Source organism: Streptomyces sp. NPDC058985 (assembly GCF_042740985.1).
Classification (GTDB): domain Bacteria; phylum Actinomycetota; class Actinomycetes; order Streptomycetales; family Streptomycetaceae; genus Streptomyces.
The window spans coordinates 63424-119754 of sequence record NZ_JBHYJX010000018.1; the positions used below are offsets into that span (position 1 = coordinate 63424).

A 56331-nucleotide genomic window follows, 5' to 3' on the forward strand; every position below is an offset into this window, starting at 1 on the left:
GCGGCCGCCGAGGCAGCCCAGGCCGACGCCTCCTCGGACACCTCGGCCGGCAAGGAGAACGACCGATGACCGCACTGCTCGAGGTCGAGGACCTCCGCGTCGCCTACGGCAAGATCGAGGCCGTGAAGGGCATCTCCTTCAAGGTCGACGCCGGTGAGGTGGTCACCCTCATCGGCACCAACGGCGCCGGCAAGACCACCACCCTGCGCACCCTGTCGGGGCTGCTGAAGCCGGTGGGCGGCCAGATCAAGTTCGGGGGCAGGTCCCTCAAGAAGGTCCCCGCGCACCAGATCGTCTCCCTGGGGCTCGCCCACTCGCCCGAGGGGCGGCACATCTTCCCCCGCATGACGATCGAGGACAACCTCCGCCTCGGTGCCTTCCTGCGCAGCGACCGCGCGGGCATCGAGAAGGACATCCAGCGCGCCTACGACCTCTTCCCGATCCTCGGGGAGCGCCGGAAGCAGGCCGCGGGCACCCTCTCCGGCGGTGAGCAGCAGATGCTCGCCATGGGCCGTGCCCTGATGTCCCAGCCCAAGCTGCTCATGCTCGACGAGCCCTCCATGGGTCTCTCCCCGATCATGATGCAGAAGATCATGCAGACGATCGCCGAACTGAAGTCCCAGGGCACCACCATCCTGCTCGTCGAGCAGAACGCCCAGGCGGCCCTGTCCCTGGCCGACCACGGCCATGTGATGGAGGTCGGCAGCATCGTCCTGTCCGGCAGCGGGCAGGACCTGCTGCACGACGAGTCGGTCCGCAAGGCCTACCTCGGCGAGGACTGAGCCCGCGTCCGCGGGACCACGAGAGAGGCCCGCGCCCCCTCGGGGGTGCGGGCCTCTCTCGTGGTCCCGGGTGTCAGCCCTTGGCCGCCTTCTTCTCGTCGGCATCCTGGATGACCGCCTCGGCCACCTGCTGCATCGACATCCGCCGGTCCATGGAGGTCTTCTGGATCCAGCGGAAGGCGGCCGGCTCGGTCAGGCCGTACTCCGTCTGGAGCACCGACTTGGCCCGGTCCACCAGCTTCCGCGTCTCCAGGCGCTGGCTGAGGTCGGCGACCTCCTTCTCCAGCTCCTTCAGCTCCGTGAACCGCGAGACGGCCATCTCGATCGCCGGAACGACGTCGCTCTTGCTGAACGGCTTCACGAGGTACGCCATGGCGCCGGCGTCCCGGGCCCGCTCCACCAGGTCGCGCTGGGAGAACGCGGTGAGCATCAGCACCGGCGCGATGCTCTCCTCGGCGATCCTCTCGGCCGCGGAGATGCCGTCCAGCTTGGGCATCTTCACGTCGAGGATCACCAGGTCCGGCCGGTGCTCGCGGGCCAGCTCCACGGCCTGCTCCCCGTCCCCGGCCTCGCCGACGACGGAGTAACCCTCCTCCTCCAGCATCTCTTTGAGGTCCAGCCGGATGAGCGCCTCGTCCTCGGCGATGACGACACGGGTCGTCAGCGGGGGCACGTGCGACTTGTCGTCGTCGGGCACGTCTACGGGCTGGGGCGACTCGGGGGAGGTCACGTGAGCTCCTAGTTCGGGGCAGGGGTACCGCTGACAAGAGCCTACCTAGCTCCTGTATCTTTGAGTCACCGAGGGGCTACACTGACCTTCGGTTCGAAGAGGCTCCGGTAGTCCAATCGGCAGAGACGATGCCCTCAAAAGGCATTCAGTGTGGGTTCGAGTCCCACCCGGGGCACTTTACCTTCATTTCGAAGGCATCCCTCAGATCCGTCGAGGCACCCGTTCAGCGGTCGTCCTCCCCGATGTGATGCACCCGCACCAGGTTCGTCGTACCCGAGACCCCGGGCGGTGAGCCCGCCGTGATGACCACGACGTCGCCCTTCTGACACCGGCCGTACCTGGTGAGCAGCTCGTCCACCTGGTCGACCATGGCGTCCGTGGAGTCCACGTGCGGGCCCAGGAAGGTCTCCACCCCCCAGGTCAGGCTCAGCTGCGAGCGGGTGGCCGGCTCCGGGGTGAAGGCGAGCAGCGGGATGGGCGAGCGGTAGCGGGACAGGCGGCGGACGGTGTCGCCGGACTGAGTGAAGGCCACCAGGAACTTCGCGCCGAGGAAGTCGCCCATCTCCGCCGCGGCCCGGGCCACCGCGCCGCCCTGGGTGCGGGGCTTGTTGCGCTCGGTCAGCGGGGGCAGGCCCTTGGCCAGGATGTCCTCTTCGGCCGCCTCCACGATCCGGGCCATGGTGCGCACCGTGTCGGTCGCGTGCTTGCCGACGCTCGTCTCGCCGGAGAGCATCACCGCGTCCGTGCCGTCGATGACCGCGTTGGCGACGTCGGAGGCCTCCGCGCGGGTGGGACGGGCGTTGTCGATCATCGAGTCGAGCATCTGGGTGGCGACGATCACGGGCTTGGCGTTGCGCTTCGCCAGCTTGATCGCGCGCTTCTGGACGATCGGCACCTGCTCCAGGGGCATCTCGACGCCGAGGTCGCCGCGGGCGACCATGATGCCGTCGAAGGCCGCGACGATGCCCTCGATGTCCTCCACGGCCTGCGGCTTCTCGACCTTGGCGATGACGGGAAGGCGGCGGCCCTCCTCGTCCATGATGCGGTGCACGTCGAGGATGTCCCGCCCGCTGCGCACGAAGGACAGCGCGATCACGTCGAAGCCGCTGCGCAGGGCCCAGCGCAGGTCGTCCTCGTCCTTCTTCGACAGGGCGGGGACGGACACCGCGACGCCCGGGAGGTTGAGGCCCTTGTGGTCGGAGACCATGCCGCCCTCGATCACCGTGGTGCGGACGCGGGGCCCGTCGACGCCGGTGACCTCCAGGCAGACCTTGCCGTCGTCGACGAGGACGCGCTCACCGGGGGTGACGTCGGCGGCGAGACCGGCGTACGTGGTGCCGCAGGTGTGGCGGTCGCCCTCGACGCCCTCCTCGACGGTGATGGTGAAGGTGTCGCCGCGTTCAAGGAGTACGGGCCCCTCACCGAAGTGGCCGAGGCGGATCTTCGGACCCTGAAGGTCGGCGAGGGCACCGACGCTGCGGCCGGTCTCGTCGGACGCCTTCCGGACACGGCGGTAGCGCTCTTCGTGTTCGGCATGGGTGCCGTGGCTGAAATTGAAGCGGGCGATGTCCATTCCGGCGTCGACCAGGTCCTTGATCTGGTCGTACGAGTCGGTGGCGGGCCCAAGAGTGCAGACGATCTTCGCTCGGCGCATGGGTCGAGCCTATGACTTACCGGCCAGTAGCGAATTGGCCACGTATGACCACTCAACAACCTTTGAGTAAAGGGTTATTGACAAGTGTTGAATTGTGCGCCGGGGCGCTCCGATGAGCATTCCGGGCGGTTCTTATTGCGCCTTTCGGGCAATTGAGCGACCCACTGTTGACAGGCGAGGTGATCACGCAGGAATCTACGCGCGTTGTTGATGCCGTGGAGTCGAGGAGATCCCGTCATGCCGTTCAACCGCCGGAAGTTTCTGAGCAGGTCCGCAGTGACGGGAGCGGGGGTGGCGCTGGCCGGTGCGGCGGCGGCTCCGGCGGCCGAGGCGGCGCCCGCCGCGCACCGCGGCCGCAGGCGGCCCAAGCGGTACGCGCTGACCGTGCTGGGCACCACCGACCTGCACGGACACGTCTTCAACTGGGACTACTTCAAGGACGCCGAGTACACGGACGCGGCGGGCAACGCGCAGGGGCTGGCGCGCATCTCGGCCCTGGTCGACCAGGTCCGCGAGGAGAAGGGCCGCCACAACACGCTGCTCCTCGACGCGGGCGACACCATCCAGGGCACCCCGCTGACGTACTACTACGCGAAGGTGGACCCGATCACCGCCAAGGGCGGCCCGGTGCACCCGATGGCCCAGGCGATGAACGCCATCGGGTACGACGCGGTGGCGCTCGGCAACCACGAGTTCAACTACGGCATCGAGACGCTGCGCAAGTTCGAGGAGCAGTGCGACTTCCCGCTGCTCGGCGCGAACGCCGTCGACGCGAGGACACTGCGGCCCGCGTTCCCGCCGTACTTCATGAAGACCTTCCGGGTGAAGGGCGCGCCGCCGGTGAAGGTGGCGGTGCTGGGCCTGACCAACCCCGGCATCGCGATCTGGGACAAGGCGTACGTGCAGGGGAAGCTCGCCTTCCCGGGGCTGGAGGAGCAGGCGGCGAAGTGGGTGCCGAAGCTGCGCTCGATGGGCGCCGACGTGGTGGTCGTCTCGGCGCACTCCGGCTCCTCGGGCACGTCCTCCTACGGCGACCAGCTCCCGTACGTCGAGAACGCGGCGGCCAACGTGGCGAAGCAGGTGCCGGGCATCGACGCGATCCTGGTCGGGCACGCGCACCAGGAGATCGCGGAGCTGAAGGTCGTCAACGACCGGACCGGGAAGACCGTCGTTCTGTCGGAGCCGCTGTGCTACGCCGAGCGGCTCACCCTCTTCGACTTCGAGCTGGCATTCGAACGCGGCCGGTGGCACGTGGAGTCGGTGAAGGCGTCGCTGCGCAACACCAACACGGTCGCCGACGACCCGAGGATCACCAGACTGCTGACCGACGAGCACGCGAAGGTCGTGGCGTACGTCAACCAGGTCGTCGGCACCGCCACCGAGGCGCTGACGACGGTGGAGGCACGGTACAAGGACGCCCCGATCATCGACCTGATCACCAAGGTGCAGGAGGACGTGGTCAAGGAGGCGCTGGCGGGCACCGAGTACGCGTCGCTGCCGGTGCTGGCGCAGGCGTCGCCGTTCTCCCGGACCTCCGAGATCCCGGCCGGCGACGTGACCATCCGGGACCTGTCGAGCCTGTACGTGTACGACAACACGCTGGTCGCGAAGGTGCTGACGGGCGCGCAGGTGCGGGCCTACCTGGAGTACTCGGCGGAGTACTACGTCCGGACGGCCGCCGGTGCTCCCGTGGACGTGGACAAGCTGACCAACGCGGGCGGCCGCCCGGACTACAACTACGACTACGTGTCGGGGCTGACGTACGAGATCGACATCGCGCAGGAGGCGGGGTCGCGGATCAGGAACCTCGCCCACGGCGGTGCGCCGCTCGCCGACAGCCAGCAGTTCGTGCTGGCCGTGAACAACTACCGGGCCAACGGCGGCGGTGCCTTCCCGCACGTGGCGTCGGCCAAGGAGGTGTGGGCGGAGTCGACGGAGATCCGCACGCGCATCGCCGAGTGGGTGACGGCGAAGGGTGTGCTGGACCCGAAGGACTTCGCGTCCGTGGACTGGTCGCTGACGCGGGACGGCACGCCGGTGTTCTGATCCGGGTCCGCCGGGCGGGCCTCAGACGCCGTCCACCAGGGGGGTGAGCGCCCGGGGGCGGCGCGCGGACGGGATCTGCGGCTGTCCGCTCTCCAGGCCGAAGGTGGTGAAGGCGGTACGGCCGGGCAGGGGGTACGGCTCCTGCCCGGTCAGGTCGTTGAGGATGGTCGCGCTGCGCCAGGCGGCGAGGCCGAGGTCGGGGGCGCCCACGCCGTGGGTGTGCGTCTCGGCGTTCTGGACGTAGACGGAGCCGCCGACGCAGGGGTCGAGCAGGAGGCGGAACCGGTCGTCGACGCGGGGGCGTTCGCGGCCGTCGCGGCGCATGTAGGGGTCGAGGCCGGCCAGGATGCGGCCGAGGGGGCGCTCGCGGTAGCCGGTGGCGAGGACGACGGCGTCGGTGGTGAGGCGGGAGCGGGTCTTCTGCTGGGCGTGCTCCAGGTGGAGTTCGATCCTGGTGGTGGCGACGCGGCCGGCGGTGCGGACGTGCACACCGGGGGTGAGGACGGTGTCGGGCCAGCCGCCGTCGAGGGTGCGGCGGTACAGCTCGTCGTGGATGTCGGCGGCCGTGTCCGCGTCGATGCCCTTGTGCAGCTGCCACTGGGAGGCGACGAGGCGGTCGCGGACCTGTTCGGCCAGACCGTGGAAGTAGCGGGTGTAGTCGGGGGTGAAGTGCTCCAGGCCGAGCTTGGAGTACTCCATGGGGGCGAACGCCTCGCTGCGGCCCAGCCAGTGCAGCCGCTCGCGGCCGGCGGGCCGGTGGCGGAGCAGGTCCAGGAAGATCTCCGCGCCGGACTGACCGGTGCCGATGACGGTGACGTGCCCGGCGGCGAGGAGCGCGTCGCGGTGGTCGAGGTAGTCGGCGGCGTGCAGGACGGGCACGCCGGGCGCGTCGACGAGGGGGCGCAGCGGGTCCGGGACGTCGGGCTCGGTGCCGACGCCGAGGACGACGTTGCGGGTGTGGGTGCGGCCGAGGGCCTCGGCCTCGCCCTCCGCGTCGAGCTGGGTGTAGTCGACCTCGAACAGCTCGCGTTCGGGGTTCCAGCGGACGGCGTCGACCTGGTGGTGGAAGCGGAGCGAGGGCAGGCGCTCGGCGACCCAGCGGCAGTAGGCGTCGTACTCGGCGCGCCGGATGTGGAAGCGCTCGGCGAAGTAGAAGGGGAACAGGCGGTCTCTGGCCTTGAGGTGGTTGAGGAAGGTCCAGGGACTCGCCGGGTCGGCGAGGGTGACCAGATCGGCCAGGAAGGGCACCTGGACGCGCGCGCCGTCGATGAGCAGTCCGGGGTGCCAGTGGAAGGCCGGGCGCTGGTCGTAGAACACGGCGTCGAGCCCGCCGAGGGGGTCGGCGAGCGCCGCGAGGGAGAGGTTGAAGGGGCCGATACCGATGCCCACGAGGTCGCGGGGGGCGTCGTCGGGCGCGGTGGCGTTCATCGCGGGGCGGGTCCTTCCAGGGTGGATTCCACGGGTGTACGGCGTGCGGCCCGCTCCGCGGAACGGGCGGGGAGGCCGGGAGGCGGGAGCCGCGGGGCGCGGCTTCCGGGGGCGAGGCCGGGCGGGGGCCCGCACGGACGGGCGGCGCCCTCGGTACGCACGAGCCCGACGGCACCCTCGGTGGGCGCGGGGCCACGGGCACGGGGCGTGCCGGCGCCCCGACGGGCGGCCTGAGCCGTCCTCCCGGCCGCCCCGGGGCACCGCACGGGGCCGCGGAACGGCGGGAGGCCGGCCGTCGGTCCGGTCGGCGGCACGGCGGAACGCGACGAGAGGCCACGGCGCGGTGGGTGGCCGGGTGGCGGGGCGGCGCGGCGCGGTGGGTGGCCGGGGGCGGGCGGGGGCCGCAGGGCATGGGTGCCGTGCGGGCCCGGGGTGCGGGATGGCGGGCCCATGGGCTGTCCTCCGGGCGCGGGGGCTGGGAGCTCCAGCTTGGACGCGAACGCGTGAGTACGCCCGGACAGCCCAACGATCACACCCGAAAGGGTGTACGCCCGCGGCCGGTTCCCCGGGGAGGGGAACCGGCCGCGGCGGGATTCAGCGCGCGTCCGCCTCCCGCACCCGCAACGCCCGGGCCAGGTCGTCCAGCTGGTCGGCGAGCTTGCGGCGCAGGGCGGGGATCGGGCCGTCGCCGGCGAGGCATTCCCGGCCGAGGCGCAGGTTGGCGTCGTCGACGGCGTGGCCGGGGAAGGCCCAGCGGCCGGCGGCGTCGGCGATGGCGGGGCCGCGGCGGGCGGCGACCGCGACCGCCTCGGCGTAGTAGCGCGGCACGTAGTCCCGCACCAGGTCGGCCTGTTCGGGCTGCCAGAAGCCCTGGGCGGTGGCGGTGAACAGGTAGTTGGAGAGGTCGTCGGTGGCGAACATGGCCTCCCAGGCCCGGCTCTTGGCCTCGGCGTCGGGCAGCGCGGCGCGGCAGCGGGCGGCGCCCTCCTGGCCGGTGGCGCTGGGGTCCCGGGCGAGTTCGGCGGCGATGGCCTCCTCGCCGGTGGCGCCGAGGACGGCGAGGCGGGTGAGGATGCGCCAGCGCAGCTCGGGGTCCAGCTCCGGGCCGCCGGGCACGGTGCCGTCGGCGAGCCAGGCGGCGATGGTGTCGGGGTGGGCGGCGGTGGCGATGCGGTGGCGTACAGCGATGAGGCGCAGCCCGGGGTGGTCGCCGTCCTCGGTGCGGCGGATGAGGTCGCGGCACAGCTCGGCGAGGGTGGACAGCGCGGCCGGCCGCCGCTCGGGCGTGACGTACCGGTCGGCGACCTGGCCGGCGGCGAAGGCGAGGACGCCGTCGACGAGGGCGAGGTCGGTCTCGTACGGGAGGTGGGCGCGGGCGATGTCCAGGTAGGTGCCGGCGGGGAGTTCGCCGTCGCGCACCGCGTCCCGCAGGGCGTTCCAGACGACGGCCCGGGTGAGCGGGTCGGGCAGTCCGGACAGGCCCTCGCGGACGGTCCGGAAGGACTCGGCGTCGAAGCGGACCTTGGCGTAGGTGAGGTCGCCGTCGTTGAGGACGACCAGGGCGGGCAGCTTGCCGATGGGCCGGGGTTCGGCCTGGGGCAGGTCGACGTCGAGGCGTTCGCGCAGGGTGAGGCGGCCCTCGTCGGTGAGGTCGCGGTCGTAGAGGCCGACGGCGACGCGGTGCGGGCGGCTGCCGGCCCGGTCGACGGCGAGCAGCCGGCCGCCGTTGTCGCCGGTGACGCGCGGGGTGAGGGTGTCGACGCCGGTGGTGCGCAGCCAGGCGTCGGCCCAGGCGTGGACGTCGCGGTCGGTGGCGGCGGCGAGGGAGTCGATGAAGTCGGCGAGGGCGGCGTTGCCGAACTTGTGGCGCTCGAAGTGGATGTTGATGCCGGCCAGGAAGTCCTTCTCGCCGAGCCAGGTGACGAGCTGGCGCAGGGCGGAGGCGCCCTTGGCGTAGGAGATGCCGTCGAAGTTGAGCAGGGCGGAGGCGGTGTCCTCGACGTTCTCCGGGGCGACGGGGTGGGTGGAGGGGCGCTGGTCAGCGTCGTAGCCCCAGGCCTTGCGGGTGACGCCGAAGTCGGTCCAGGTGTCGGCGAAGCGGGTGGCCTCGGCGGTGGTCTGGTAGCCCATGTACTCGGCGAAGGACTCGTTCAGCCAGATGTCGTCCCACCACCGGAGGGTGACGAGGTCGCCGAACCACATGTGGGCCATCTCGTGGGCGATGACCATGGCGCGGGTCTGCCGCTGCGTCTCGGTGACCGCGGACCGGAAGACGAACTCGTCGCGGAAGGTGACCAGTCCGGGGTTCTCCATGGCGCCGGCGTTGAACTCGGGGACGAACGCCTGGTCGTAGGAGTCGAAGGGGTAGGGCTCGGTGAACTTCTCGTGGTAGCGGTCGAAGCAGGCGCGGGTGACGTCGAGCAGTTCGCCGGCGTCGGCGTCGAGGTGGCGGGCGAGCGAGCGGCGGCAGTGGATGCCGAAGGGCAGGCCGCGGTGCTCGGTGCGCACGGAGTGCCAGGGGCCGGCGGCGACGGCGACGAGGTAGGTGGAGATCAGCGGGGTGGTGGCGGCCTTCCAGCGGCCGTCGCCCAGGTGCTCGGTGACGCCGTTGGCGAGCACGGTCCAGCCCTCGGGGGCGGTGACGGTGAGGTCGAAGACGGCCTTGAGGTCGGGCTGGTCGAAGGCGGCGAAGACGCGCTGCACGTCGTCCAGGAACAGCTGGGTGTAGACGTAGGTCTCGCCGTCGGCGGGGTCGGTGAAGCGGTGCATGCCCTCGCCGGTGCTGGAGTAGCGCATGGCCGCCTCGACGCGCAGCTCGTGCTCGCCCGGGGTGAGGGGCTTCAGGGCGAGCCTGTTGTCGTCCAGGGCGGCCGGGTCGAGGGGTTGTCCGTCCAGTGTGACGGTGCGCAGCTCGGCGGGCCTGACCTCGACGAAGGTGTCCGTGCTGTCCGTGTCGTCGCGGACGGTGAAGCGGATGACGGTGCGGGAGTCGAAGGTCTCGTCCCCACGGGTCAGATCGAGGTCGATCGCGTAGTGGTGGACGTCGAGGAGCCGGGAACGGGTCTGCGCTTCGTCGCGCGTCAGTACGGACATGAACGACATGCTGCCTGATGCCGTCGGCAGGGCACAGGGGCGGTTCGGTACGCGGAGAATGTCCGGCGCGCGCCCCGGCGGGCGGGGGCGCCGCCGCCGGGTCAGCCGGAGGCCGAGTTCTCCGCGATGCGCTCGTGGTGGTGGATCACCTCGGCGATGATGAAGTTCAGGAACTTCTCGGCGAACGCCGGGTCCAGCTTGGCGCTCTCGGCGAGGGCGCGCAGCCGGGCGATCTGCTTCGCCTCACGGGCCGGATCCCCGGGCGGCAGCTGGTGGCGGGCCTTGAGGTGGCCGACCTGCTGGGTGCACTTGAAGCGCTCGGCGAGCATGTGGACGACGGCCGCGTCGATGTTGTCGATGCTGTCCCGCAGCCGGGCCAGCTCCTCGCGAACGGCGGGGTCGACGGCATCCGTGTTGCTGGTGGTCATGGACGCCCACCCTACGGGCGTGGCGGCTGTCGCCGCAGACCGTCTCAGGCCCCGAACGACGTACAGTCGTCGTGAGGGTCCTCTCGGAGCGGACACGGGGTTCAGGCGTCTTGGGGGTCGGGCGTGGCGAACGGCGGACCGGTCGAGCACGGCTTCCCGCACCTGGCGACGGTGCGCGAGGCGGTCACCGCGCTGTACAGGCGGTTGTCGTACGACACCGTGCAGACGTTCTCCGCCAGTGTGGCCCCGGCCGACGTGGCGTTCAGCGACACCGACGACCTGTATCTGGGCACGCAGCGGGTGGCCCACGAGCTGGTGCGGCACTACCGGCTGCCCGACGCCCGGATGATCGTCTCCTTCCGCGAGATGACGCACGCGGCGAACGTGGAACTCACGGCGGGCCCCGAGTACTTCATCGAGCTGAACGACCGCTTCCGCACCCACCGCCGGGACATCGGCGCGGCCCTCGCGCACGAGGTGATGCACGTCTACCTGCACCGTCTCGACCTGTCCTTCCCCGGCACCCGGGACAACGAGATCCTCACCGACACCGCTACGACGTACCTGGGCGCCGGCTGGCTGCTGCTGGACGCCTACCGGGAGGACTCGGCGTCCTCGCAGAAGCTGGGCTACCTGACCCCGGAGGAGTTCGGGTACGTGCTGGCCAAGCGGGCGCTGGTGTTCGGCGAGGACCCGTCGGTGTGGTTCACCAGTCCGCAGGCGTACACGGCGTACGGCAAGGGCCTGCGGCGGGCCCGCCAGGACGAGCAGCAGCCGCCGCTCACCGCGGCCGGCTGGGCGGGCCGCCGCCGCTACGCACGGGACCGCCGCCACGCGCAGGACGCGCCCGTCGCGGGGCCGGCGGCGGACGTCCCCTACCGCTTCGCACCGCAGGAGCACGGACCGCTGCGCGTGTCGTTCCCCTGTCCGACCTGTCATCAGCGGATCAGGGTGCCGGTGCGCGGACGGGTGCGGGCCCGGTGCGGGCTGTGCAGGACGGTGCTGGAGTGCGACACCTAGGGGGTGGCGCGGTGCTTCAATGCCGGTATGACCAAAGCCATCGAAGAGCCCTGGGGGATCAGCGTGTCCGGTACGGGCACGGTGCGAACCGAACCCGGCCTCGCGCGGGTACAGCCGGCGGTGGACGTGCTGGAGCCGACACCGGAGCGCGCGTTCCAGCAGGCCGGGGCGGCCGTGTCGCGGCTGCGGGAGGTCCTGCGGCGGCACGGCGTACCGGACGCCGCGGTCTCGGGCTCCCGGCTCGGGCTCAGCTCGGAGTACGACGGTCACGGCGGTGGGCGGACGCTCCTCGGCTACCGGTGCCAGGCCTCGTACTCGGTGGAGACGCGGGCGCTGGACGGTCTCGAACAGCTGATCACGGACATGGTGGACGCGGGCGCTCACCGGATCGACGGCGTCGAGTTCGACGTGCTCGACAAGCAGGCGCTGCGGGACGAGGCACGGCGCCGGGCGGTGGCCGCCGCCCGGCGCAAGGCCCAGGTGTACGCGGAGGCGGCGGACGTGCGGCTGGGCCCGGTGCTGCACATCCAGGACGTGGAGGCGGAGCCCTTCGCCCACTTCCGCGCGGCCAAGGCCAGCGGCGGTTCAGGGGACCTGGCGCCGGGCACGGTGGAGGTGTCGGCGGAGGTCCTGCTGGGCTTCTCGCTGCGGCACTGACCGCGCGCCGCCGTCCGTCCGCTACGGCCGTACGATGCCCTGCGCGCGTGCCGCCACCAGCCACTTGGGGAACTCGCCCACCAGCCGGTCGTACAGCTCGGCGTCGGTCACCCGGCGCGGGTCGCGGCCCGCGTGGAAGAACCCGGCGTTGTCCACGACCCGCTTCTGCGGCACCGCCAGTTCGTCCAGCTTGCGCAGGTACTCGAACTGGCGGCTGCCCGGGTCGCCGAAGCCGACGAACTGCCAGAACAGCGGCAGCGGCGCCGCCTTGCACAGGTACCGTTCCGCCGCGAGCCGGTTGACCGGGCCGCCGTCGGTCTGGAAGACGACCAGGGCGGGGTGGCGGGCGCCGCTGTCCAGGTAGTGGTCGATGACGGCGTCCATGGCCAGGTGGTAGCTGGTCTTCCCCATGTGCCCGAGTCCGGTCACGATCCGCTCGATCCGCCCTTCGTGGTCGGCGAGCGCGATCTCGGTGACCGCGTCGACGTCCGTGGAGAAGAACACCACGGGCACGGTGCCGTCGTCGTCTAGGTGCGCGGAGAGTCCGAGCACCCGGTCGGCGAGCGCCTGCACACTGCCGTCCTTGTAGTACGGCTTCATCGACCCGGAATAGTCGACGACCAGGTACACCGCCGCCCTCTCCCCCTCCAGCCCGTGCTGGGTGAGCGACACCCCGGCGCTCTTGTACAGGTCGACCAGCGCGGGCGCCGTCTCCCGCACCTTGGTGAGACTGATCGCGGCCATCCGGACTCCCCCGTCACCTCTGACGTACGGCTAGTGGCTGCCGAGGTTACGGCACCGCGCACCCCGCCTCCCGGAGCGGTCACCGGCATTCGCTATTTTGTTCGCCGCCGTCCCCACCGGCGGTGACGGCCGTGATCCCGGCGCGCGGAGCGCCGTACCTACAGGCGGAGGTTTCCCGCGATGAGACGTGCCGGTGTGCTGCTTCTGGGGGCCGTTCCCGTGATCGCTGCGGGGGTGTACCTGGCGGTGCCGGCGGACCCGGAGGACACGGGCGGCACCGCGGACACCACGACCGCCACGGCCACGGCCACCGCCCCGTCGTCCCGCGAGGACGCCAAGGGCCGGGCCGAGCAGGAGCGGGCGGCGGACGACGCGCTGATCGCCGGCCTGCCGCCGGGGCTCGCCGCGCCCGCCAAGAAGGAGCTGGCCCAGCAGCTGGTGTCCAGCGCCGAGAACTCGACCACCCGGTGGCGCACCGCGTACGGCACCATCGAGGACCTCGGGGACGGGGACGGGTACACCGCGGGCATCATCGGTTTCTGCACCGGCACCCACGACCTGCTCACCCTGGTCGAGCGCTACACCGAGGCCCACCCGGACAACGGCCTGGCCGCGTACCTGCCCGCCCTGCGCGAGGTGGACGGCACCGACTCCCACGAGGGCCTGGACCCGGGCTTCACGGCGGCCTGGCGGGCGGAGGCGGAGGTTCCCGCGTTCCGCGAGGCCCAGGAGGCGGAGCGCGACCGCGTCTACTTCGAACCGGCGGTCCGCCTCGCCAAGCTGGACGGCCTCGGCACGCTGGGGCAGTTCGTCTACTACGACGCGATGGTCTTCCACGGCCCGGACACGGACGCCGAGGGCTTCTACGGACTGCGCGAGCGGGCCATGGCCGAGGCGAGGACGCCCGCGCGGGGCGGCTCCGAGAGGGACTACCTGGGGGCCTTCCTGGACGTCCGCCGCGAGGCCATGGAGGCCAAGCGCCCCGGCATCGACACCTCCCGCGTCGACACCGCCCAGCGCCGGTTCCTGGCGGCCGGGAACCTGACGCTTCAGACGCCGCTGGAGTGGGAGGTGTACGGGGACGCCTACCGGGCGCCCTGACCCATGCGACGGCGCCTGCCCATGGTCCGGTCGGGGACGGGGCAGGCGCCATCAGTGTTCCGCACGCCTTTGTGCGGGACGTTCTTCGGTTGTTCCGTCCGTCAGACCACGAGTGCGCGGTCCGTCGGGCGGATCGGGGCCGGCAGATCGCTGGCCCCGGCCAGGAAGCGGTCGGCGCCGCGGGCGGCCGAGCGGCCCTCGGCGATCGCCCAGACGATGAGGGACTGCCCGCGGCCGGCGTCACCGGCGACGAACACACCCGGCACGTTGGTCTGGAAGTCCGCGTCCCGGGCGATGTTACCGCGCTCGTCCAGGTCCAGGCCGAACTGGTCGACCAGGCCGTTCTCCCGGTCGGGGCCGGTGAAGCCCATGGCGAGGGTGACCAGCTGGGCGGGGATCTTGCGCTCGGTGCCCGGCTTCGGGGTGAGCTTGCCGTCGATGAACTCGACCTCGCTCATGTGCAGCCACTGGACGTTGCCGTCCTCGTCGCCCTCGAAGTGGGTGGTGGAGACGGCGTAGACCCGCTCGCCGCCCTCCTCGTGGGCGCTGGTGACCTTGTACAGCATCGGGAAGGTCGGCCACGGCTGGCGCACCGCGTCCCGCTCCTCGCCCGGCCGGGGCATGATCTCCAGCTGGGTGACGGAGGCCGCGCCCTGGCGGTGGGCGGTGCCCACGCAGTCGGCGCCGGTGTCGCCGCCGCCGATGACGACGACGTGCTTGCCCTCGGCCGAGATCGGCGGGGCGACGTAGTCGCCCTCCTGGACCTTGTTGGCCAGCGGCAGGTACTCCATGGCCTGGTGGATGCCGTTCAGCTCGCGGCCGGGGACGGGCAGGTCGCGGGCGGTGGTGGAGCCGACGGCGATGACGACGGCGTCGTAGCGCTTCTTCAGGTCGCCGGCCTTCAGGTCGCGGCCGATCTCGACACCGGTGCGGAAGCGGGTGCCCTCCGCGCGCATCTGCTCTATGCGGCGGTTGATGTGCCGCTTCTCCATCTTGAACTCGGGGATCCCGTACCGGAGGAGACCTCCGACGCGGTCCGCGCGCTCGTAGACGGCGACCGTGTGACCGGCCCGGGTGAGCTGCTGGGCCGCGGCCAGGCCGGCCGGGCCCGAACCGATGACGGCGACGGTCTTGCCGGACAGGCGCTCCGGGATCTGCGGGGCGACGTCCCCGGTCTCCCACGCCTTGTCGATGATGGAGACCTCGACGTTCTTGATGGTGACCGCCGGCTGGTTGATGCCGAGCACGCACGCGGCCTCGCACGGAGCCGGGCACAGGCGGCCGGTGAACTCCGGGAAGTTGTTGGTGGCGTGCAGCCGCTCGGACGCGGCCGACCAGTCCTCGCGGTAGGCGTAGTCGTTCCACTCGGGGATCAGGTTCCCGAGCGGGCAGCCGTTGTGGCAGAACGGGATGCCGCAGTCCATGCAGCGGCTGGCCTGCTTGCTGATGATCGGCAGCAGGGAGCCGGGGACGTAGACCTCGTTCCAGTCCTTGACGCGTTCCTCGACCGGCCGGGACTTGGCGACTTCGCGGCCGTGGTTGAGAAAGCCCTTGGGGTCAGCCATTGGTCGCCGCCTCCATCATCTTCTCGGTGATCTCGGTCTCGGAGAGACCGGCTCGCTCGGCGGCGTCCTTGGCGGCGAGCACTGCCTGGTACGTGCTGGGGATGATCTTGCTGAACCGCTCCACCGCGGCGGACCAGTCCGCGAGCAGCTTCTCGGCGACCGTGGACCCGGTCTCCTCGGCGTGCCGGCGCACCACGTCGTGCAGCCAGTCCCGGTCGGCGTCGTCCAGGGCCTGTACGGCGCCGACGTTGCCGGCGTTGACGTTGTCGGGGTCGAGGTCGATGACGTAGGCGATGCCGCCGGACATGCCGGCCGCGAAGTTGCGCCCGGTCTCGCCGAGGACGACCGCGTGACCGCCGGTCATGTACTCGCAGCCGTGGTCGCCGACGCCCTCGGAGACGACCAGCGCGCCGGAGTTGCGGACGCAGAAGCGCTCGCCGACCTTGCCGCGCAGGAACATCTCGCCGCCGGTGGCACCGTAGCCGATGGTGTTGCCGGCGATGGTGGAGTACTCGGCGAGGTGGTCGGCGCCCCGGTCCGGACGGACGACGATCCGGCCGCCGGAGAGGCCCTTGCCGACGTAGTCGTTGGCGTCGCCCTCCAGGCGCAGCGTGATGCCGCGCGGGACGAAGGCACCGAAGGACTGGCCGGCGGAGCCGGTGAAGGTGATGTCGACGGTGTCGTCGGGCAGGCCCGCGCCGCCGAACTTCTTCGTCACCTCGTGGCCGAGCATGGTGCCGACCGTGCGGTTGATGTTGCGGATCGCGACCTGGGCGCGCACCGGGGCGGCCTGGGTGGCGTCCGACGCGGACAGCGCGTCCGAGGCGAGCTTGATCAGCTGGTTGTCGAGCGCCTTCTCCAGGCCGTGGTCCTGTCCGGTGGCCTGGTGGCGCACGGCGCCCTCGGCCAGCGCGGGCACGTGGAAGAGCGGCTCCAGGTCGAGGCCCTGCGCCTTCCAGTGGTTGACGGCGCGGGTGACATCGAGGGTCTCGGCGTGGCCGACGGCCTCCTCGATGGAGCGGAAGCCCAGCTCCGCGAGGATCTCGCGGACCTCTTCGGCGATGAACTGGAAGAAGTTCACCACGTACTCGGCCTTGCCGGAGTACCGGTCGCGCAGCACCGGGTTCTGGGTGGCGATGCCGACCGGGCAGGTGTCCAGGTGGCAGACGCGCATCATGACGCAGCCGGAGACGACGAGCGGCGCGGTCGCGAAACCGAACTCCTCGGCGCCGAGCAGCGCGGCGATGACGACGTCCCGGCCGGTCTTCAGCTGGCCGTCGGTCTGCACGACGATGCGGTCGCGCAGGCCGTTGAGCAGCAGCGTCTGCTGGGTCTCGGCGAGCCCCAGCTCCCAGGGGCCGCCGGCGTGCTTCAGCGAGGTGAGCGGCGAGGCGCCCGTGCCGCCGTCGTGGCCGGAGATGAGGACGACGTCCGCGTGCGCCTTCGACACACCCGCCGCGACCGTGCCGACGCCGACCTCGGAGACCAGCTTGACGTGAATCCGCGCCTGCGGGTTCGCGTTCTTGAGGTCGTGGATCAGCTGGGCGAGGTCCTCGATGGAGTAGATGTCGTGGTGCGGCGGCGGCGAGATCAGGCCGACGCCGGGGGTGCTGTGCCGGGTCTTGGCGACCCAGGGGTACACCTTGTGGCCGGGCAGCTGGCCGCCCTCGCCGGGCTTGGCGCCCTGGGCCATCTTGATCTGGATGTCGTCCGCGTTGACCAGGTACTCGCTGGTGACGCCGAAGCGGCCGGAGGCGACCTGCTTGATCGAGGAACGGCGTGCCGGGTCGTACAGGCGCTCCGGGTCCTCGCCGCCCTCACCGGTGTTGGACTTGCCGCCCAGCTGGTTCATGGCGATGGCGAGGGTCTCGTGCGCCTCCTGGGAGATGGAGCCGTACGACATGGCGCCGGTGGAGAAGCGCTTGACGATCTCGGAGACGGGCTCGACCTCGTCGACGGGGATCGGCGCCCGGTCGGACGTGAACCCGAACATGCCGCGCAGCGTCATCAGGCGCTCGGACTGCTCGTTCACACGCTCGGTGTACTGCTTGAAGATGTCGTACTTGCCGGAGCGCGTGGCGTGCTGGAGGCGGAAGACGGTCTCCGGGTCGAACAGGTGCGGCTCGCCCTCGCGGCGCCACTGGTACTCGCCACCGATCTCCAGGGCGCGGTGCGCGGGCGCGATGCCGCTGGCCGGGTACGCCTTGGCGTGGCGGGCGGCGACCTCCTTGGCGACGACGTCGATGCCGACGCCGCCGATCTTGGTGGCGGTGCCGTTGAAGTACTTGGCGACGAACTCCTCGTCGAGCCCGACGGCCTCGAAGACCTGGGCGCCGCGGTAGGAGGCGACGGTGGAGATGCCCATCTTGGACATGACCTTGAGGACGCCCTTGCCGAGGGCGTAGATCAGGTTCCGGATGGCCTGGTCGGGCTCGCCGTCGTCGCTCTGCAGGAAGGTGCCCGCGCGGACCAGGTCCTCGACGGACTCCATCGCCAGGTACGGGTTGACGGCGGCGGCGCCGAAGCCGATGAGCAGGGCGACGTGGTGGACCTCGCGGACGTCGCCGGCCTCGACCAGCAGGCCCACCTCGGTGCGCTGCTTGGTGCGGATGAGGTGGTGGTGGACGGCCGCGGTGAGCAGCAGCGAGGGGATCGGCGCGTGCTCGGCGTCCGAGTGCCGGTCGGAGAGGACGATCAGCCGGGCGCCGTTCTCGATCGCGGCGTCGGTCTCGGCGCAGATCTCCTCTATGCGGGCGGCGAGTGAGTCGCCGCCGCCGTGCACCCGGTAGAGACCGGAGAGGGTCGCGGCCTTGAAGCCGGGCATGTCGCCGTCGGCGTTGATGTGGATGAGCTTGGCCAGCTCGTCGTTGTCGATCACCGGGAAGGGCAGCAGGACGCTGCGGCAGGAGGCCGCCGTCGGGTCGAGGAGGTTGCCCTGCGGGCCCAGCGAGGAGCGCAGCGAGGTGACCAGTTCCTCGCGGATGGCGTCCAGCGGCGGGTTGGTGACCTGCGCGAAGAGCTGGGTGAAGTAGTCGAAGAGCAGCCGGGGGCGCTCGGACAGCGCGGCGATGGGCGAGTCGGTGCCCATGGAGCCGATCGGCTCGGCGCCGGTCTTGGCCATCGGCGCGACGAGGACGCGCAGCTCCTCCTCGGTGTAGCCGAAGGTCTGCTGGCGGCGGGTGACCGAGGCGTGGGTGTGCACGATGTGCTCGCGCTCGGGCAGGTCGGACAGCTCGATCTCGCCGGCCTCGATCCACTCGGCGTACGGCTTCTCCGCCGCGAGCTGGGCCTTGATCTCGTCGTCCTCGATGATGCGGTGCTCGGCGGTGTCCACGAGGAACATGCGGCCGGGCTGGAGGCGGCCCTTGCGGACGACCTTCGCGGGGTCGATGTCGAGGACGCCGACCTCGGAGCCGAGGACGACGAGGCCGTCGTCGGTGACCCAGTAGCGGCCGGGGCGCAGGCCGTTGCGGTCGAGCACGGCGCCGACCTGGGTGCCGTCGGTGAAGGTGACGCAGGCGGGGCCGTCCCAGGGCTCCATCATCGTGGAGTGGAACTGGTAGAAGGCGCGCCGGTCCGGGTTCATGGAGTCGTGGTTCTCCCACGCCTCCGGGATCATCATCAGCACGGAGTGCGGCAGCGAGCGTCCGCCGAGGTGCAGCAGTTCCAGGACCTCGTCGAAGGAGGCGGAGTCCGAGGCGTCCGGCGTGCAGACCGGGAAGATCCGCTCCAGGTCCGAGGACGAGCCGAACAGGTCGGAGGCGAGCTGGGACTCGCGGGCGCGCATCCAGTTGCGGTTGCCCTTGACCGTGTTGATCTCGCCGTTGTGCGCGACGAAGCGGTACGGGTGGGCGAGCGGCCAGCTCGGGAAGGTGTTGGTGGAGAACCGGGAGTGCACCAGCGCGATCGCGGAGGCGAAGCGGCGGTCGGACAGGTCCGGGAAGAACGGCTCCAGCTGGCCGGTGGTCAGCATGCCCTTGTAGACGATGGTCCGCGCGGACAGCGACGGGAAGTAGACGCCGGCCTCGCGCTCGGCGCGCTTGCGCAGCGCGAAGGCGTGGCGGTCGAGGGCGATGCCCTGCGAGGCGCCGTCCGTCACGAAGATCTGGCGGAAGACCGGCATGGTCGAGCGGGCGGTGGCGCCGAGCATCTGCGGGGCGACCGGCACCTCGCGCCAGCCGAGGACGGTGAGGCCCTCCTCGCCCGCGATCGTCTCGATCCGCGACACGGCGTCCTCGGTGCCGTCCCCCGGCAGGAAGGCGATGCCGACGGCGTACGACCCGGCCTCGGGCAGCTCGAATCCGGCCACCTCACGGAAGAACGCGTCCGGCACCTGGGAGAGGATGCCCGCGCCGTCGCCCGAGTCGGGCTCGGAACCGGTGGCGCCGCGGTGCTCCAGGTTGCGCAGCACGGTGAGTGCCTGGTCGACCAGGGTGTGCGATGCCTCGCCGGTGAGAGTGGCGACGAAACCGACGCCGCAGGCGTCGTGCTCGTTGCGGGGGTCGTACATACCCTGGGCAGCAGGGCGAGCATCCATGAAGGACCAGTTCTGGCCACTCGCGGAATGCTGGGACGGCTGGCGCGGCGTACGCATCGGCTCTCCCGTCGTCGTCATCTGGCATGTGCAGGTGCCGAGGGACGACGTTGGCCCTCTGCGGTGTCGGTGCAAAATTTGGTGCAGGTTACATGATGGAGTGGTTCTCGGTAAACGGGACAATCCATTCCAACATGCGGACACCGGGGGCTGCGGCGGGGATACCGCGCCCGGCGGTGAAAGCTATGGAGGACCGAAGCGCACAGGTCGGTGTCCGTCGGCCCGAAGGCGTGGAATGAGCGTCGTCGCTCGCCCCACGGGTGCGCGGCCGGCCTCATTGCCCACAGCGCTTACGGCTCATGCCCGGAGATTACGTACTCGAAACCAGCGAGTAACGGCTACTTATGCGGCCCCTCGCATAAGTTCGAGCCGGGCTATCCTACGGCCGTTCCGAACAGAGTGCCCAGGACGTACGTCACACCGGCCGCCGCACCGCCGAGCGCGAGCTGCCGCAGTCCGCTGTACCACCAGCTGCGCGCCGTCACCTTGGCCACCACCGCGCCGCACAGGAAGAGTCCGGCCAGCGCGAGCAGCACCGCGGGCCACAGCGCGGAGGCGCCGAGCAGGTACGGCAGCACGGGCAGCGCGGCGCCCAGCGCGAAGGAACCGAAGGACGACACGGCGGCGACGGTGGGCGAGGGCAGGTCGGAGGGGTCGATGCCCAGCTCCTCGCGGGCGTGTATCTCCAGCGCCTGCTCGGGGTCGCTGGACAGCTGCCGGGCCACCTCGCGCGCCAGCCGCGGTTCGACGCCACGGGCCTCGTAGAGCGCGGCCAGCTCGGCCTCCTCGTCCTTCGGGTGCTTTCGCAGCTCCCGGCGCTCCACGTCCAGCTCGGCCTCGACCAGCTCGCGCTGCGAGGCGACGGAGGTGTACTCGCCGGCGGCCATGGAGAAGGCGCCGGCGGCCAGACCGGCCATTCCCGTCAGTACGACGGTCTGCTGGCTCACCGCGCCGCCGGCGACGCCGGTCATCAGGGCGAGGTTGGAGACCAGGCCGTCCATCGCGCCGAAGACCGCGGGGCGCAGCCAGCCGCCGTTCACGTCGCGGTGGGTGTGGTTGTCGCGGTGCGCCTCGTGCAGCGGCGCCTCGGTCTCGATGATGGCCATGAGGGATCCCCCGGAGAGCTAGTTTGGATCGGTTCTACTTTTTAACAACACCCAATCTACGCCGATCATTTCCGCCCCGCCAGCAAGGAAAGGCTGGGCTTACCTGCGGCTTTACCTCTCCGCGCTCATTCGTGATCTTGCCCGCACAGATGTCGACCGGGTGACGCTGAGGCCCGTGAGGCTGCGGTGCGCACCGCACCGGGGACAGATACGCGGAGGGAGAGGAGAGGCCGCATGGCATCCACCGCCTGCATTCCCCCGGTCCCCGCGCCCCAAGGCGCCGTCGGACTCCGCGAACGGGCCCGGGGCGCGCTGCTCGGACTGGCCGTCGGGGACGCCCTCGGGGCGCCGGCCGAGAACATGAAGCCCTCGGAGATCCGCGCCCGGTGGGGCCGCATCACGGGATACGTGGCCGACCGGCCGGCCGGCACCGACGACACCGAGTACGCGATCTTCTCCGGCCTGCTGCTCGCCCGGTACGGCGCCGCGCTCACCCCGGTGCACGTGGAGACCGCCTGGCACGAGTGGATCGCGGACCGGGAGGAGGGCCCGTTCCGGGGCGCGGGCTTCAGCGAACGCGGCACCCTGGAGAACCTCCGCCGGGGGCTGGCCGCCCCGATCTCCGCCCAGCACCGCCACGCCTGGAGCGACGGCCTCGCCATGCGTGCGGCCCCCCACGGCGTGTTCGCGGCCGGCCGCCCCGCCGAGGCGGCCCGGCTGGTCGCGATCGACGGCTCGGTCAGCCACGACGGCGAGGGCATCTACGGCGGCCAGGCGGTGGCGGCGGGGGTCGCGGCGGCGATGGCGGGGGCGGCGCCGGTCGCGGTCGTGGCCTCCGCGCTGGCCGTCGTGCCGGACGACTCCTGGACCGCCCGCTGTCTGCGCCGCGCGATGACGGCGGCGCATCGCGGCGAACGCGCGGTCCGCTCCGCCGTGGTCATCGGCGGCTACCCGTGGACCGACCTGGCACCCGAGGCGGTCGCCCTCGCCTTCGGCGCGTACGCGGCGGCGGACGGCGACTTCACGGACGCGGTGCTGACGGCCGTCAACATGGGGCGCGACGCCGACACCACGGCCGCGGTGGCGGGCGCGCTGGCCGGCGCCACCCACGGTGCCGCCGCCATCCCGCCCGCCTGGGCCGCGGCCATCGGCCCCGCCCGCGGCACCTGCCTGCCGGCGATCGCCGGCCACCACGTCCTGGAGGTGGCGGACCTGCTGACGGGCGCGGCGGAGGAGGTACGGCGGGCAGTGCGAGACCCGGAACGGGTCCCCCCGGGACGCGAGGAGCCGGCGCACCCGTCCCACGGCCCCCGCACCCCGCTCCCACCCGGCGACCGGCCCCCACCGGACCCCGGCCCGTACACCCCCGCGCCGACCGCCCAGACACCGAACGCCCCCCGCCCCGGAAAAGCCGCACAGCACACGAGCCCCCACAGCTCACCCCCGCCCGCCGACACCCAGCCCCCCGGCGACCGGCCCCCACCGGACCTCCGCCCGTACACCCCCGCGCCGGCCGCCCACACACCGAACACACCCCGCCCCGGAAAAGCCGCACAGCACACGAGCCCCCACAACCCGCCCCCACCGCCTGACACCCCGCCCCCCGGCGACCGGTCGTCCCCGGAGCCCGTCACGGACCCGCCCCCGCGGGGCGGCCAAGCCGCCGGCGTACCCCGGACCCCGCCAGCCGCACCGCTCACACACCCGCCCGACCAGGGCACCCTCGTGCCCGAGGCGGGGGCGGAGGTGTGGCCGTGAGCGGGGTCCGGCCCGGCGTGGGGGCGACGGGTACCACCGCGTACGTCGAGGCGCCCGGGGAGTCGGCGCCCGCCGGGATGGGACAGCGCCCCGCGCCCGAGGCCGCGGTCCCCCGCGCGGTGCCGGGCCGCGACCGGGTCGAGGGGCTGCTCCTCGGTCTGGCCGCGGGGGACGCGGCCGGCTGGCCCGCCGCCCGGCACCGGGCCGCCCGGATGCCGGAGTGGACGCGCCGCCTCACCCGCGAGCTGGACACCTTCGCCGAGCAGAACGCGACCACCACCCTCCCCGTCCCCATCGCCCTGAACCAGCCCCCCGAGCCGCTGCGCCTCGGCCCCTCGGACGACGCCGAGTGGGCGGCGTTCGCGGCCGAGGCGCTGCTGCGGGCCGGCGACGACAGCGTGCTCGGGGACCTGAGCCGGGACCGGAGGATTCGGGCGGCGATCGACCTGACCTGGAACGCCGTCGCCAGCGAGGTGGCCGCGGCGACGGAACGCGCCCCGGAGGCCGAGTCGGCCGTGCTGCCGCTGCGCGCCCGCATCTCGGTGCGGGCGGGGCTCGGCAATCTCGCCGCGGGGCTGCGCCCGCCCGCCACCGGCCACGACAACCCGCACTTCTTCGACGACGCGGCCTGCGTCCGGGCCTGCGTACTCGCCGTCGCCCACCCGGGCGACCCGCGCCTCGCGGCGGACCTCGCCGAGTTCGACGCCCGCTACACCCAGGACGGCGACGGCGTGCACGGCGCGCGGGCGATGGCGGCGGCGCTGGCCCGCGCCCTCACCGGCGCCGACGTGGACACCTGTGTGGCGGCCGCCCTCGCCGAACTCCCCGAGGGGACGGAGATCGGCCGCAACGCCCGCCAGGCACTGGCCCTGGCGGCGGACGCCGAGAGCACCTTCGCCCTCGTCCCGCTCCTCGAGCACCAGATCGTCGACCACGTCTACAGCTACGGCATCGCCGCCGCCGAGACCGTCCCGGTCGCCCTCGCCCTGGCCACCGCCGCCCGGGGCGTCCTCGCCGAGGCGGTCCCGGCGGCGGCCTGTCTGTCCCGGGTCGCGGACTCCGCCCCCGCGCTGGCGGGCGCCCTCACCGGCGCGCTGGGCGGCGGCACCTCGGTGCCCGCGTCCTGGCGGGACACCTGCCGCACCCTCCCCGGCTGCGTACTGCCCAGGCTCACCGGCACCGATCTCGTCGAACTCGCCGGCCTCCTGCACGCCACGCAGCCGGCCCGACCCGAAGGAGGACGCACGACATGACAGCCCGCACCCCTCGCTCCGGCCCCGGCCCGGCGACCCTGGAGGAGCGCGTCACCGGCGCCCTCGTCGGCGCGGCCGTCGGCGACGCGCTCGGCGGCCCGGTCGAGGGCTACTCCCCCGAGCAGATCCTCGAACGCCACGGCGGCCGGATCCACGGCGTCGTCGGCCCCTGGAACGGCGACGACTGGCGCACCGCCCGCCCTCTCGCGCCGTACCACAAGGGCGACGGCCACGTCACCGACGACACCTTGATGACCCACGCGCTGGTCCGGGTGTACGGCACGGTCCGCGACCACCTCGACGCCTACGCGGTCGCCGAGCACCTGGTCCCGGACCTGATGACGCACCCCCGCTGGATCCCGGAGCTGGAGACCGAGGCGCTCCCGCTCCAGCGGATCTTCCTGGCGGAGAAGTGGCTGGTGGCGCGGATCCACTACGGCCACGTGGACCCGCGCGAGGCGGGCACCGGCAACATCGTCAACTGCGGTGCCGCGATGTACATGGCGCCGGTCGGCCTGGTCAACGCCGCCCACCCGGCGGGGGCGTACGCCGAGGCCCTGGACGTCGCGGGCGCGCACCAGTCGTCGTACGGCAGGGAGGCGGCCGGTGTCTTCGCGGCCGCGGTGGCCGCGGCCTGCGCGCCGGGCGCGACGCCGGACTCGGTGGTGACCGCCTGTCTGGCCCTGGCCAAGGACGGCACGCGGGCCGCGATCGAGGCGGTCTGCGACGTGGCCGCGCGCTACTCGGACTTCGAGTCGGCGCTGGCCCCGCTGCGGGAGGCGGTCACCCCGTACGACACGGTGGGCCCGGACTACCGCGCGCCCTCGCTGGGCGCCCGCCGCCCGTCCCGGCTGCACGCGATCGAGGAGCTGCCCGTCGCCCTCGGCATGCTCCTCGTCTCCGGCGGCGACTGCCGGCACGCGGTGCTCGGCGCGGTCAACTACGGCCGTGACTGCGACTCCATCGCCACGATGGCGGGCGCGCTGGCCGGAGCGCTGGGTTCACCGGTCCCCGAGGAGTGGGCCAAGCGGGTCGCGGAGGCCAGCCGCCTCGACCTGTGGGAGCCGGCCGCGACGCTGAGCGCGGTCGCCCGGGAGGTCTTCGAGCGGGACCTGGTGCGGCGCCGCGAGCACGAGCGGGCGTTCGGCGCGATCGGGGGTCCGTGATGCTGCGGCTGACCTGGGTGCAGCCCGAGGACCTGATCGGCCACGAGCTGCGCCAGGCCGCCCTGGAGGGCCGCGACGCGTCGGCGGTCGCCGCCCGCTGGGAGGCGGCGGGCGGCGACCCGGCCCCCGACCGCGCGGGCGCGTCCCCCCGGCCCGCCTCCCGGGGCCTCAGGCTCCTGGCGGAGGAGCTGCTGGACGACCTGGCCGGGCTGGCGAACCCGACCGCCGCCGCGGAACCGACCGACCTCGACCGGATCCGGGACCTTTGCCCCGACTGGCCCGCACCGGCCGCCCCGCAGGCCCCGTCCGTGTCCCCGGCGCCGAACCCGTCCGTGTCCGCGGCCCGGCTGGAGGCCGCCTGGCTGGGCCGGGCCGCCGGCTGCCTGCTCGGCAAACCCGTCGAGAAGCTCCCGCTGACCGGCATCCGCCGCATCGGCCGCGCCACCGGCAACTGGCCTCCGACCGGCTACTTCACCGCCCGGGGCCTCCCCGCGGACCTCGCGGCCGCCCACCCCTGGAACCGCCGCTCCGCCGCCACCTCCCTCGCCGAGAACATCGACGGGATGCCCGAGGACGACGACCTCAACTACCCGCTCCTCAACCTCCTGCTCCTCCAGCGTCACGGCAGGAACTTCAGCACCGCCGACGTGGCCCGCGTGTGGCTCGACGAGCTGCCCGCCGGCCGCACCTTCACCGCCGAGCGCGTCGCCTACCGCAACCTGCTCTCCGGCCTGGAACCGCCCGCCACCGCCCGCCACCGCAACCCCTTCCGCGAGTGGATCGGCGCCCTGATCCGCGCCGACGTGCACGGCTGGACCAACCCCGGCGACCCGGCCGCCGCGGCCGAGCAGGCCCACCGCGACGCCGCCCTGACCCACACCGCGAGCGGCGTCCACGCGGCCATGTTCGCCGCCGCCGTCATCGCCACCGCCGCCACCGGCACCCACGACGTGCACACCTGCCTGCGCACCGGCCTCGCGGTCGTGCCGCCCGGCTCCCGGCTGTCCGCGGCCGTGCGCCACGCCGTCCGCCTCGCCCAGGCGCACGCCGACTTCGACACGGTCGTGGACGCGTTGCACGCCCGCCACTCCCCCACCCACCACTGGGTGCACGCCGTGCCCAACACGGCCTTGATCGCCGCCGCCCTCACCCACGCGGACGGCGACTTCACCGGCTCGGTCTCCCGCGCGGTCTCCGGGGGGTGGGACACCGACTCCAACGGCGCCACCGTCGGCGGCGTCGCCGGACTCCTCGCCGGCTCCCCCGCCGCCCTGCCCGAGCACTGGACGGGCCCGCTGAAGAACCGCCTGGCCACGTCGGTCGGCGACTTCGACGGCACCGGCTTCGACACCCTCGCCCACCTCACCCACCGGGAGGCCACCCGCCCATGTCCCAGCCCGCCGTGAACGCCCCCGACTCCGCCACCGCCGTCCCCGCTCCGCTCACCGGTCTGCGGGTGCTCGACCTCGCCACCCTCTTCGCGGGCCCGCTCGCCGCGACCATGCTCGGCGACTTCGGCGCCGAGGTGGTCAAGGTCGAACACCCCTCCCGGCCCGACCCGTCCCGGGGCCACGGCCCGTCCAAGGACGGCATCGGCCTGTGGTGGAAGATCCTGGGCCGCAACAAGCGCACGATCACCCTGGACCTGTCGAAGCCCGCCGGGCGCACCACCCTGCTGCGCCTCGCCTCGACCGCGGACGTCGTCATCGAGAACTTCCGTCCCGGCACGCTGGAGAAGTGGGACCTGGGCTGGGACGAGCTGTCCGCCGTCAACCCCCGCCTGGTCCTCACCCGGGTCACCGGCTTCGGCCAGTTCGGCCCGTACGCGCGCCGCCCCGGATTCGGCACCCTCGCCGAGGCCATGAGCGGCTTCGCCGCGATGACCGGCGAACCGGACGCCCCGCCGACGCTGCCGCCGTTCGGGCTCGCCGACTCGATCGCCGCGCTGGCGACGTCGTACGCCGTGATGACGGCGCTGGCCGCGCGCGAGCACACCGGCGAGGGGCAGGTCGTCGACATGGCGATCATCGAGCCGATCCTCACCGTCCTGGGCCCGCAGCCCACCTGGTACGACCAGCTCGGCCACGTCCAGCCGCGCACCGGCAACCGCTCGCAGAACAACGCCCCGCGCAACACCTACCGCACCGCCGACGGCACCTGGGTCGCCGTGTCCACCTCGGCCCAGTCGGTCGCCGAGCGGGTGATGCGCCTGGTGGGCCGGCCGGAGCTGATCGACGAGCCCTGGTTCGCGTCCGGCGCCGACCGGGCCCGCCACGCCGACGTCCTGGACACGGCGGTCGGCGACTGGATCGCCCGGCACGGCCGCGCCGACGTGCTCGCCGCCTTCGAGAAGGCCGAGGCGGCCGTGGCGCCGGTCCAGGACGTGCGGGACGTGATGACCGACCCCCAGTACCAGGCGCTCGACACCGTCACCACCGTCGACGATCCCGAGCTGGGCCCACTGCGCATGCAGAACGTCCTCTTCCGGCTCTCCGCGACCCCGGGCGCCATCCGCTGGGCGGGCCGTCCGCACGGCGCGGACACGGAGGAGGTGCTGACCGAGCTGGGGCTGACCCCGGCGGACGTGAAAGAGCTGCGTGAGGAGGGCGTCGTATGACCGCACCCCCGCTGACCTGGCTGTACGCGCCCGGGGACCGGCCCCGGGTGGTCGCCAAGGCGCTGGCCGCCGGGGCCGACGTCGTGGTGGTCGACCTGGAGGACGCGGTCGCCCCGGACCGCAAGGAGTACGCCCGCGAGGCCACCGCGGAACTGCTCACCGAGCCGCAGCCGGTGCCGGTGCACGTCCGCGTCAACGCCCTGGACGGTCCGCTGGCCGCCGCGGACCTGGGGGCGCTGGCCCCGCTGCCGGGACTGTCCGGCCTGCGGCTGCCCAAGGTGACGTCCCCCGAGCAGATCACCGGCGTGGCGGCGGCCACCGGCGGGCCGCCCCTGTACGCGCTGCTGGAGACCGCCCTGGGCGTGGAGCGGGCGTACCCGATCGCCGCGGCCCATCCGGCGCTGCGCGGCATCGCCCTCGGCGAGGCGGACCTCCGGGCCGATCTGGGCGTGCACGGGGACACCGGCCTCGACTGGTCGCGCGCCCGGGTGGTGGTGGCCGCGCGGGCGGCCGGCCTGGCGCCGCCGTCGCAGACCGTGCATCCGGACACCCGGGACCTGGAGGGCCTGGCGGCGTCCTGCGCGCACGGCCGCGCCCTGGGGTTCCTCGGCCGCGCCGCGATCCACCCCCGCCAGTTGCCGATCATCGAGCGGGCGTACCTGCCGACCGAGCGGGAGCTGGAGGAGGCGGAGACGATCGTCAAGGCGGCCAGCGTCCAGCCGGGCGCGCAGGCGCTGCCGGACGGCCGGTTCGTCGACGCGGCGGTGGTGGCGACGGCCCGGCGCACCCTGTCGCTGGCCCGGCGGCCCGTCCTGTCCTGACACGCGCCGAGGGCGCCCGGTGGAGATCCGGGCGCCCTCGTGGATGTCCTGCGGCGGGCCGTCAGCCCTTCTTGGCGGAGTCGGCGCCGTCCTTCACGTCCCGCGCGTCGTCCGCGTCGCCGGCCGCATCGTCCGGAGACTTGGCGTCGCCCTCCGTGGCACCGGACCCGGCGTCCTCGTCGGTGGTGTCCGCGTCCGCCTTGGCGTCGTCCCCGGCGGAGCCTTCGGATCCCTCGGCACCGTCGGTGCCGTCGGACGGCCCGGCACCCGGCTCGACCACGGCCTCCCGGCCCGGACGCGACCGCGCCGAGAGCACCATGTAGACCACGGCGAGCACGAAGACGAGCAACGCGGTCCAGTTGTTGAGCCGCAGGCCGAGGATGTGGTGGGCGTCGTCGACGCGCATGTACTCGATCCAGAACCGGCCCGCGCAGTAGGCGGCGACGTACAGGGCGAACGCCCGGCCGTGGCCCAGCTTGAAGCGGCGGTCGGCCCAGATGACGAGCGCGGCGACACCGATGCACCACAGCGACTCGTACAGGAACGTCGGGTGGTAGGTGCCCGGGACCCGCCCGTCGGCCGTCGAGGTGATCTCCACGGCCCACGGCAGGTCGGTCGCCTTGCCGTACAGCTCCTGGTTGAACCAGTTGCCCCAGCGGCCGATGGCCTGCGCGAGGGCGATGCCGGGGGCGACGGCGTCGGCGTACGCGGGCATCGGGATGCCCCGGCGGCGGGCGCCGATCCAGGCGCCCAGCGCGCCGAACGCGATCGCGCCCCAGATGCCGAGGCCGCCCTCCCAGATCTTGAAGGCGTCGACCCAGTCACGGCCCTCGCTGAAGTACAGCTGGTAGTCCGTGATCACGTGGTAGAGCCGGCCGCCGATCAGGCCGAAGGGCACGGCCCAGACCGCGATGTCGGCCACCGTGCCCGGCCGCCCGCCCCGGGCGATCCAGCGGCGGTTGCCGAGCCAGACGGCAACGAAGACACCGATGATGATGCAGAACGCGTAGCCGCGCAGCGGGATGGGACCGAGGTGCAGCACCCCGCGCGACGGGCTGGGAATGAAGGCAAGTTCCATGGCAGGGTCGACGCTACCGTGTCGGACGGGAGGCGCGGCGGGCAGCCCGGCTACGGGTCCGTAACGAGCGCGCCGATCACGGCGCCGCGCCTGCCCACCGCCGCCCGCCCTACGTGTTGGCGTCCTCCACCATCTGCTTCAGCTTGGCCGGGGTCATCGACTGGTCCTGGTAGATGTTCGTGCCGTCGAGGAGCACGGTCGGGGTGCCGCTGAAGCCGCCGTTCTGGAAGGCCGTGTTGGACTTCTCCACCCAGCTGTTGTGCCGGCCGTTCTTCACGCACTCCTGGAACGGGGTGGTGTCGAGGCCGTCGACCTTGCCGGCCAGGTCGATCAGCCGGTCCTCGTCGGCGAAGGCGTCGTCGCTCTCGGGCGGCTGGTCGGTGAACAGCACGTCGTGGTACTGGGGGAACTTCCCGGCGTCCTGGGCGCAGGCGGCGGCATTGGCGGCCTTGCGGGAGCCGGTGCCGCCCATGTTGCCGTCGATGATGGTCGCCAGGTGGTACTCGACCTTGAGCTGTCCGGACTCGGTCAGCTCGTGGATGGTGTCGCGGTACGCCAGCTCGAAGCCCTTGCAGGCCGGGCAGCGGAAGTCCTCCCAGACGGTGAGCGTCGACTTGGCGCCGTCCTCACCGACGGGGATCGCGAGGCCGTCCTTGCCCTGCGCGCCCGAGGGCGCCACGACCGGCCCGGCCGAGTCGCTGCCGTCGTCCTTGCCCGCGTTCGCCGCGACGACGCCGATCACCGCCGCGAGCCCCAGGACGCAGACCACGCTCGCGCCGACGATCAGCGCGCGGCGGCGCTTGTCCCTGGACCTGTGCTTCTCGCGCTCGGCCGCCAGCTTCTCCCGGGCGGTGCGCTTTCCCTGTCGGTTCTTCTCGCTCACACCCCGCAGAACGAACCGGGGAGGCGCAGCGCGCCTCCCCGGTCGAAGGTCCACCCGTACGAGGGACCCCGGTCACCTGCCCGTCGTCACGCCTGTCCGCGCACGCCCTTCGCGAGGTCGGCGGCGAGGGCGCGGACGCCCTCCAGGCCGGCCGCGTCGTCAGGGGCGTCCAGCATGCGCTTGACGAACGCCGAGCCGACGATCACGCCGTCGGCGAAGCCGGCCACCTCGGCGGCCTGCGCGGCGTTGGAGACGCCGAGTCCGACGCAGACCGGGATGCCGGTGGTGGCGCGGGTGCGCCGCACCAGGTCCTCGGCCTGCGCGCCGACCGACTCACGGGTGCCGGTGACGCCCATGAGGGAGGCGGCGTAGACGAAGCCGCTGCCGGCCGCGGTGATCTCGGCGAGCCGCGCGTCCTTGCTGCTGGGCGCGACCACGAAGACGGTGGCGAGCCCGTGCTTCTCCGCGTGCTCCCTCCACAGCGCCGACTCCTGGACCGGCAGGTCGGGCAGGATGCACCCGGCGCCCCCGGCCTCGGCCAGCTCGGCGGTGAACCGCTCGACGCCGTAGCGGTCGATGGGGTTCCAGTACGTCATGACGAGGATCGGCTTGCCGGTGGCGGCGTGGGCCTCCCGGACCGTGCGCATCACGTCGGCGATGCGGACGCCGCCCTTGAGGGCGATGTCGTCGGCGGTCTGGATGACCGGGCCGTCGAGCACCGGGTCGCTGTGCGGCAGACCCACCTCGACGACGTCGGCGCCGCCGTCGAGCGCGGCCTTGACCGCCTCGATGCCGCCGTCGACGGTGGGGAACCCGGCCGGGAGGTAGGCGATGAGGGCGGCGCGGCCCTCGGACCTGGCCCCGGCGAGGGTGTCGTTCAGCAGCTGTACGTTCCCGCTCACTTGGCGTCCCCCTCGATCTCCGCGGTGGTGCCGGTCTCGTCGGCGGCGACCTCGGCGTCCGTGTCGTACAGCCCGAAGTAGCGGGCGGCGGTGTCCATGTCCTTGTCGCCGCGGCCGGACAGGTTGACGACGATCAGCCCGTCCTTGCCCAGCTCCTTGCCGACCTCCAGGGCGCCGGCCAGCGCGTGGGCGCTCTCGATGGCCGGGATGATGCCCTCGGTGCGCGACAGCAGGCGCAGGGCCTGCATGGCGGCGTCGTCGGTGACCGCGCGGTACTCGCCGCGGCCGGAGTCCTTGAGGTAGGAGTGCTCGGGTCCGATGCCCGGGTAGTCCAGACCGGCCGAGATCGAGTACGGCTCGGTGATCTGGCCCTCGTCGTCCTGGAGGACGTAGGAGCGGGAGCCGTGCAGGATGCCGGGTTCGCCCGCGGTCAGGGTGGCCGCGTGCTCGCCGGTCTCCACGCCGTGCCCGGCGGGCTCGCAGCCGATGAGGCGGACGTCCGCGTCGGGGATGAAGGCGTGGAAGAGGCCGATGGCGTTGGAGCCGCCGCCGACGCAGGCGATCGCGGCGTCGGGGAGGCGTCCGGCCTGCTCCAGCAGCTGGCGGCGGGCCTCGACGCCGATGACGCGGTGGAAGTCGCGCACCATCGCCGGGAAGGGGTGCGGTCCGGCGACGGTGCCGAAGAGGTAGTGCGTGTGGTCGACGTTGGCGACCCAGTCGCGGAACGCCTCGTTGATGGCGTCCTTCAGGGTGCGGCTGCCGGACTTCACGGCGATGACCTCGGCGCCGAGCATGCGCATGCGGGCCACGTTCAGGGCCTGGCGCTGGGTGTCGATCTCGCCCATGTAGATGGTGCAGTCGAGGCCGAAGAGGGCACAGGCCGTCGCCGTCGCCACGCCGTGCTGACCGGCGCCGGTCTCCGCGATCACGCGGGTCTTGCCCATGCGCTTGGTGAGCAGGGCCTGGCCCAGCACGTTGTTGATCTTGTGGGAGCCGGTGTGGTTCAGGTCCTCGCGCTTGAGGAAGACGCGGGCGCCTGAGGCGTGCTCGGCGAACCGGGGTACTTCGGTGAGGGAGCTGGGGCGGCCGGTGTAGTGGACGAGGAGGTCGTCCAGTTCGCGGGCGAACTCCGGGTCGGACTTGGCCTTGTCGTACTCGACGGCCACCTCGTCGACGGCGGCGACGAGGGCCTCGGGGATGAACTTGCCGCCGAAGGTACCGAAGTAGCCCTCGACGGTGGGGACTTGACCCTCCGGGTCGGGGATGAAGAAGTTGCTGGGCATGCGTGAACCTCGCGGGGAGTGTCTGGTGATGACTGATCGCCGTGGGGGCGAGGACTCGTTGTCTGCTGCCGGCCGTGGGTGGCTGGTCGCGCCCACGCGACGGAGTCGCAAATTCGTTACAGCCCCGCGCCCCTAGGGGGCGCGCTGCCATCGCATGCCGTTGACCTGCCCGGGTTCGTCTCCGATGACGTACCGCACCCGGCGGCCGTGCACCCTGCGGGCGGGTGCGCGGCAGCCTCGGGGACGGCAGCCGCGCGCCAGGCGGGCGTACCGGTCCACGGGGGTCATGGTGGGAGTCATCGGGGGGCAGCCTAGCGAAGGTCAGCCGCGGCCGTGGCGCAGTGCCGGGTGTTCGCCGGCGGCGACCAGGTCGGAGACCGCGGTCTTGGGGTCGCGGCCGGTGACCAGGGACTCGCCGACCAGGACGGCGTCGGCGCCCTCGTTGGCGTAGGCGATGAGGTCGTGCGGGCCGCGGACGCCGGACTCGGCGACCTTGACGATGTGTGCGGGGATCTCCGGGGCGACCCGTTCGAAGGTGCCGCGGTCGACCTCCAGGGTCTTCAGGTTGCGCGCGTTGACGCCGATGACCTTGGCGCCCGCGTCCACCGCGCGCTCGACCTCGTCCTCGTCGTGCACCTCGACGAGCGGGGTGAGGCCGATGGACTCGGCGCGCTCGATCAGGGACTCCAGCGCCGGCTGGTCGAGCGCCGCGACGATCAGCAGCACGAGGTCGGCGCCGTGCGCGCGGGCCTCCCACAGCTGGTACGAGGTGACGACGAAGTCCTTGCGCAGCACGGGGATGTCCACCCGGGCGCGGACCGAGTCCAGGTCGGCCAGTGAGCCGCCGAAGCGTCGCTCCTCGGTGAGGACGGAGATGACGGCGGCGCCGCCCGCCTCGTAGTCCGCGGCGAGTCCGGCCGGGTCGGCGATGGCCGCCAGCGCGCCCTTGGACGGGCTGGAGCGCTTGACCTCGCAGATGACCTTGACGCCGTCGCCGCGCAGGGCGGCCACACCGTCCTTCGCGGGACGGGCCTTGGCCGCGCGCTCCTTGAGCTCGTCGAGGCTGACGCGCGCCTGCCGCTCCGCGAGGTCGGCACGGACTCCGTCGATGATCTCGTCGAGCACACTCACGCGAGCGGCCCCCTTTCAGACGGCGAAACCGGTGGTCACTGTGATGGTATCCGGAGCGGGGCACGGGGCTCGCATCCGGCCGCCGCCGGTCCCATTACCTGGACGTTCTTCGGATGATCAAGGGCGGAGCCAGCCACCGAACGGCAGGTTCCGGACAACCGTGAAGACCAGCAGCAACGTCCCCAGCGCCCACAGGTGGACCGGTCCCAGTTCGACCCGCAGCGAACGGCCGCGGGCCGCGCGGACCACCCAGACGGTCCACAGGACGGCGAACCCCAGATAGCCCAGGACCGCCGTCGCGTTGGCCTGCAGCGCGGCGGGCAGGTCCCCGTGGACGAAGGCATGGGCGCTGCGCAGGCCGCCGCAGCCGGGGCAGAGGACCCCCGTGAAGCGCAGCAGGGGGCAGACGGGGTAGTGACCGGGTTCGTTGGGGTCCACGGCACCCACGTACGCGAAGGCTCCGGCGACGGCCGCGAGTACCGCGGCCGGGACGGCGAGGCGGGCGGCCCGGCCCTTCGGTACGGCACTGGTCGGCGTCGGTCGTGCGGTCTCGGCGTCCACGCCCCGCATTCTGCCCCCGGCGGTCCCCAGCCGCACGTGAGGGGCGGTCCCGGCACCCTTGTGCCGGGACCGCCCCTCCGGTGGGTCCGTGACGCCGTGCGGGGTCAGCCCTTGGCGTCGGCCGTGACGCGCTCGCCGGCGACCTGGTGCACGGGGTGGCTGTGCTTCGGCTGGCCGAGGCCCATCATCCGCATGACGTAGCCCACCACACCACCGAGGACCACGACTGCGAGACCGGCCCAGAAGCCCGCCGGCTGGGCCGCCACCATGAACAGGCCCGCGATGCAGAAACCGATGAAGGCGATGATGACACCGGTCCAGGCGGCCGGGGTGTGACCGTGGCTGCTGCCCGCCATTGCTTGCTCCTCGTTGCTGTGTGCCGTGTCTGAGCAGGACGCTCGTGCCCATTGTCCCGCACCCCCGCACGCGCCGTGAGCGGGGGTGCTCCGCAGGGGGACGGCGCGTCAGGCGCTGGTGGGGTCCTCGCCGCGGTCGATGGCCTTCCAGAGGTCCTCGGGACGGTCCGGGTCCACGGTCTGCGGCTTGCGGCGCGGGCGCGGGGTGCCGTCGCGCTCGTAGCGGCCGGACATCGCGGGCCACTGGCGGCCGTAGCGCAGCGCGAGCAGCCCGGCGAGCAGCAGCAGGGCGCCGCCCACGGCCGCGACGTACGGCCAGGCGGTGTGCGAGAGGACGTCCACGGTGGCCGAGGTGTCGCCGGCGGCCTTCGCGGCCTGGTCGTCCAGCGCGGAGCTGTCGGAGGCGCCGGCCAGGGCGGCGGCGACGGTGCCCGCGCCGCTCAGCGCGAGCAGGCCGGCCACCGCGAAGCGGCCCGCGCGGCGCACGGCGAACACGGCGACGAGCGCGGCGAGGCCCACTATGGCCAGCGCCGCGGGCACGCCCGTGACGTCGCTGCCCTTGGCGGTCAGGGGGAACGCGCCGCCGGCCACCGTCGCGGTGCCCTCGGCCCACTCCTGCCGGGTGGCGAGCAGGGCGACGGCGGCGCCGAGCGCCCCGCTCAGCAGGGCGACGGCGAGGCTCCGCCGGCCCGCCCGGGCGGGTGCTGCGGCTGGGGTACGGGGGTGAGGAACGGCTGTCACGTACTCCACTATCACCCGAACCCCGGGCGAACCGTCACCCGGGGTTCGGATTGGCCGGCGTGAGAATCGCCCCACCGCTGAGGCGGGTTGGCCCTATTGCGCGAGCCGGTTGGCCGTGTGTACGGCGCGCAGCACCGCCGCCGCCTTGTTGCGGCACTCGGTGTCCTCGGCGACGGGGTCGGAGTCGGCGACGATGCCGGCGCCCGCCTGGACGTAGGCGGTGCCGTCGCGCAGCAGCGCGGTGCGGATGGCGATGGCGGTGTCGGAGTCGCCCGCGAAGTCGAGATAGCCGACGCAGCCGCCGTACAGGCCGCGCCGGGAGGGTTCCAGTTCGTCGATGATCTGGAGGGCGCGCGGCTTGGGGGCACCGGAGAGGGTGCCGGCCGGGAAGCAGGCGGTGAGGACGTCGAAGGCGGTGCGGCCGGGGGCGACCCGTCCGGTGACCGTCGAGACGATGTGCATGACGTGCGAGTACCGCTCGACGGACATGAAGTCGACGACCTCGACGGAGCCGGGCTCGCAGACCCGGCCGAGGTCGTTGCGTCCGAGGTCGACGAGCATCAGATGCTCGGCGCGCTCCTTGGGGTCGGCCAGCAGCTCGTCGGCGAGGGCCTGGTCCTCCTGCGGGGTGGCGCCGCGGGGCCGGGTGCCGGCGATGGGGTGCACCATGGCGCGGCCGTCCTCGACCTTGACCAGGGCCTCGGGCGACGACCCGACGACGTCGAAGCCGTCGAGGCGGAGCAGGTACATGTACGGGGAGGGGTTGGTGGCCCGCAGCACCCGGTACACGTCCAGCGCGCTCGCGGTGCACGGCGTCTCGAACCGCTGGGAGGGGACGACCTGGAAGGCCTCGCCCGCGCGGATGCGCTCCTTGATGTCCTCGACGGCGTCCTGGAAGTCCGGGCCGCCCCACAGCGCGGTGTACCCGGGCAGCTCGGACGGCGGCAGGGCGGCCGGGGGCTGGGCGACCGCGCGCGTGAGGTCGGCCTCCATGACGTCCAGGCGGGCGATCGCGTCGGCGTAGGCCTCGTCGACGCCGGTCTCCAGGTCGTTGTGGTTGATCGCGTTGGCGATCAGCAGGACCGAGCCCTCCCAGTGGTCCATGACGGCGAGGTCGCTGGTGAGCAGCATGGTCAGCTCGGGGAGCTTCAGGTCGTCCCGCTCCCCCGGGCCGACCTTCTCCAGGCGGCGCACGATGTCGTAGCCGAGGTAGCCGACCATGCCGCCGGTGAAGGGCGGCAGGCCCAGGTCGTGGGCGAGGTCGCGGGGGGTGTGCAGGGCCTCGACGGTGGCGCGCAGCGCGGCGAGCGGGTCGCCGCCGGTGGGGACGCCGACGGGCGGGGTGCCCTGCCAGTGTGCCTGCCCGTCCTTCTCGGTGAGGGTGGCGGCGCTGCGGACGCCTACGAAGGAGTACCGGGACCACGCGCGTCCGTTCTCGGCGGACTCCAGCAGGAAGGTGCCGGGGCGCTCGGCCGCCAGCTTGCGGTACAGCGCCACGGGGGTGTCGCCGTCGGCGAGGAGCTTGCGGCTCACCGGGATCACGCGGCGGTCGGCGGCCAGCTTGCGGAAGGTCGGGAGGTCCATGTCGTCCATGGCGGCAGACCCTACTGACCCGCGACGGGCGCGCCGGCACCCGCGCCGTCGGTGCCCTCGGTCTCCTCGGCGAGGAGCACGTCGGCGTCGAAGCAGGTGCGGGCGCCGGTGTGGCAGGCGGCGCCGACCTGGTCGACCTTGACCAGGACGGTGTCGGCGTCGCAGTCCAGGGCGACGGACTTCACCCACTGGAAGTGCCCGGAGGTGTCGCCCTTGATCCAGTACTCCTGCCTGCTGCGCGACCAGTAGGTGCAGCGTCCCGTGGTCAGCGTGCGGTGCAGTGCCTCGTCGTCCATCCAGCCGAGCATCAGCACCTCTCCGGTGTCGTACTGCTGGGCGATGGCGGGCAGGAGGCCGTCGGCGCTGCGCTTGAGGCGGGCCGCGATCTCCGGGGCGAGCGGGCTGGGCGGCCGGGGGGAGCTGCTGGTCATGCGCCCATTGTGCCGCGCGGGTCGGACACACCCCGGCGCCGTCCATTGGGCGGACCCGGCCGGGCGCCGTAGGCTGGCGGCATGTCGACTTTCGCCAAGCGTGAACGACTTCTGCTCGCGGACCTGTTGGAGACGGCGGGCCCGGACGCACCGACCCTGTGCGAGGGCTGGCGGACCCGCGACCTCGCCGCGCACGTGGTGGTGCGCGAGCGCCGGCCGGACGCCGCCGGGGGCACCCTGATCAAGCAGCTGGCGTCCCGGCTCGACCGGGTGATGGAGGAGTACGGGGCGAAACCGTACGAGGAGCTGCTCCAGCTGATCCGCACCGGCCCTCCCCGGTTCTCGCCGTTCCAGCTCAAGCAGGTGGACGAGGCGGCGAACACGGTGGAGTTCTACGTCCACACCGAGGACGTCCGCCGGGCCCGGCCCGACTGGACACCGCGCGAGCTGGACCCGGTCTTCCAGGACGCCCTGTGGTCCCGCCTGGAGCGCGCCGCCCGGCTGATGGGCCGGGGCGTCCCGACGGGCCTGGTCCTGCGCCGCCCGAACGGCCAGACGACCGTCGCCCACCGGGGCACGCCGGTGGTGACGGCCACCGGCGAGCCGTCCGAGCTGCTGCTGTTCGCGTACGGCCGTCAGGAGGCGGCGAACGTGGAACTGGAGGGCGAGAAGGCCGCGATCGCGCGGCTGCGGGAGACGAAGCAGCTCGGCCTCTGAGGCCGGCCTCTCACGTCGGCAGTTCGGCCCGCCGCAGGCCGGGGGCGCACAGGGCGACGACCCCGCCGAGGGCGCAGACCACCGCGCTGACGACGAAGACCGGCCCGGTGCCCCAGACGCCGATCGCGGCGGCGGACAGCGGCATGCTCAGCGGCGCGATCCCCAGGCTGACGATCCCGGCCACCGCCGTGACGCGCCCCAGGTAGGCGGTGTCGGTCTGGGTCTGCAGCAGGGCTCCGCACATGGCGCCGCTGAGCCCCGTGAGCAGCCCCACGAGCACCGCGATGCCGACGGCGACGGGCAGGCCGGGGGCGTACGCCAGGACGGCGATGGCGACGGCGCCGGGGATGATGGCTCCGGCGGTGACCAGCCCGGCGTGCGGCACGCGTCCGCGCACCGCCAGCAGCAGCGCGGCGACACCGGCGCCGGTGCCGAAGCCGCCGAGCACCCAGCCCATGCCGGAGGCGCCCCAGCCGCGTTCGTCGGCGAGCAGGGTGAGGCCGACGTTGAGCGGGCCGACGAAGCCGAGGTCGCCGAGGGCGATGGCGATCATCAGCGGGCCGAGGACGCGGTGCCGGCGGATGTGGCTCAGGCCGGCCCGCAGGTCGCGCCATGCGGTGGTGGAACCGGCGGTGCCGACACCGGCCTCGTCGGGCGGCAGCTCGCGCACCCGTACGGAGACCAGCAGCGGCACGGAGACGGCGATCAGCAGCCCCGCGCACGCGAAGGCGGCGGCCGAACCGCCCACCGCCACGCCGAGCCCGCCGAGCGGGGCGCCCACCACGGCGGCGAAGCGGATGCCGAGGCCGCGCATCCCCTGGACGCGGGCGAGCTGGTCCTTGGTGGTGATCCGCGCGGGGAGGGCGCCGACGGCGGGCAGGAACACGGCGTCGACGGTGCCGAAGACGACGGCGAGCAGCGCGAGCAGCCACAGTCCGGGGTCGGTCGCGAAGAGCACGGCGGCCACCGCGAGGACGGTGCCGCACCGTACGGCGTCGCTGCCGATGACGACCCGGCGCGGCCCGAACCGGTCGGCGACCACACCGCCGCCCAGCATCAGCAGCGCCCGCGGCACGGCACTGACGGCGGTGACGATCCCGGCCTGCGCGGCGGTGCCGTGCTGCACGGCGGCCCACGACAAGGCGAGGTAGAAGACCATGTCGCCGACCATGGACAGCGTGTAGGCGGCGACCCAGCGCAGGACGTTGGGGTCGCGGTGGGCGGCGACCCGTGCCGCCGGGGGTATGAGTGTGTCCGGCACGGACGTGGTCCGCTCAGACACGGAACGGGAACCCGTACACGTGCAGCGCGACGTTCTCACGCCCCTCGGTGTCGCCGGCGGCCTCGGCGGCCTTGCCCTTCTCGTCGTACTTCCTCGCCAAGTCGAGCAGCTCAGCGGCAAGCTCGGCCAGTTCGGCCGGGGTCAGCCGGAGCAGGGACTCGTTGTCGGGAGCGGCGGAGTTCCATTCGGGGCCCCAGGTGGGGCGTTCGTCGAGGTAGCGGCGGTACATGTCGGTGCGCTGTTCGTGGAAAAGGCGGGTGGCCGCGAGGTGGGCCGCCGCTCGCTCCGGGGCGTCGCGGAAGTTCTCGTCGCGGATGCTGACCCCGTCCGAGGCGGGCTGCCACCACCGTTCCCTGCCGTCCCCGCTCTGCGGTTCGGCCTGCTCGACCAGCCCGTGCTCGGCCAGTTTCCGCAGGTGGTAGCTGACCAGGGAGACCGCCTCGTCCACTTGCTCGGCAAGCTGCGAGGCGGTCGCCGTGCGCGCCACGCACAGGCCCCGGTACAGCTGCATGCGCAACGGATGCGCCAGGGCCTTGAGGGTGCCCAGGTCGGTGATGGGGCGGTTCTCCTCGCGGGTCATGACCTCAACGTAACCAGGAAAGAAAAGTTGCGCAATATTTGTTGCGCAACTTTTCTTTCCTAATCTTTCGAAGCGCGTTCTTGGCGCCTGACTGCCACGCCTGCCATCAAGGCGTCATGCGCGAGGCACTCGACCGCGACACCACGCAGCCCCGCCTCGGCCCGCAGCTCCGCCAGCTCTTCCTCGGTGAATTCGATGGTGATCGCAGTCATACGGGCACGTTAGCGGCGAGAAGTCGCACGCGGTCGGACAGCCGACACCAACGAGCCACACCTCGAACTAGCGAACGGGATGCCCCGCCCCGCGCAGCGTGTCCTTCACCTGGCCGATTCGCAGGTCGCCGAAGTGGAAGACGGATGCCGCCAGGACCGCGTCCGCGCCCGCCGCCACGGCGGGCGGGAAGTCGGGGAGGCGGCCCGCGCCGCCGGAGGCGATCACCGGGACGGTCACGTGGCGCCGGACCGCCCCGATCATCTCCAGGTCGTAGCCGTCCTTCGTGCCGTCCGCGTCCATCGAGTTGAGCAGGATCTCCCCCGCGCCCAGCTCCGCGGCCCGGTGCGCCCACTCCACCGCGTCGATGCCGGTGCCGCGCCGGCCGCCGTGGGTGGTCACCTCGAAGGTGCCCGCCTCGGTGCGCCGCGCGTCCACGGACAGCACGAGGACCTGGCGGCCGAACCGCTCGGCGATCTCGCGGATCAGGTCGGGCCGGGCGATGGCGGCCGTGTTCACGCCCACCTTGTCCGCGCCGGCCCGCAGCAGCTTGTCGACGTCGTCGGCGGTCCGCACGCCGCCGCCGACGGTCAGCGGGATGAACACCTGCTCGGCGGTGCGCCGCACCACGTCGTAGGTCGTCTCGCGGTTGCCCGACGAGGCGGTGATGTCCAGGAACGTCAGCTCGTCGGCGCCCTCGGCGTCGTACACCTTGGCCATCTCGACGGGGTCGCCCGCGTCGCGCAGGTTCTGGAAGTTCACGCCCTTGACGACCCGGCCGCCGTCCACGTCCAGGCAGGGGATGACTCGGACCGCCAGGGTCATGAATCCACGGCTCCTCTTACTGTTCTTACTGTCCTCTGAATGCTTCCAGTTCCACCGACACCAGCACCCGCGAGTCGATGAAGCCCTCGACGACGAGCAGGGTCGTCACCGGACGTACCGCGTCGAACAGCTCCTTGTGGGCGCGGCCCACCGCATCGACGTCGCGCGAATGTGCCAGGCACACACGCGTCCGGATCACGGACTCGATGCCGAGCCCGAACTCACCGATCGCCTCGATGGCGGTGGCGAAGGCCACCTTGGTCTGTTCGTACGGGTCACCGTCGCCGTACAGCACGTCGCCCTTGAAGGCGGTCGTGCCGGCCACGATGACATGATCACCCGCCGCCACGGCCCGTGCGAAACCGAAGGACTCTTCCCAGGGACTTCCGCTCTGCACACGCCGTACGGCTTCGGATGTCATGGCGACACAGCCTCCAAGGCTTCTTCCAGGGTGAACGCCTTCGCGTACAGGGCCTTCCCGACGATGGCCCCCTCGACACCGGCCGGGACGAGACCGGCGATGGCGCGCAGGTCGTCCAGGGAGGAGACGCCGCCGGAGGCGACGACCGGGCGGTCGGTGGCCGCGCAGACGTTCTTCAGGAGCTCCAGGTTGGGGCCCTGCAGGGTGCCGTCCTTGGCGATGTCGGTGACGACGTACCGCGCGCAGCCCTCCTTGTCGAGGCGGGCCAGCGTCTCGTAGAGGTCGCCGCCGTCGCGGGTCCAGCCGCGGCCGCGCAGCGTGGTGCCGCGTACGTCGAGACCGACGGCGATCTTGTCGCCGTGCTCGGCGATGATCCCGGCGACCCACTCGGGGGTCTCCAGGGCGGCCGTGCCCAGGTTCACCCGCGTGCAGCCGGTGGCGAGCGCGGCGGCGAGGGTGTCGTCGTCGCGGATGCCGCCGGACAGCTCGACCTTGATGTCCATGGCCTGCGCGACCTCGGCGATCAGCGCACGGTTGTCCCCGGTGCCGAACGCGGCGTCCAGGTCGACGAGGTGCAGCCACTCGGCGCCGGAGCGCTGCCAGGCGAGGGCGGCCTCCAGCGGGGAGCCGTAGGAGGTCTCGGTGCCGGACTCGCCGTGCACGAGGCGGACGGCCTGGCCGTCGCGGACGTCGACGGCGGGGAGGAGTTCGAGCTTGCTCATCTCTACCGGGCTCATCTCTACAGGGTCTCGATCCAGTTGGTGAGGAGCTGGGCTCCCGCGTCACCGGACTTCTCGGGGTGGAACTGGGTGGCCCACAGGGCGCCGTTCTCCACGGCGGCCACGAAGGGCTTGCCGTGCGTGGACCAGGTGACCTTGGGCGGTGCGATCAGCGGGTTGAGCGACTCCTGGGTCCAGTCGTGGACGGCGTAGGAGTGCACGAAGTAGAAGCGGGCGTCCGCGTCCAGGCCGGCGAAGAGCTGGGAGTCGGCCGGCGCGTCGACGGTGTTCCAGCCCATGTGGGGCACGATGTCGGCCCGGAGCGGGCCGACCGTGCCGGGCCACTCGTCCAGGCCCTCGGCCTCCACGCCGTGCTCGATGCCGCGCGCGAACAGGATCTGCATGCCCACGCAGATGCCCATCACCGGGCGGCCGCCCGACAGCCTGCGGTCGACGACCCAGTCGCCGCGGGCCGCCTTGAGGCCGTCCATGCAGGCGGCGAAGGCGCCGACGCCGGGGACCAGCAGGCCGTCGGCGTTCATGGCCTTGTCGTAGTCACGGGTGATCTCGACGTCGGCTCCCGCGCGCGCGAGGGCGCGCTCGGCGGAACGGATGTTGCCGAAGCCGTAGTCGAAGACGACGACCCGCTTGGCGGGGGAGGTCAATTCCACACCTCCAGGCGGAGCACGCCCGCGAAGAGACACATCGCGGCACCGATGGAGAGCAGCACGATCAGGCCCTTGGGCATCTGCTGCTTGGCGAAGGAGATGATGCCGCCGACGAAGAACAGGCCGACGACGATCAGCGCGGTGGACGTACCGTTCATGGGTTAGAGCGCGCCCTTCGTGGAAGGCAGGATGCCGGCCGCGCGCGGGTCGCGCTCGCTGGCGTAGCGCAGGGCCCGGGCCAGCGCCTTGAACTGGCACTCCACGATGTGGTGCGCGTTGCGCCCGTACGGCACGTGCACGTGCAGGGCGACCTGGGCCTGGGCGACGAAGGACTCCAGGATGTGCCGGGTCATCGTGGTGTCGTACTCGCCGATCATCGGCGCCATCTTCTCGGGCTCGGTGTGCACGAGGTAGGGGCGGCCGGAGAGGTCGACGGTGACCTGGGCGAGGGACTCGTCCAGCGGGACCGTGCAGTTGCCGAAGCGGTAGATGCCCACCTTGTCGCCGAGGGCCTGCTTGAAGGCGGCACCCAGCGCGAGGGCGGTGTCCTCGATGGTGTGGTGGGAGTCGATGTGCAGGTCGCCGTCGGTCTTCACGGTCAGGTCGAACAGACCGTGCCGGCCGAGCTGGTCGAGCATGTGGTCGTAGAAGCCGACGCCGGTGGCGATGTCGGTCTTCCCGGTGCCGTCGAGGTCGATCTCGACGAGGACCGAGGTCTCCTTGGTCGTACGCTCCACGCGTCCCACGCGGCTCATAGGTTCTGCTCCTTCTTGACTTCACGTACCGCGTCGAGGAACGCGTCGTTCTCCTCCGGGGTTCCGGCGGTGACCCGCAGCCACCCCGGTACGCCGTTGTCCCGGACCAGCACGCCCCGGTCGAGGATCTTCCGCCAGGCCTCGTGGGAATCCACGAACCGCCCGAACTGGACGAAGTTGGCGTCGGACTCGGTCACCTCGTAGCCGATGGCGCGCAGTTCGGCGACCAGCCGGTCCCGCTCGGTCTTCAGCTGCTCGACGTACTTCAGCAGCGTGTCCGTGTGTTCCAGGGCGGCCAGCGCGGTCGCCTGGGTCACGGCCGAGAGGTGGTACGGCAGCCGTACGAGCTGGACGGCGTCGACGACGGCCGGGTGCGCGGCGAGGTAGCCCAGGCGCAGGCCGGCCGCGCCGAACGCCTTCGACATGGTGCGGGAGATCACGAGGTGGGGCCGGCCGTCCAGCAGCGGCAGCAGCGACGCGCCGTGGCTGAACTCGATGTAGGCCTCGTCCACGACGACCATCGAGTCCTTCGCCGCCTGGGCGGCCTCGTACAGGGCGAGGACGGTCTCGGCCGGGACGGCGTTGCCGGTGGGGTTGTTGGGGGTGGTGATGAAGACGACGTCCGGGCGGTGCTCGGCGAGGGCGCGCTCGGCCGCGGGCACGTCGATGGTGAAGTCGTCGTGGCGCGGGCCGGAGATCCAGCCCGTGCCGGTGCCGCGCGCGATGAGGCCGTGCATCGAGTACGAGGGCTCGAAGCCGATCGCGGTGCGGCCCGGGCCGCCGAAGGTCTGCAGCAGCTGCTGGATGACCTCGTTGGAGCCGTTGGCCGCCCAGACGTTGCCCGCGTCCAGCGGGTGGCCGGAGGTCTGTGTCAGGTACTCGGCGAGCCCGGTGCGCAGCTCGACCGCGTCCCGGTCCGGGTAGCGGTTGAGGTCGCGGGCGGCCTCGCGGACCCGCTCGGTGATCCGCTCGACCAGCGCCTCGGGCAGCGGGTAGGGGTTCTCGTTGGTGTTCAGCCGTACGGGCACGTCCAGTTGGGGCGCACCGTAGGGGGACTTGCCGCGCAGCTCGTCCCGTACGGGGAGGTCGTCGATTCCGAACGTCACTTGCTCTGAGGGACCTTCCACTCGAACCTCGCCTTGATCGCCGCCCCGTGCGCGGGCAGGTCCTCGGCCTCCGCCAGCGTCACCACGTGGTGCGCGACCTCGGCGAGCGCGTCGCGCGTGTAGTCGACGATGTGGATGCCGCGCAGGAAGGACTGCACGGACAGGCCCGAGGAGTGGCAGGCGCAGCCGCCGGTGGGCAGGACGTGGTTGGACCCGGCCGCGTAGTCACCGAGGGAGACGGGCGCCCAGGGGCCGACGAAGACCGCGCCGGCGTTCTTCACCCGGTCGGCGAGGGCGGCGGCGTCGGCGGTCTGGATCTCCAGGTGCTCGGCGCCGTAGGCGTCCACGACGCGCAGGCCCTCGTCCAGGCCGTCGACCAGGACGATCGCGGACTGGCGGCCCTTCAGGGCCGGGACGATCCGGTCGTCGATGTGCTTGGTGGCCTCGACCTGCGGCTGGAGTTCCTTCTCGACCGCGTCCGCGAGCTCCACGGAGTCGGTGACCAGCACGGCGGCGGCCAGCGGGTCGTGCTCGGCCTGGCTGATCAGGTCGGAGGCGACGTGCACCGGGTCGGCCGTGGCGTCGGCGAGGACCGCGATCTCGGTCGGGCCGGCCTCGGCGTCGATGCCGATCTTCCCGGTGAAGTAGCGCTTGGCGGCGGCCACCCAGATGTTGCCGGGGCCGGTGACCATGTTGGCGGGCGGGCAGGACTCGGTGCCGTACGCGAACATCGCGACGGCGGTGGCGCCGCCCGCCGCGTACACCTCGTCGACGCCGAGCAGGGCGCAGGCGGCGAGGATGGTCGGGTGCGGGAGGCCGTCGAACTCGGCCTGGGCGGGCGAGGCGAGCGCGACGGACTCGACGCCGGCCTCCTGCGCGGGCACCACGTTCATGATCACGGACGACGGGTAGACCGACCGGCCGCCGGGCGCGTACAGCCCGACCCGCTCGACCGGCACCCACTTCTCGGTGACCGAGCCGCCGGGCACGACCTGCGTGGTGTGGGTGGTGCGGCGCTGCGCGCGGTGGACGAGCCGGGCGCGGCGGATGGACTCCTCCAGGGCCGCGCGCACGGCCGGGTCCAGCTCCTCCAGCGCGCGCGTGAGCGCGGCCGCCGGGACCCTGACCTGGTCCAGCCTGACCCCGTCGAACTGCTCGGCGAAGTCGATCAGCGCCGCGTCGCCCCGATGATGCACGGCCTCGCAGATCGGACGCACCTTCTCCAGGGCGGCCGAGACGTCGAAGTCGGCTCGGGGCAGCAGGTCGCGCAGGGCGGGGCCCTCGGGGAGGGCGTCGCCGCGCAGATCGATTCGGGAGATCACGGAACCAATTCTCTCAGACCCGCGTCGGGCACGGTTCGCGCGTATCAATGGCTGATACAGAACGCGGCGGCCCCGCGCGGCCCACGGGCAACTCACCCGAATCGGTGCTCACTTTGAGTGTTCGGAGTGTCACCCAGTGGGCATGAACGGTTGTACGAAGAGTGAGCGACCGACGAGTAGTTGGGGAGGGAGTGAAGTGCCGTGACCGTAGTGGTGGGACCCCGTGACGGAGAGCTGCCGGACGACCTGACCGCCGCCGAGGCCGGCATGTGGCAGGCCTTCCGCAACGGCAGCGTGTACGACCTCAGCAGCGGCGACGCGCTCGTCGACGACCCGCACGGCGGGCACCCGTGGGGACCGGAGCGGAGCGTGCGGGCCCGCATCGTCTGCTGGCTGCTGCTCGACGGTCCGCCCGCGCTCGCCGGCCGGGTGGCTTCGCTCCAGCTGACCGGCGTGCGGATCAGCGGCACGATGGACCTCGCCGGCGGCACCGTGGAGCCGTACGTGGAGCTGCGCGGCTGCCGGTTCGAGCGGGAGGTGCTGCTGCCGGAGACCCGGTTCACGACCGTGCGCCTGGTGGACTGCTGGGTGCCGCGGCTCGAGGCGGCCCGGCTGCACACCGAGGGCGACCTGCACCTGCCCCGCTCCCGCTTCCCCGGCGGCATCCGGCTGACGGACGCCCAGATAGGCACCGACCTGCTGCTCAACCAGGCGATCGTGCACCGCGACCGCCACGGCCGCTCCATCGCCGCGGACGGCCTGACGGTCGGGCAGGACCTCCAGGCCGAGATGCTGGAGTCGCACGGCGAGGTGAGTCTGCGCAGCGCCCAGGTCGGCGTGTCGCTGAGCCTGCGCGGCGCCCGCCTCCTCAACCCGTACACGCGGCACGCGCTCAACGCCCCGCAGCTGACGGTGGAGCGCACCCTGTACCTGACACCGGCGGGGCTCGGCAGCCCGCTGCTGCGGGGCACCACGCCCGCGCAGGGGACGCGGATCCAGCGCTTCGAGTGCGAGGGCGGGGTGCGGCTGGACGACGGGCGGTTCGGCGACGCCCTCGACTTCGAGCACGCCCGCTTCACGTTCACCGACGAGCAGGAGCTGTCGCTGCGCCGGGTGCAGACACCCGAGCTGCGGTTCCTGGGCGAGCGCCCGGCGCGCGGCCGGGTGGCGCTGTCGGGGGCGCGGGTCGTCAACCTGATGGACCGGGCGGACAGCTGGCCGGGACCCGGCCGGCTGCACATGGGCGGCTTCACCTACGAGAACCTGGTGCCGCGGGGACCGTTCCCGCTGGAGAAGCGGCTGCGCTGGGTGGGCGCCGCGACCGCCGAGTACAACCCGGAGCCGTACGAGCGCCTCGCCGCCGTGCTGCGGGCCGGCGGCGAGGACGAGGACGCCCGCGAGGTGCTGCTCGCCAAGCACCGCCGGCGCCGCGAGAGCCTGCCGATCGCCGCGAAGCTCGTGGGGTACGCCCAGGACTGGACGGTCGCCTACGGGTACCGGCCGGGGCGGGCCGCGGTGTGGATGGCGGTGCTGTGGGCGGCGGGCTCGCTCGCCTTCGCCCGTGCCGAGCCGCCGCCGCTGAAGACGGGCGAGCACCCGGACTGGAACCCGGCCCTCTTCGCCCTCGACCTGCTCCTGCCGGTCATCGACCTGGGCCAGGCCGGCTCCTGGCAGCTCCACGACGCCTGGCAGTGGCTGGCGACGGCCCTGATCCTGCTGGGCTGGATCCTGGCGACGACGGTGGCGGCGGGCGCGACCCGCCTGCTGCGCAGAAGCTGATCCCTCCGGGGGTGGAGCGGCAGCACATCCGGCCCTCCGGCCCACGGCCGCCGAAGCCACCCGACCCCGACGACGACGGCCGCACGAGCAGCGCAACCGCCGCTTGCAGCGCGGCTCCACGCCCGACGCCCCGCACCCGACGGCCGCCGGCCGCCGACGGCGAAAGGCCCCACGGGGGCCACCCGCACCCGACCACGCATGCCGCACGAGCGACGCGACCTCCGATTGCAGGGCGGCTCCACGCCCGACGCCCCACACCCCGCGGCCGCCGACGGCGAGAGGCCCCACAGGGGCCACCCGCACCCGCCGACGAAAGCTGTACGGGTGGTGCGGGTGGGAACACAATCGGCCGATGGCGAAGCCGAGGCCGAATCCGGGCCCGCCCCGCACAACCATCCCGCCCGGTCGACCGTCGTAGACACCATGCTGCGCGCGTTCCTGAGGACCGCGGCCGCCCGGGCCCGCTCCCGGCCCTCACGGCCCGCCCAAGACGACGACGTGCTCCTCGACGCCCCCGACGACCGTCTCGCCCCCGCCCTCCTCGCCGCGGCCCGCGGCGAGCACACCCCCGCGGCCGGTCTCCTCGCCGGCACCCGTGAGGCCGCGGAGTGGGAGCACCGCGACGGGTACACCACCCGCCTCGCCGCCTTCTCCCGCTCCCGTTCCGAGTGGCTCGACACCTGGCGTGCCACCGCCCCGGAGGACCCCGGCGCCACGCTGGTCGCGTCGCGCCTGGCCGTGGCCCGTCACTGGGACTCACCGGACCGTGCCGAGCTGCTGCGCCGGCTCGTGCCGGCGGTCACCGCGGCGGCCGAGGCGGCCGGACCCGACCCGGTGCCGTGGCGCACGGCGCTGGACGCGGCGCGGGGCGCCGGTGCCGGACACGCCGAGTTCGAGCGGCTGTGGGCACAGGCGGTCCGCCGCTCCCCGCACCACTACGGCTGCCATGTCGCCGCCCTGGAGTACCTGGCCGCCGCCTCACCCGGCGCCCACCGCGAATGCCTGGACTTCGCCGAGACGGCCGCGCAGGACGCCCCCGAGGACGCCCTGGTCCGGGCGCTGCCGCTGCGGGCGGCCTTCACCTGTCTGCGGGCCACCGGCACCGGCGTCGGCTCCGCGACCGGCGTACCCCCGCGTGACCTCCGTGTCCGCCTGGACGCGGCCGCCGACCGCGCGGTCGCCCTGTCGGCCGCCCACCCGGTGGCCGACCCCTGGGCGGCGGAGCTGCGGAACCTGCTGGCGTACGTCCTCGTGCGCCTGGACCGGCGCGCGGACGCGGCGGAACAGCTGCGGCTGACCGGCCCGTACGTCACGTCCTTCCCGTGGGACCGGGAGACGGACGATCCACTCGGCCGCTTCCTCCAGGTGCGCGCGGACGTCCGCGCGGCCGTGGCCGCCGCGCCCCCGACGACGGGTTCGGGCCATCCACGAAGTGGGCGGGGCGGACGCGTCGGTCGCGGCGACCATTAGGCTTCTGCGTCGTGACCACCGTCCGGCTCCCCCTCTTCCCCTTGAACTCCGTCCTGTTCCCGGGGCTGGTGCTCCCCCTCAACATCTTCGAGGAGCGCTATCGCGCCATGATGCGCGAACTGCTGAAGACCTCCGAGGACGAACCCCGCCGGTTCGCCGTCGTGGCGATCCGCGACGGCTACGAGGTGGCCCAGAGCGCTCCCGGCCTGCCCGACCCGACGGCCACGCCGGAACGCGGGCCGACGGCCGGGTTCGGCTCCGACCCGCTGAAGGCGTTCCACAAGGTGGGCTGCATCGCGGACGCGGCGACGATCCGCGAGCGGGCCGACGGCACCTTCGAGGTGCTGGCGACCGGCACGAACCGGGTGCGCCTGGTCTCGGTGGACGCGTCGGGCCCCTTCCTGACGGCGGAGCTGGAACCGCTGCCGGAGGAACCGGGCGACGAGGCCGGCGCGCTGGCCGAGGGCGTCCTGCGGTCCTTCCGGCAGTACCAGAAGCGGCTGGCGGGGGCGCGCGAGCGGTCGCTGGCCACCGGCGCCGAGCTGCCGGACGAACCGGGCGTGGTCTCGTACCTGGTCGCCGCCGCGATGATGCTGGACACGCCGACGAAGCAGCGTCTGCTCCAGGCTCCGGACACCGCGTCCCGCCTGAGGGACGAGCTGAAACTCCTTCGCTCCGAGACCGCCGTCATCCGTACGCTGCCGTCCCTGCCCGCGTCGGAACTGACGCGCGGCCCGACGAGTCTCAACTGAGGTACCGGCCCGTATGGCGAAGAAGTCGAAGAAGCAGCAGTCCGGCGGCACCCCCGCGACGGTGGCCCTCACGGCGGCCGGGGTGACGTACACCGTGCACGCCTACGAGCACGACCCCGCGCACCCGTCCTACGGCGAGGAGGCGGCCGAGGCGATGGGCGTCTCGCCGGAGCGGGTCTTCAAGACGCTGGTGGCGGACGTCGACGGCGCCCTGACGGTCGCGGTGGTGCCGGTGGCGGGCCAGCTGGACCTGAAGGCCCTGGCGGCCGCGGTGGGCGGCAAGCGCGCGGCGATGGCCGACCCGGCGCTGGCCGAGCGCACCACGGGCTATGTGCGGGGCGGCATCTCGCCCCTGGGCCAGCGCAAGCGGCTCGCGACGGTCCTGGACGCGTCGGCCGCGGAGCACGCCACGGTCTGCGTCTCGGCGGGCCGCCGCGGTCTGGAGGTCGAGCTGTCCCCCGACGACCTCGCCGAGCTGACGGACGCGGTCCTCGCGCCGATCGGCCGCGCATAGCCCCTCGACGAGGGCGCCGTTCTCGGCTAATCAGACAGGACATGTCGAAGAGAACCCGCAAACGCAGGTGGCGCACCAGGAAGGGACGGGCGAACCACGGCCGCCGCCCCGCCTAGGCCGGGCGACGGCACGAGAGCCGCGTCGGCTCGGCGGGAGCTACGCCCGCTTGTCCCCGTACGGCGCGGGCCAGGGATCCGGCTCCGGGTCCCTGGGGCCGAACAGTCCCGTCAGTCCCAGGTGGACGACGAGCGCCGCCAGTGACCAGGCCAGCAGCGCGCCCTTCGCGCCCAGCTTCAGCGGCGCGTCGAACGTCACGCCCTTGCCCACGTCCTTCGCGTGCGCGATCACGTCCTGTGCGGGGCCGAGCCACACGCCGACCCGCCACGCCAGGAGCGAGCCGAGCAGTCCGCCGACGCCCAGCGCCACCACCAGCGGCACGCCGCCGCGCCGCCGCAGCAGGAAGGCCACGACCCCGCTGAGCGCCCCGAACGCCAGCGCGAGCAGGGTGAACGTTCCGTCGACGCCGATCGCCTGCTCGCCCTCGGACTCCTTGAGGAAGACCACCCAGCGCTCGTCGACCACGTCGCCGACCAGCGGCACGGTCGGGGCCAGCTTCCACCACAGCACGCCCAGCAGCGCACCGGAGAGCGCGATCGCCAGCACGGCCACGGCGGCCTGCCGCACTTCGGTCAGCATCCCGGGGCCGTCCTGTTCGCCGTGGTGGTCGTACGGTGCGCCGGGCGCGGTCCCCACCGCGTGCGCGCCGACGGGCGGCGGCACCGGTCCGCCCTGGTACGGCGGGCGTTCGTTCGGTGGGGGTGGCGGATTCAGAGGAGCGGTCACCGTGCCATCGTGCCAAACCCGCCGGTGCGGCACATCACCGGACGGCCGCCCTGCGGTACGCCCAGGTGGCGACGGCCAGGGAGATCACACCGACCCCGGCGCACACCGCGAGGTCCCCGAGGACGAAGGCCCAGTCGGGCCGCTCTCCGAAGGTGCGCGCGAACGCCTCCACGCCGTACGTCGAGGGCAGCAGGTCCCGGACCAGCCGGACCGCCTCCGGCATCCGCTCGGCCGGCAGCACGCCCAGCAGCAGCGCCGCCGACATGCCCAGCTGGCCCAGCAGGGTGGCGAACTCGGGCCGGGGCGCGAGCAGCCCGAGGGCCGCGCCCAGTCCGGCGAGGGCGGCGCCCGCCAGCGGGATCACCGCCACCAGCACCCACAGATGCGTCATCGGCAGCCCGTACAGCAGACAGCCGAACACCGCCGTCACCACGGTCCCGGGCACCGTGAAGGAGGCGTACGCGCCCGCCGCGCCCAGCACCACGGCGGCCGGCGGCACCGGCAGCGTCGCGTAGTGGTCGAGGCCGCCGCTGGCCCGCAGCTGCCCGAAGTACTGGGCGAGCAGGTTCAGCGCCACGAAGGCCACGACGAGCACCGCCGAACCGGCGACCACGGCCCGGGCCTCGCCGCCACCGTCCACCACGCCGCGCATCAGGATCATGATGCCGACCGACTGGAAGGTGGCCACGAAGAGCAGCGGGATGCGCGCGACCCGCGCCCGGGACAGCTGCGCCCGGTACACGGCCACCAGGGAGGGCCACAGCCGCGCCCTGGGTCCCAGCTCGGCGGCGTCCTGCTCCTCGACGGCCAGGATGCCGCCCGGCAGGACATCGGCGGATACGACACTCACGTCGCGCTGCTCCCCTTCGTTGGGGTCGTTGGAGACGGTCGCCCTGACGGGTACGGATGCGGCGGCCGATGTGCTCACCGTGCGTGCGCTCAAGCCCTCACCAGCCCCTGCCGCGCCGCGCCGCCCAGCGCCAGGTATACGTCCTCCAGGCTGGGCGTGGCCAGGGTGAAGTCGTCGAGCGCGGCGAAGGCCGCACCGCCGGTGACGGTGGCGACGACCGCGCGGGCCTCCTCGGGGGCCAGGCGCAGCGTCCAGCGCCGCCCCGACTCGACGACGCGGTCGCGCAGGGCGGCGACCTCCGGGACGTGCAGGGGGGCCGTCTCGCGCCACACCAGGTCGACCCGGACCTCACCGGCGACCTTCTCCTTGAGCCCGGAGGGCGTGTCGCAGGCGATGACGCGCCCCCGGTCGAGGACGGCGACCCGGTCGAGGACGGTCTCGGCCTCGATGACGTTGTGGGTGACGAGCAGGACGGTGGTGCCGCGCTCCGCGCGCCGCCGGTCGACGGCCGCCCACACCGCGCGCCGGGCCACCGGGTCCATGCCGGTGGTCGGCTCGTCCAGCACGAGCAGCGGGCGCTCCCCCACCAGCGCGGCGGCGAAGCAGGCGAGACGGCGCTGGCCGCCGGAGAGCTTCTTGATCGGGCGGGCCGCGAGGGGGGTCAGGCCCAGCTCGTCGAGGACCGCGTCCCGCTCGGCGCGCGCCCGCCGCACCTCCAGGCCGCGCAGCCGCCCGGTGGTCTCGGCGGCGAGCGACACGGTCAGCTCGTCCAGGGCGCTGGACTCCTGTCCGAGGTAGGCGAGGATCCGGGCGGCCCGCTCGGGGTGGCGCACGACGTCGTGCCCGAGGATCTCCACGCTGCCGTGGTCGGGCCGCATCAGGCCGGTGAGCTGACGGACCAGGGTGGACTTGCCGGCGCCGTTGGGTCCCAGCAGGCCGAAGATCTCGCCGCGGCGGATGTCCAGGGTGACGTCGTCGGTGGCCCGCACCTCGGGGGTGGCGGGGACGCCGCGCCTGCCGCGCTGGGCCGGATAGGTCTTGGTCAGTCCGCGCACCGCGCACACGGCGCCGCCACCGGGTCGTAGTGCCTGTGCCGCGCGCGTACTCACAAGGGACGAGACTACGGGGTCCGTCCCCCCGGCCCGCTCCCGGGTCCGCCCATAAGTGTCGATTCAGCCGGAGAGGCGCCGGAGCGCCTCACTCCGCCGCGGGGGCGCGTTCGGTCGCCGTCCGCACGTCGATCTCCCGCCAGAACCCGGCCCGGATCGCGTACCGGTCGTGCTCGTCGATCTGGTCGTCCTTGTGGGCCAGCAGCCCGAAGCGGGCCGCGTAGCGCAGCAGCTCCCCGTCGACGCGGTGCGGGATGCGCGGGTACATCCCGGAGAGTTTCTGCAGGTGCCCGTGGTCGCCGAGGCGCTCCAGCCAGCGGCGGGCGAAGACCTGACCCACCTCGTACGGGTCGCCGCCGACCGTGGTGATGTCCTCCTCGCGGTCGGCCCAGCGCTGCTCGGCCGTGGTGAGCTGGGCCAGCGTCGGCAGGGAGGCGGCCTCGGACGGTTCTGCGGCGGGCCGGTCGACCCAGCCCTTGTCGGAGGACCAGCGCAGGGTGGCGGTGGTCGGCTGCGGGGCATGAGGGGCGCCGTGGGCACGCAGGGCGGCCAGGTCCTTGGGGGTGGGCACGCCCTTGGCGGGTGGTACGCGCTCCTCCGCCCCGTTGTGCCCGGCGGCCGCCGTGGGGTGCTCGGGCTCCTGTGCGGGCCGTTCGGCGGTCGCCGAGAGGGCCGATTCGGGCAGCGGCGCGGAGAGGATCGCGGCGATCTCGGGGCGGGGCACGGGCGGCGGCGCGCAGATCCCGCCGATTTCCTTGGCGCGTACCGCCTTGGTGATCCACGTACGGTCCAGCACGCGGCGTTCGTCGGCCTCGGCGACCAGGTCCTCGGACTGGTTGTAGTCGCCGTCGGCGGCCTGTACGGCCCACAGGTGGACGGCGACGCCGTGCTCCTTGGCGGCCATCATGCCGGGCAGCAGGTCGCCGTCGCCGGTCACCAGGACGACGTCGGAGCAGGCGCGGTTGCGGGCCAGCTCGGTCAGCTCGGCGTGCATGGCGGCGTCGACGCCCTTCTGCGCCCAGCGTCCGTCACTGCGCGTGAGGGCGCCCAGTCGGACGGTGACCCGGGGCATCACGCGCAGCCGTCGGTGCTCGGGCTGCGGGACGCGGTCGGGGGCGCCGTCGAACCAGTAGATGCGCAGCAGGGGCTGCCCGGTGTCGGACTCGGCGCGCTCGCGCAGCCCCTGGATGAGGGCGGCGTGGTCGACGGTGATGCGCGAGCGTGAGGGCTCCCCGGCGAGCAGACTCGCGGCGGCCCCCAGCAGATACCCGGCGTCCACCAGGACGATGCAGCGGTCCACGCGATCCACCCTCTTTCCGGGAGGTTTGCTTCGGGCTTCCTTCGAGTCTGCCCGACGGCGCGGAGGTTAACGGCCCGAACTCGATCTTCGGCGTGGCGTTTCGGCGGACCGGACCCCGACGAGCCGCGCCATGCGCCGTGTCACGCACGGTAATTGCCCGATATGCGTTCTTTATCGGCCTATGTGAATCTGGTTGCGTCGTTGGCCCCTAGATCCCCCTCAGGAGGTAGATCACCATGGCCAAGAACAAGAACAACCGTGACCGTAAGCAGCCCCACGCCGAGCGCGCCCCGCAGGGCGCCGAGTCGAACGTGCTGGAGCGCGAGGAGCAGCACTCCCCGCAGCTGACGACACCCGGCGACGCCGCGTCCCGCAAGCGGGGGAAGCGCTTCGGCCACAACTGAGCAACACCACAGCCGTAACCGGCATGGGGCGCGCCCGGCAACCGGGAGCGCCCCTCGCCCGCTTTCGGGCAGACCCCGTCAGCCCGCCAGGCAGGACGGCCCGAGCAGCACCTTCAGGTCGCCGAAGAGCGCGGGATCGGGCTTGACCCGGTGCCGGTCCAGCCGGAGCACCGTCGTCTTCGTCGGACCCTGGAGCTTGATCCGCACCTCGCTGTCGCCCCGGTGGTGGGTGAGGATCTCGCCGAGACGGCTGACCATCGGCGGCGTGATGCGGGTGGCCGGGATGGTGAGGACCACGGGCGCGTTGGTGCCCGCGTTGGACAGGTCGGGGACCTGGAGCTCCATCGCGACCAGCCGCGGCACGTCCTCCCGCTTGTCGAGCCTGCCCTTGACGAAGACCACGGCGTCCTCGACGAGTTGGGTGGAGACCAGCTGGTAGGTCGCCGGGAAGAACATGCACTCCAGGGAGCCGGCCAGGTCCTCGACGGTGGCGATGGCCCAGGCGTTGCCCTGCTTGGTCATCTTGCGCTGGAGGCCGGAGATGATGCCGCCGATGGTGACGACCGCGCCGTCCCCGAAGTCACCGCCGGTGAGCTGGGAGATGCCCGCGTCGGCCTTGTCGGACAGCACGTGCTCCAGGCCGAAGAGCGGGTGGTCGGAGACGTAGAGACCGAGCATCTCCCGCTCCTGGGCGAGCAGATAGGTCTTGTCCCACTCGTCCTCGCCGAAGACCACGTCGAGTCCGAACCCGGGCTCGTCGCTCTGCTCGTCGCCCATGCCGCCGAAGAGGTCGAACTGCCCTTCGGCCTCCTTGCGCTTGACCGCGACCACGTTGTCGATCATCGGCTCGTACTGCGCGGTGAGGCCCTTGCGGGTGTGCCCCATCTCGTCGAAGGCGCCGGCCTTGATCAGCGACTCGGTGGTCCGCTTGTTGCAGACGACCGCCTCGACCTTGTCCAGGTAGTCGGGGAAGGAGGCGTACTTCCCCTTCGCCTTGCGGCACCTGATGATCGACTCGACGACGTTGGTGCCGACGTTGCGGACGGCGGAGAGGCCGAAGAGGATCACGTCGTCGCCCTGGGCGGCGAAGTTCGACATGGACTCGTTGACGTTGGGCGGCAGCACCTTGATGCCCATGCGCCGGCACTCGTTGAGGTAGACGGCCGACTTGTCCTTGTCGTCC

General features: G+C 72.8%; 53 protein-coding genes, 1 tRNA gene and 1 pseudogene (2 of these 55 cut by a window edge). 19 read left to right on the forward strand and 36 right to left on the reverse strand.

What is annotated here, in order from left to right; genetic code table 11:
• Together ACFW01_RS18170 and ACFW01_RS18175 are read left to right on the forward strand one after the other, a co-directional pair.
• On the forward strand, positions 1–69 hold the final stretch of the coding sequence (locus ACFW01_RS18170; protein ID WP_234953592.1) for an ABC transporter ATP-binding protein. Its footprint begins 846 nt before the window's first position; only the last 69 of its 915 coding nucleotides appear in the window; its start codon lies beyond the left edge, outside the window; the stop codon is at positions 67–69.
• On the forward strand, positions 66–782 hold the full coding sequence (locus ACFW01_RS18175; protein WP_234953594.1) for an ABC transporter ATP-binding protein: 717 nt from the start codon (positions 66–68) through the stop codon (positions 780–782). Before ACFW01_RS18170 ends, ACFW01_RS18175 begins: the two co-directional genes overlap by 4 nt.
• A gap of 73 nt (positions 783–855) precedes the next feature.
• Here the strand turns inward: ACFW01_RS18175 and ACFW01_RS18180 are convergent, their stop codons facing one another.
• Positions 856–1512, reverse strand: coding sequence for a response regulator (locus tag ACFW01_RS18180; protein WP_234953597.1), 657 nt, complete (start codon positions 1510–1512; stop codon positions 856–858).
• 101 nt (positions 1513–1613) lie between these two features.
• Here ACFW01_RS18180 and ACFW01_RS18185 point away from each other — a divergent pair.
• A tRNA-Leu gene (locus ACFW01_RS18185) sits at positions 1614–1687 on the forward strand.
• Between the two features lie 48 nt (positions 1688–1735).
• On the opposite strand, the gene pyk is transcribed toward ACFW01_RS18185, so the two are convergent.
• Positions 1736–3166, reverse strand: a complete 1431-nt coding sequence (pyk, locus tag ACFW01_RS18190; RefSeq protein WP_234953599.1) for a pyruvate kinase — start codon at positions 3164–3166, stop codon at positions 1736–1738.
• A gap of 237 nt (positions 3167–3403) precedes the next feature.
• On the opposite strand from pyk, the gene ACFW01_RS18195 reads away from it, so the two are divergent.
• Positions 3404–5212 carry a 5'-nucleotidase C-terminal domain-containing protein gene (locus ACFW01_RS18195; protein ID WP_234953602.1) on the forward strand — a complete coding sequence of 603 codons (1809 nt, stop codon included), beginning with the start codon at positions 3404–3406 and terminating at the stop codon, positions 5210–5212.
• A gap of 21 nt (positions 5213–5233) precedes the next feature.
• On the opposite strand, the gene ACFW01_RS18200 is transcribed toward ACFW01_RS18195, so the two are convergent.
• The 3 genes from ACFW01_RS18200 to ACFW01_RS18210 all read right to left on the reverse strand — a co-directional run bounded on the left by ACFW01_RS18200 (position 5234) and on the right by ACFW01_RS18210 (position 10161).
• Positions 5234–6640, reverse strand: coding sequence for a lysine N(6)-hydroxylase/L-ornithine N(5)-oxygenase family protein (locus tag ACFW01_RS18200; RefSeq protein ID WP_384504530.1), 1407 nt, complete (start codon positions 6638–6640; stop codon positions 5234–5236).
• Positions 6641–7234: 594 nt separating this feature from the next.
• Positions 7235–9733, reverse strand: a complete 2499-nt coding sequence (gene pepN / locus ACFW01_RS18205; protein WP_234953608.1) for an aminopeptidase N — start codon at positions 9731–9733, stop codon at positions 7235–7237.
• Positions 9734–9834: 101 nt separating this feature from the next.
• The gene (locus tag ACFW01_RS18210; RefSeq protein WP_376304285.1) at positions 9835–10161 is read right to left on the reverse strand and encodes a chorismate mutase; all 327 of its coding nucleotides are present in this window, start codon (positions 10159–10161) and stop codon (positions 9835–9837) included.
• 123 nt (positions 10162–10284) lie between these two features.
• On the opposite strand from ACFW01_RS18210, the gene ACFW01_RS18215 reads away from it, so the two are divergent.
• Together ACFW01_RS18215 and ACFW01_RS18220 are read left to right on the forward strand one after the other, a co-directional pair.
• Complete coding sequence (locus ACFW01_RS18215; protein WP_384504534.1) at positions 10285–11181, forward strand: hypothetical protein; 897 nt, start codon at positions 10285–10287, stop codon at positions 11179–11181.
• A 27-nt stretch (positions 11182–11208) separates the two neighbouring features.
• Positions 11209–11838 (forward strand): SIMPL domain-containing protein, encoded by a 630-nt coding sequence (locus ACFW01_RS18220; RefSeq protein WP_384504537.1) that lies wholly within the window; start codon positions 11209–11211, stop codon positions 11836–11838.
• 21 nt (positions 11839–11859) lie between these two features.
• Here ACFW01_RS18220 and ACFW01_RS18225 read toward each other — a convergent pair whose 3' ends face one another.
• The gene (locus ACFW01_RS18225; RefSeq protein ID WP_234953620.1) at positions 11860–12582 is read right to left on the reverse strand and encodes a VWA domain-containing protein; all 723 of its coding nucleotides are present in this window, start codon (positions 12580–12582) and stop codon (positions 11860–11862) included.
• Between the two features lie 180 nt (positions 12583–12762).
• Here ACFW01_RS18225 and ACFW01_RS18230 point away from each other — a divergent pair, with 180 nt between their 5' ends.
• Positions 12763–13683: a chitosanase gene (locus ACFW01_RS18230; RefSeq protein ID WP_384504541.1), complete on the forward strand. Its 921-nt coding sequence runs from the start codon at positions 12763–12765 to the stop codon at positions 13681–13683.
• Positions 13684–13784: 101 nt separating this feature from the next.
• Here ACFW01_RS18230 and ACFW01_RS18235 read toward each other — a convergent pair whose 3' ends face one another.
• The 3 genes from ACFW01_RS18235 to ACFW01_RS18245 all read right to left on the reverse strand — a co-directional run bounded on the left by ACFW01_RS18235 (position 13785) and on the right by ACFW01_RS18245 (position 20948).
• Positions 13785–15248: a glutamate synthase subunit beta gene (locus ACFW01_RS18235; protein ID WP_234953626.1), complete on the reverse strand. Its 1464-nt coding sequence runs from the start codon at positions 15246–15248 to the stop codon at positions 13785–13787.
• Positions 15241–19842: a glutamate synthase large subunit gene (gene gltB, locus ACFW01_RS18240; protein WP_384504546.1), complete on the reverse strand. Its 4602-nt coding sequence runs from the start codon at positions 19840–19842 to the stop codon at positions 15241–15243. The genes ACFW01_RS18235 and gltB overlap by 8 nt, the downstream gene beginning before the upstream one ends.
• A 374-nt stretch (positions 19843–20216) precedes the next feature.
• Entirely contained in the window at positions 20217–20948 is a 732-nt protein-coding gene (locus ACFW01_RS18245; protein ID WP_234953631.1) for a VIT1/CCC1 transporter family protein, read from the reverse strand.
• Positions 20949–21182: 234 nt separating this feature from the next.
• On the opposite strand from ACFW01_RS18245, the pseudogene ACFW01_RS18250 reads away from it, so the two are divergent.
• The 6 genes and pseudogenes from ACFW01_RS18250 to ACFW01_RS18275 all read left to right on the forward strand — a co-directional run.
• Positions 21183–22176, forward strand: a pseudogene (locus tag ACFW01_RS18250) (ADP-ribosylglycohydrolase family protein); the annotation flags it as partial.
• Positions 22177–22783: 607 nt separating this feature from the next.
• The gene (locus tag ACFW01_RS18255) at positions 22784–23959 is read left to right on the forward strand and encodes an ADP-ribosylglycohydrolase family protein (RefSeq protein WP_234954638.1); all 1176 of its coding nucleotides are present in this window, start codon (positions 22784–22786) and stop codon (positions 23957–23959) included.
• Positions 23956–25125, forward strand: coding sequence for an ADP-ribosylglycohydrolase family protein (locus ACFW01_RS18260; protein WP_384504549.1), 1170 nt, complete (start codon positions 23956–23958; stop codon positions 25123–25125). Before ACFW01_RS18255 ends, ACFW01_RS18260 begins: the two co-directional genes overlap by 4 nt.
• Entirely contained in the window at positions 25125–26531 is a 1407-nt protein-coding gene (locus ACFW01_RS18265) for an ADP-ribosylglycohydrolase family protein (RefSeq protein WP_384504552.1), read from the forward strand. The genes ACFW01_RS18260 and ACFW01_RS18265 overlap by 1 nt, the downstream gene beginning before the upstream one ends.
• On the forward strand, positions 26513–27742 hold the full coding sequence (locus ACFW01_RS18270; protein ID WP_384504555.1) for a CaiB/BaiF CoA transferase family protein: 1230 nt from the start codon (positions 26513–26515) through the stop codon (positions 27740–27742). Before ACFW01_RS18265 ends, ACFW01_RS18270 begins: the two co-directional genes overlap by 19 nt.
• Positions 27739–28563 carry a CoA ester lyase gene (locus ACFW01_RS18275; RefSeq protein WP_234953642.1) on the forward strand — a complete coding sequence of 275 codons (825 nt, stop codon included), beginning with the start codon at positions 27739–27741 and terminating at the stop codon, positions 28561–28563. Before ACFW01_RS18270 ends, ACFW01_RS18275 begins: the two co-directional genes overlap by 4 nt.
• A gap of 61 nt (positions 28564–28624) precedes the next feature.
• On the opposite strand, the gene lgt is transcribed toward ACFW01_RS18275, so the two are convergent.
• The 11 genes from lgt to hisI all read right to left on the reverse strand — a co-directional run bounded on the left by lgt (position 28625) and on the right by hisI (position 37522).
• Positions 28625–29641 carry a prolipoprotein diacylglyceryl transferase gene (gene lgt, locus ACFW01_RS18280; RefSeq protein WP_384504559.1) on the reverse strand — a complete coding sequence of 339 codons (1017 nt, stop codon included), beginning with the start codon at positions 29639–29641 and terminating at the stop codon, positions 28625–28627.
• A gap of 109 nt (positions 29642–29750) precedes the next feature.
• Positions 29751–30524 carry a DsbA family protein gene (locus ACFW01_RS18285; RefSeq protein WP_384504562.1) on the reverse strand — a complete coding sequence of 258 codons (774 nt, stop codon included), beginning with the start codon at positions 30522–30524 and terminating at the stop codon, positions 29751–29753.
• A gap of 86 nt (positions 30525–30610) precedes the next feature.
• Positions 30611–31426 carry a tryptophan synthase subunit alpha gene (trpA, locus tag ACFW01_RS18290; RefSeq protein WP_384504565.1) on the reverse strand — a complete coding sequence of 272 codons (816 nt, stop codon included), beginning with the start codon at positions 31424–31426 and terminating at the stop codon, positions 30611–30613.
• The gene (gene trpB, locus ACFW01_RS18295) at positions 31423–32709 is read right to left on the reverse strand and encodes a tryptophan synthase subunit beta (RefSeq protein WP_384504568.1); all 1287 of its coding nucleotides are present in this window, start codon (positions 32707–32709) and stop codon (positions 31423–31425) included. Before trpB ends, trpA begins: the two co-directional genes overlap by 4 nt.
• A 132-nt stretch (positions 32710–32841) precedes the next feature.
• A complete protein-coding gene (gene trpM, locus ACFW01_RS18300) occupies positions 32842–33009 on the reverse strand; it encodes a tryptophan biosynthesis modulator TrpM (RefSeq protein WP_234953656.1) in 168 nt (55 codons plus the stop codon).
• A 21-nt stretch (positions 33010–33030) separates the two neighbouring features.
• Entirely contained in the window at positions 33031–33840 is an 810-nt protein-coding gene (gene trpC, locus ACFW01_RS18305) for an indole-3-glycerol phosphate synthase TrpC (protein ID WP_052841514.1), read from the reverse strand.
• Positions 33841–33957: 117 nt separating this feature from the next.
• The gene (locus ACFW01_RS18310) at positions 33958–34410 is read right to left on the reverse strand and encodes a DUF2752 domain-containing protein (protein ID WP_234953659.1); all 453 of its coding nucleotides are present in this window, start codon (positions 34408–34410) and stop codon (positions 33958–33960) included.
• Positions 34411–34505: 95 nt separating this feature from the next.
• Positions 34506–34757 (reverse strand): HGxxPAAW family protein, encoded by a 252-nt coding sequence (locus ACFW01_RS18315; protein WP_234953661.1) that lies wholly within the window; start codon positions 34755–34757, stop codon positions 34506–34508.
• Positions 34758–34865: 108 nt separating this feature from the next.
• Complete coding sequence (locus tag ACFW01_RS18320; RefSeq protein WP_234953663.1) at positions 34866–35507, reverse strand: TIGR02234 family membrane protein; 642 nt, start codon at positions 35505–35507, stop codon at positions 34866–34868.
• 84 nt (positions 35508–35591) lie between these two features.
• Positions 35592–37082: an anthranilate synthase component I gene (locus ACFW01_RS18325; protein WP_384504619.1), complete on the reverse strand. Its 1491-nt coding sequence runs from the start codon at positions 37080–37082 to the stop codon at positions 35592–35594.
• A gap of 20 nt (positions 37083–37102) precedes the next feature.
• The gene (gene hisI / locus ACFW01_RS18330) at positions 37103–37522 is read right to left on the reverse strand and encodes a phosphoribosyl-AMP cyclohydrolase (RefSeq protein ID WP_234953666.1); all 420 of its coding nucleotides are present in this window, start codon (positions 37520–37522) and stop codon (positions 37103–37105) included.
• Between the two features lie 81 nt (positions 37523–37603).
• On the opposite strand from hisI, the gene ACFW01_RS18335 reads away from it, so the two are divergent.
• A complete protein-coding gene (locus ACFW01_RS18335; protein ID WP_234953668.1) occupies positions 37604–38239 on the forward strand; it encodes a TIGR03085 family metal-binding protein in 636 nt (211 codons plus the stop codon).
• A 10-nt stretch (positions 38240–38249) separates the two neighbouring features.
• Here ACFW01_RS18335 and ACFW01_RS18340 read toward each other — a convergent pair whose 3' ends face one another.
• The 11 genes from ACFW01_RS18340 to hisD form a co-directional block, all read right to left on the reverse strand.
• Complete coding sequence (locus ACFW01_RS18340; protein ID WP_384504574.1) at positions 38250–39500, reverse strand: MFS transporter; 1251 nt, start codon at positions 39498–39500, stop codon at positions 38250–38252.
• Between the two features lie 13 nt (positions 39501–39513).
• Positions 39514–40101, reverse strand: coding sequence for a helix-turn-helix domain-containing protein (locus ACFW01_RS18345; protein ID WP_234953671.1), 588 nt, complete (start codon positions 40099–40101; stop codon positions 39514–39516).
• 59 nt (positions 40102–40160) lie between these two features.
• On the reverse strand, positions 40161–40313 hold the full coding sequence (locus tag ACFW01_RS18350) for a hypothetical protein (RefSeq protein WP_234953674.1): 153 nt from the start codon (positions 40311–40313) through the stop codon (positions 40161–40163).
• 67 nt (positions 40314–40380) lie between these two features.
• Complete coding sequence (gene hisF / locus ACFW01_RS18355) at positions 40381–41136, reverse strand: imidazole glycerol phosphate synthase subunit HisF (RefSeq protein WP_234953676.1); 756 nt, start codon at positions 41134–41136, stop codon at positions 40381–40383.
• 25 nt (positions 41137–41161) lie between these two features.
• Positions 41162–41557, reverse strand: coding sequence for a RidA family protein (locus ACFW01_RS18360; protein WP_161330212.1), 396 nt, complete (start codon positions 41555–41557; stop codon positions 41162–41164).
• Positions 41554–42279, reverse strand: a complete 726-nt coding sequence (gene priA, locus ACFW01_RS18365; protein ID WP_234954641.1) for a bifunctional 1-(5-phosphoribosyl)-5-((5-phosphoribosylamino)methylideneamino)imidazole-4-carboxamide isomerase/phosphoribosylanthranilate isomerase PriA — start codon at positions 42277–42279, stop codon at positions 41554–41556. Before priA ends, ACFW01_RS18360 begins: the two co-directional genes overlap by 4 nt.
• 17 nt (positions 42280–42296) lie before the next feature.
• Positions 42297–42947, reverse strand: a complete 651-nt coding sequence (hisH, locus tag ACFW01_RS18370) for an imidazole glycerol phosphate synthase subunit HisH (RefSeq protein ID WP_384504580.1) — start codon at positions 42945–42947, stop codon at positions 42297–42299.
• A complete protein-coding gene (locus ACFW01_RS18375; RefSeq protein WP_055416451.1) occupies positions 42938–43102 on the reverse strand; it encodes a hypothetical protein in 165 nt (54 codons plus the stop codon). The genes hisH and ACFW01_RS18375 overlap by 10 nt, the downstream gene beginning before the upstream one ends.
• Positions 43103–43105: 3 nt before the next feature.
• Entirely contained in the window at positions 43106–43699 is a 594-nt protein-coding gene (gene hisB / locus ACFW01_RS18380) for an imidazoleglycerol-phosphate dehydratase HisB (RefSeq protein WP_055416452.1), read from the reverse strand.
• Positions 43696–44805, reverse strand: coding sequence for a histidinol-phosphate transaminase (locus ACFW01_RS18385; protein WP_234953678.1), 1110 nt, complete (start codon positions 44803–44805; stop codon positions 43696–43698). Before ACFW01_RS18385 ends, hisB begins: the two co-directional genes overlap by 4 nt.
• Positions 44802–46127: a histidinol dehydrogenase gene (gene hisD, locus ACFW01_RS18390; RefSeq protein WP_234953681.1), complete on the reverse strand. Its 1326-nt coding sequence runs from the start codon at positions 46125–46127 to the stop codon at positions 44802–44804. Before hisD ends, ACFW01_RS18385 begins: the two co-directional genes overlap by 4 nt.
• Before the next feature lie 201 nt (positions 46128–46328).
• On the opposite strand from hisD, the gene ACFW01_RS18395 reads away from it, so the two are divergent.
• The 4 genes from ACFW01_RS18395 (at position 46329) to ybaK (ending at position 50642) form a co-directional block, all read left to right on the forward strand.
• The gene (locus ACFW01_RS18395) at positions 46329–47906 is read left to right on the forward strand and encodes an oxidoreductase (protein ID WP_234953684.1); all 1578 of its coding nucleotides are present in this window, start codon (positions 46329–46331) and stop codon (positions 47904–47906) included.
• Between the two features lie 423 nt (positions 47907–48329).
• Positions 48330–49376: a hypothetical protein gene (locus ACFW01_RS18400; RefSeq protein ID WP_384504586.1), complete on the forward strand. Its 1047-nt coding sequence runs from the start codon at positions 48330–48332 to the stop codon at positions 49374–49376.
• An 11-nt stretch (positions 49377–49387) separates the two neighbouring features.
• Positions 49388–50128, forward strand: coding sequence for an LON peptidase substrate-binding domain-containing protein (locus ACFW01_RS18405; RefSeq protein WP_122614914.1), 741 nt, complete (start codon positions 49388–49390; stop codon positions 50126–50128).
• 13 nt (positions 50129–50141) lie between these two features.
• Positions 50142–50642, forward strand: a complete 501-nt coding sequence (gene ybaK, locus ACFW01_RS18410) for a Cys-tRNA(Pro) deacylase (RefSeq protein ID WP_384504589.1) — start codon at positions 50142–50144, stop codon at positions 50640–50642.
• A gap of 156 nt (positions 50643–50798) precedes the next feature.
• Here the strand turns inward: ybaK and ACFW01_RS18415 are convergent, their stop codons facing one another.
• The 4 genes from ACFW01_RS18415 to ACFW01_RS18430 form a co-directional block, all read right to left on the reverse strand.
• Complete coding sequence (locus ACFW01_RS18415) at positions 50799–51485, reverse strand: AAA family ATPase (protein WP_234953691.1); 687 nt, start codon at positions 51483–51485, stop codon at positions 50799–50801.
• Positions 51486–51519: 34 nt separating this feature from the next.
• On the reverse strand, positions 51520–52335 hold the full coding sequence (locus ACFW01_RS18420) for an ABC transporter permease (RefSeq protein ID WP_234954643.1): 816 nt from the start codon (positions 52333–52335) through the stop codon (positions 51520–51522).
• 89 nt (positions 52336–52424) lie between these two features.
• Entirely contained in the window at positions 52425–53399 is a 975-nt protein-coding gene (locus ACFW01_RS18425; protein ID WP_384504622.1) for an ABC transporter ATP-binding protein, read from the reverse strand.
• A gap of 133 nt (positions 53400–53532) precedes the next feature.
• Positions 53533–54744, reverse strand: a complete 1212-nt coding sequence (locus ACFW01_RS18430) for an NYN domain-containing protein (protein ID WP_384504594.1) — start codon at positions 54742–54744, stop codon at positions 53533–53535.
• 236 nt (positions 54745–54980) lie between these two features.
• Between ACFW01_RS18430 and ACFW01_RS18435 the strand changes: the two genes are divergently transcribed.
• A complete protein-coding gene (locus ACFW01_RS18435; protein WP_234953695.1) occupies positions 54981–55148 on the forward strand; it encodes a hypothetical protein in 168 nt (55 codons plus the stop codon).
• Positions 55149–55226: 78 nt separating this feature from the next.
• Here ACFW01_RS18435 and dnaE read toward each other — a convergent pair whose 3' ends face one another.
• Positions 55227–56331: the 3' portion of a DNA polymerase III subunit alpha gene (dnaE, locus tag ACFW01_RS18440; RefSeq protein WP_384504597.1), read on the reverse strand. It continues 2435 nt past the right edge of the window; 1105 of the gene's 3540 nt are visible here — the last part of the coding sequence; the start codon falls outside the window, past its right edge; the stop codon is at positions 55227–55229.

Coding starts and splice junctions, on each gene's coding strand:
- ACFW01_RS18360 (WP_161330212.1), bottom strand. CDS start 41,557: ATGACATCCGAAGCCGTACGGCGTGTGCAGAGCGGAAGTCCCTGGGAA.
- ACFW01_RS18255 (WP_234954638.1), top strand. CDS start 22,784: ATGGGACAGCGCCCCGCGCCCGAGGCCGCGGTCCCCCGCGCGGTGCCG.
- ACFW01_RS18350 (WP_234953674.1), bottom strand. CDS start 40,313: ATGACTGCGATCACCATCGAATTCACCGAGGAAGAGCTGGCGGAGCTG.
- ACFW01_RS18175 (WP_234953594.1), top strand. CDS start 66: ATGACCGCACTGCTCGAGGTCGAGGACCTCCGCGTCGCCTACGGCAAG.
- ACFW01_RS18245 (WP_234953631.1), bottom strand. CDS start 20,948: ATGGCCATCATCGAGACCGAGGCGCCGCTGCACGAGGCGCACCGCGAC.
- ACFW01_RS18200 (WP_384504530.1), bottom strand. CDS start 6,640: ATGAACGCCACCGCGCCCGACGACGCCCCCCGCGACCTCGTGGGCATC.
- gltB (WP_384504546.1), bottom strand. CDS start 19,842: ATGCGTACGCCGCGCCAGCCGTCCCAGCATTCCGCGAGTGGCCAGAAC.
- ACFW01_RS18270 (WP_384504555.1), top strand. CDS start 26,513: ATGTCCCAGCCCGCCGTGAACGCCCCCGACTCCGCCACCGCCGTCCCC.
- pepN (WP_234953608.1), bottom strand. CDS start 9,733: ATGTCCGTACTGACGCGCGACGAAGCGCAGACCCGTTCCCGGCTCCTC.
- ACFW01_RS18225 (WP_234953620.1), bottom strand. CDS start 12,582: ATGGCCGCGATCAGTCTCACCAAGGTGCGGGAGACGGCGCCCGCGCTG.
- ACFW01_RS18195 (WP_234953602.1), top strand. CDS start 3,404: ATGCCGTTCAACCGCCGGAAGTTTCTGAGCAGGTCCGCAGTGACGGGA.
- ACFW01_RS18435 (WP_234953695.1), top strand. CDS start 54,981: ATGGCCAAGAACAAGAACAACCGTGACCGTAAGCAGCCCCACGCCGAG.
- ACFW01_RS18220 (WP_384504537.1), top strand. CDS start 11,209: ATGACCAAAGCCATCGAAGAGCCCTGGGGGATCAGCGTGTCCGGTACG.
- ACFW01_RS18260 (WP_384504549.1), top strand. CDS start 23,956: ATGACAGCCCGCACCCCTCGCTCCGGCCCCGGCCCGGCGACCCTGGAG.
- ACFW01_RS18325 (WP_384504619.1), bottom strand. CDS start 37,082: ATGGACCTCCCGACCTTCCGCAAGCTGGCCGCCGACCGCCGCGTGATC.
- ACFW01_RS18235 (WP_234953626.1), bottom strand. CDS start 15,248: ATGGCTGACCCCAAGGGCTTTCTCAACCACGGCCGCGAAGTCGCCAAG.
- ACFW01_RS18345 (WP_234953671.1), bottom strand. CDS start 40,101: ATGACCCGCGAGGAGAACCGCCCCATCACCGACCTGGGCACCCTCAAG.
- ACFW01_RS18210 (WP_376304285.1), bottom strand. CDS start 10,161: ATGACCACCAGCAACACGGATGCCGTCGACCCCGCCGTTCGCGAGGAG.
- ybaK (WP_384504589.1), top strand. CDS start 50,142: ATGGCGAAGAAGTCGAAGAAGCAGCAGTCCGGCGGCACCCCCGCGACG.
- ACFW01_RS18315 (WP_234953661.1), bottom strand. CDS start 34,757: ATGGCGGGCAGCAGCCACGGTCACACCCCGGCCGCCTGGACCGGTGTC.
- ACFW01_RS18400 (WP_384504586.1), top strand. CDS start 48,330: ATGCTGCGCGCGTTCCTGAGGACCGCGGCCGCCCGGGCCCGCTCCCGG.
- hisI (WP_234953666.1), bottom strand. CDS start 37,522: ATGACCAGCAGCTCCCCCCGGCCGCCCAGCCCGCTCGCCCCGGAGATC.
- priA (WP_234954641.1), bottom strand. CDS start 42,279: ATGAGCAAGCTCGAACTCCTCCCCGCCGTCGACGTCCGCGACGGCCAG.
- pyk (WP_234953599.1), bottom strand. CDS start 3,166: ATGCGCCGAGCGAAGATCGTCTGCACTCTTGGGCCCGCCACCGACTCG.
- ACFW01_RS18230 (WP_384504541.1), top strand. CDS start 12,763: ATGAGACGTGCCGGTGTGCTGCTTCTGGGGGCCGTTCCCGTGATCGCT.
- hisB (WP_055416452.1), bottom strand. CDS start 43,699: ATGAGCCGCGTGGGACGCGTGGAGCGTACGACCAAGGAGACCTCGGTC.
- hisF (WP_234953676.1), bottom strand. CDS start 41,136: ATGACCCTGGCGGTCCGAGTCATCCCCTGCCTGGACGTGGACGGCGGC.
- trpM (WP_234953656.1), bottom strand. CDS start 33,009: ATGACTCCCACCATGACCCCCGTGGACCGGTACGCCCGCCTGGCGCGC.
- ACFW01_RS18265 (WP_384504552.1), top strand. CDS start 25,125: ATGCTGCGGCTGACCTGGGTGCAGCCCGAGGACCTGATCGGCCACGAG.
- ACFW01_RS18375 (WP_055416451.1), bottom strand. CDS start 43,102: ATGAACGGTACGTCCACCGCGCTGATCGTCGTCGGCCTGTTCTTCGTC.
- ACFW01_RS18275 (WP_234953642.1), top strand. CDS start 27,739: ATGACCGCACCCCCGCTGACCTGGCTGTACGCGCCCGGGGACCGGCCC.
- ACFW01_RS18310 (WP_234953659.1), bottom strand. CDS start 34,410: ATGCGGGGCGTGGACGCCGAGACCGCACGACCGACGCCGACCAGTGCC.
- lgt (WP_384504559.1), bottom strand. CDS start 29,641: ATGGAACTTGCCTTCATTCCCAGCCCGTCGCGCGGGGTGCTGCACCTC.
- ACFW01_RS18335 (WP_234953668.1), top strand. CDS start 37,604: ATGTCGACTTTCGCCAAGCGTGAACGACTTCTGCTCGCGGACCTGTTG.
- trpB (WP_384504568.1), bottom strand. CDS start 32,709: ATGCCCAGCAACTTCTTCATCCCCGACCCGGAGGGTCAAGTCCCCACC.